This is a genomic window from Variovorax sp. P4_B10, assembly GCF_056402375.1.
This window is the reverse complement of the sequence record NZ_JBFUHN010000011.1, coordinates 57,672-113,791: the sequence shown is the minus strand read 5'-3', so window position 1 is coordinate 113,791 and position 56,120 is coordinate 57,672. Positions and strand designations below refer to the sequence as shown.

The 56,120-nt window shown below is 68.3% G+C and carries 47 protein-coding genes and 1 pseudogene (1 of these 48 only partly in view); 24 read left to right on the top strand and 24 right to left on the bottom strand.

Going from position 1 to position 56,120, the window contains the following annotated elements; genetic code table 11:
* Positions 1-197: 197 nt before the first annotated feature.
* The 3 genes from AC1DXX_RS08175 to AC1DXX_RS08165 form a co-directional block, all read right to left on the bottom strand.
* Positions 198-1,715 carry a sugar ABC transporter ATP-binding protein gene (locus tag AC1DXX_RS08175; protein WP_478133676.1) on the bottom strand — a complete coding sequence of 506 codons (1,518 nt, stop codon included), beginning with the start codon at positions 1,713-1,715 and terminating at the stop codon, positions 198-200.
* A gap of 12 nt (positions 1,716-1,727) precedes the next feature.
* Complete coding sequence (locus AC1DXX_RS08170) at positions 1,728-2,648, bottom strand: ABC transporter substrate-binding protein (RefSeq protein WP_478133675.1); 921 nt, start codon at positions 2,646-2,648, stop codon at positions 1,728-1,730.
* A 115-nt stretch (positions 2,649-2,763) separates the two neighbouring features.
* Positions 2,764-3,654: a helix-turn-helix domain-containing protein gene (locus tag AC1DXX_RS08165; RefSeq protein ID WP_478133674.1), complete on the bottom strand. Its 891-nt coding sequence runs from the start codon at positions 3,652-3,654 to the stop codon at positions 2,764-2,766.
* 308 nt (positions 3,655-3,962) lie between these two features.
* Here AC1DXX_RS08165 and AC1DXX_RS08160 point away from each other — a divergent pair, with 308 nt between their 5' ends.
* On the top strand, positions 3,963-5,210 hold the full coding sequence (locus AC1DXX_RS08160) for a CaiB/BaiF CoA transferase family protein (RefSeq protein ID WP_478133673.1): 1,248 nt from the start codon (positions 3,963-3,965) through the stop codon (positions 5,208-5,210).
* Positions 5,211-5,225: 15 nt separating this feature from the next.
* Here the strand turns inward: AC1DXX_RS08160 and AC1DXX_RS08155 are convergent, their stop codons facing one another.
* From AC1DXX_RS08155 to AC1DXX_RS08130, 6 genes are all read right to left on the bottom strand, one after another.
* On the bottom strand, positions 5,226-5,483 hold the full coding sequence (locus AC1DXX_RS08155; RefSeq protein ID WP_478133672.1) for an acyl-CoA-binding protein: 258 nt from the start codon (positions 5,481-5,483) through the stop codon (positions 5,226-5,228).
* A 68-nt stretch (positions 5,484-5,551) separates the two neighbouring features.
* Positions 5,552-6,388: a hypothetical protein gene (locus AC1DXX_RS08150; RefSeq protein WP_478133671.1), complete on the bottom strand. Its 837-nt coding sequence runs from the start codon at positions 6,386-6,388 to the stop codon at positions 5,552-5,554.
* A gap of 6 nt (positions 6,389-6,394) precedes the next feature.
* Entirely contained in the window at positions 6,395-7,093 is a 699-nt protein-coding gene (locus tag AC1DXX_RS08145; RefSeq protein WP_478133670.1) for a TetR/AcrR family transcriptional regulator, read from the bottom strand.
* Between the two features lie 126 nt (positions 7,094-7,219).
* Entirely contained in the window at positions 7,220-7,714 is a 495-nt protein-coding gene (locus AC1DXX_RS08140) for a phasin family protein (protein ID WP_478133669.1), read from the bottom strand.
* Positions 7,715-7,803: 89 nt separating this feature from the next.
* Positions 7,804-8,253, bottom strand: a complete 450-nt coding sequence (locus AC1DXX_RS08135) for an acyl-CoA thioesterase (RefSeq protein ID WP_478133668.1) — start codon at positions 8,251-8,253, stop codon at positions 7,804-7,806.
* Positions 8,254-8,349: 96 nt separating this feature from the next.
* Entirely contained in the window at positions 8,350-9,246 is an 897-nt protein-coding gene (locus AC1DXX_RS08130; RefSeq protein ID WP_478133667.1) for a LysR family transcriptional regulator, read from the bottom strand.
* 121 nt (positions 9,247-9,367) lie between these two features.
* On the opposite strand from AC1DXX_RS08130, the gene gtdA reads away from it, so the two are divergent.
* The 13 genes and pseudogenes from gtdA to AC1DXX_RS08065 all read left to right on the top strand — a co-directional run bounded on the left by gtdA (position 9,368) and on the right by AC1DXX_RS08065 (position 21,893).
* Positions 9,368-10,453, top strand: a complete 1,086-nt coding sequence (gene gtdA, locus AC1DXX_RS08125) for a gentisate 1,2-dioxygenase (protein ID WP_478133666.1) — start codon at positions 9,368-9,370, stop codon at positions 10,451-10,453.
* 66 nt (positions 10,454-10,519) lie between these two features.
* The gene (locus AC1DXX_RS08120; protein WP_478133665.1) at positions 10,520-11,224 is read left to right on the top strand and encodes a fumarylacetoacetate hydrolase family protein; all 705 of its coding nucleotides are present in this window, start codon (positions 10,520-10,522) and stop codon (positions 11,222-11,224) included.
* 25 nt (positions 11,225-11,249) lie between these two features.
* Complete coding sequence (locus AC1DXX_RS08115) at positions 11,250-12,521, top strand: 3-hydroxybenzoate 6-monooxygenase (protein ID WP_478133664.1); 1,272 nt, start codon at positions 11,250-11,252, stop codon at positions 12,519-12,521.
* Positions 12,522-12,577: 56 nt separating this feature from the next.
* Positions 12,578-13,558 carry a Bug family tripartite tricarboxylate transporter substrate binding protein gene (locus AC1DXX_RS08110; protein WP_478133663.1) on the top strand — a complete coding sequence of 327 codons (981 nt, stop codon included), beginning with the start codon at positions 12,578-12,580 and terminating at the stop codon, positions 13,556-13,558.
* 84 nt (positions 13,559-13,642) lie between these two features.
* A complete protein-coding gene (locus tag AC1DXX_RS08105; RefSeq protein ID WP_478133662.1) occupies positions 13,643-14,620 on the top strand; it encodes a Bug family tripartite tricarboxylate transporter substrate binding protein in 978 nt (325 codons plus the stop codon).
* Positions 14,620-15,975, top strand: a complete 1,356-nt coding sequence (locus AC1DXX_RS08100; protein ID WP_478133661.1) for an FAD-dependent oxidoreductase — start codon at positions 14,620-14,622, stop codon at positions 15,973-15,975. The genes AC1DXX_RS08105 and AC1DXX_RS08100 overlap by 1 nt, the downstream gene beginning before the upstream one ends.
* An 80-nt stretch (positions 15,976-16,055) precedes the next feature.
* Complete coding sequence (locus AC1DXX_RS08095; RefSeq protein ID WP_478133660.1) at positions 16,056-16,718, top strand: hypothetical protein; 663 nt, start codon at positions 16,056-16,058, stop codon at positions 16,716-16,718.
* An 89-nt stretch (positions 16,719-16,807) separates the two neighbouring features.
* Positions 16,808-17,686 carry an acyl-CoA thioesterase gene (locus AC1DXX_RS08090; RefSeq protein ID WP_478133659.1) on the top strand — a complete coding sequence of 293 codons (879 nt, stop codon included), beginning with the start codon at positions 16,808-16,810 and terminating at the stop codon, positions 17,684-17,686.
* Positions 17,687-17,713: 27 nt separating this feature from the next.
* Positions 17,714-18,105: pseudogene (locus AC1DXX_RS08085) on the top strand (glutathione S-transferase N-terminal domain-containing protein).
* 3 nt (positions 18,106-18,108) lie between these two features.
* Positions 18,109-18,747 (top strand): SMI1/KNR4 family protein, encoded by a 639-nt coding sequence (locus AC1DXX_RS08080; RefSeq protein ID WP_478133658.1) that lies wholly within the window; start codon positions 18,109-18,111, stop codon positions 18,745-18,747.
* A 33-nt stretch (positions 18,748-18,780) separates the two neighbouring features.
* On the top strand, positions 18,781-19,485 hold the full coding sequence (locus AC1DXX_RS08075) for an SDR family oxidoreductase (RefSeq protein WP_478133657.1): 705 nt from the start codon (positions 18,781-18,783) through the stop codon (positions 19,483-19,485).
* A 239-nt stretch (positions 19,486-19,724) separates the two neighbouring features.
* Positions 19,725-21,185 (top strand): SulP family inorganic anion transporter, encoded by a 1,461-nt coding sequence (locus tag AC1DXX_RS08070; RefSeq protein WP_478133656.1) that lies wholly within the window; start codon positions 19,725-19,727, stop codon positions 21,183-21,185.
* 96 nt (positions 21,186-21,281) lie between these two features.
* On the top strand, positions 21,282-21,893 hold the full coding sequence (locus AC1DXX_RS08065; protein ID WP_478133655.1) for a class I SAM-dependent methyltransferase: 612 nt from the start codon (positions 21,282-21,284) through the stop codon (positions 21,891-21,893).
* Positions 21,894-21,901: 8 nt separating this feature from the next.
* Here AC1DXX_RS08065 and AC1DXX_RS08060 read toward each other — a convergent pair whose 3' ends face one another.
* The 12 genes from AC1DXX_RS08060 to AC1DXX_RS08005 form a co-directional block, all read right to left on the bottom strand.
* A complete protein-coding gene (locus AC1DXX_RS08060; protein ID WP_478133654.1) occupies positions 21,902-22,630 on the bottom strand; it encodes an ABC transporter ATP-binding protein in 729 nt (242 codons plus the stop codon).
* On the bottom strand, positions 22,627-23,382 hold the full coding sequence (locus AC1DXX_RS08055; protein ID WP_478133653.1) for an ABC transporter ATP-binding protein: 756 nt from the start codon (positions 23,380-23,382) through the stop codon (positions 22,627-22,629). The genes AC1DXX_RS08060 and AC1DXX_RS08055 overlap by 4 nt, the downstream gene beginning before the upstream one ends.
* Entirely contained in the window at positions 23,379-24,344 is a 966-nt protein-coding gene (locus AC1DXX_RS08050; protein ID WP_478133652.1) for a branched-chain amino acid ABC transporter permease, read from the bottom strand. Before AC1DXX_RS08050 ends, AC1DXX_RS08055 begins: the two co-directional genes overlap by 4 nt.
* A complete protein-coding gene (locus tag AC1DXX_RS08045; protein ID WP_478133651.1) occupies positions 24,341-25,261 on the bottom strand; it encodes a branched-chain amino acid ABC transporter permease in 921 nt (306 codons plus the stop codon). Before AC1DXX_RS08045 ends, AC1DXX_RS08050 begins: the two co-directional genes overlap by 4 nt.
* Positions 25,258-26,463 carry an ABC transporter substrate-binding protein gene (locus tag AC1DXX_RS08040; RefSeq protein WP_478133650.1) on the bottom strand — a complete coding sequence of 402 codons (1,206 nt, stop codon included), beginning with the start codon at positions 26,461-26,463 and terminating at the stop codon, positions 25,258-25,260. Before AC1DXX_RS08040 ends, AC1DXX_RS08045 begins: the two co-directional genes overlap by 4 nt.
* Before the next feature lie 193 nt (positions 26,464-26,656).
* Positions 26,657-26,896 carry a F0F1 ATP synthase subunit C gene (gene atpE / locus AC1DXX_RS08035; protein WP_478133649.1) on the bottom strand — a complete coding sequence of 80 codons (240 nt, stop codon included), beginning with the start codon at positions 26,894-26,896 and terminating at the stop codon, positions 26,657-26,659.
* 140 nt (positions 26,897-27,036) lie between these two features.
* The gene (locus AC1DXX_RS08030; protein ID WP_478133648.1) at positions 27,037-31,746 is read right to left on the bottom strand and encodes an RICIN domain-containing protein; all 4,710 of its coding nucleotides are present in this window, start codon (positions 31,744-31,746) and stop codon (positions 27,037-27,039) included.
* Positions 31,747-31,891: 145 nt separating this feature from the next.
* Entirely contained in the window at positions 31,892-32,743 is an 852-nt protein-coding gene (locus AC1DXX_RS08025) for a class I fructose-bisphosphate aldolase (RefSeq protein WP_478133647.1), read from the bottom strand.
* A gap of 39 nt (positions 32,744-32,782) precedes the next feature.
* On the bottom strand, positions 32,783-33,763 hold the full coding sequence (locus AC1DXX_RS08020) for an aldo/keto reductase (protein WP_478133646.1): 981 nt from the start codon (positions 33,761-33,763) through the stop codon (positions 32,783-32,785).
* Positions 33,760-34,776, bottom strand: coding sequence for an ABC transporter permease (locus AC1DXX_RS08015; protein WP_478133645.1), 1,017 nt, complete (start codon positions 34,774-34,776; stop codon positions 33,760-33,762). Before AC1DXX_RS08015 ends, AC1DXX_RS08020 begins: the two co-directional genes overlap by 4 nt.
* Positions 34,773-36,302 (bottom strand): sugar ABC transporter ATP-binding protein, encoded by a 1,530-nt coding sequence (locus AC1DXX_RS08010; protein ID WP_478133644.1) that lies wholly within the window; start codon positions 36,300-36,302, stop codon positions 34,773-34,775. Before AC1DXX_RS08010 ends, AC1DXX_RS08015 begins: the two co-directional genes overlap by 4 nt.
* Before the next feature lie 61 nt (positions 36,303-36,363).
* Positions 36,364-37,410 carry a substrate-binding domain-containing protein gene (locus AC1DXX_RS08005; RefSeq protein WP_478133643.1) on the bottom strand — a complete coding sequence of 349 codons (1,047 nt, stop codon included), beginning with the start codon at positions 37,408-37,410 and terminating at the stop codon, positions 36,364-36,366.
* A gap of 179 nt (positions 37,411-37,589) precedes the next feature.
* On the opposite strand from AC1DXX_RS08005, the gene AC1DXX_RS08000 reads away from it, so the two are divergent.
* Genes AC1DXX_RS08000 through AC1DXX_RS07990 form a run of 3 tightly spaced genes read left to right on the top strand, consistent with a single transcriptional unit; the run spans position 37,590 to position 41,660 of the window.
* Positions 37,590-39,137 carry an FGGY family carbohydrate kinase gene (locus AC1DXX_RS08000; RefSeq protein ID WP_478133642.1) on the top strand — a complete coding sequence of 516 codons (1,548 nt, stop codon included), beginning with the start codon at positions 37,590-37,592 and terminating at the stop codon, positions 39,135-39,137.
* Positions 39,134-40,897: a glycerol-3-phosphate dehydrogenase/oxidase gene (locus AC1DXX_RS07995; RefSeq protein WP_478133641.1), complete on the top strand. Its 1,764-nt coding sequence runs from the start codon at positions 39,134-39,136 to the stop codon at positions 40,895-40,897. The genes AC1DXX_RS08000 and AC1DXX_RS07995 overlap by 4 nt, the downstream gene beginning before the upstream one ends.
* Before the next feature lie 22 nt (positions 40,898-40,919).
* Entirely contained in the window at positions 40,920-41,660 is a 741-nt protein-coding gene (locus AC1DXX_RS07990) for a GntR family transcriptional regulator (RefSeq protein ID WP_478133640.1), read from the top strand.
* Positions 41,661-41,664: 4 nt separating this feature from the next.
* Here the strand turns inward: AC1DXX_RS07990 and uvrA are convergent, their stop codons facing one another.
* The gene (uvrA, locus tag AC1DXX_RS07985; RefSeq protein WP_478133639.1) at positions 41,665-44,781 is read right to left on the bottom strand and encodes an excinuclease ABC subunit UvrA; all 3,117 of its coding nucleotides are present in this window, start codon (positions 44,779-44,781) and stop codon (positions 41,665-41,667) included.
* Positions 44,782-44,939: 158 nt separating this feature from the next.
* On the opposite strand from uvrA, the gene ssb reads away from it, so the two are divergent.
* Together ssb and AC1DXX_RS07975 are read left to right on the top strand one after the other, a co-directional pair.
* Positions 44,940-45,509, top strand: coding sequence for a single-stranded DNA-binding protein (gene ssb / locus AC1DXX_RS07980; RefSeq protein ID WP_478133638.1), 570 nt, complete (start codon positions 44,940-44,942; stop codon positions 45,507-45,509).
* A gap of 93 nt (positions 45,510-45,602) precedes the next feature.
* The gene (locus AC1DXX_RS07975; protein WP_478133637.1) at positions 45,603-47,594 is read left to right on the top strand and encodes a sensor histidine kinase; all 1,992 of its coding nucleotides are present in this window, start codon (positions 45,603-45,605) and stop codon (positions 47,592-47,594) included.
* A 27-nt stretch (positions 47,595-47,621) separates the two neighbouring features.
* Here AC1DXX_RS07975 and AC1DXX_RS07970 read toward each other — a convergent pair whose 3' ends face one another.
* Entirely contained in the window at positions 47,622-48,335 is a 714-nt protein-coding gene (locus AC1DXX_RS07970; protein ID WP_478133636.1) for a YebC/PmpR family DNA-binding transcriptional regulator, read from the bottom strand.
* Positions 48,336-48,500: 165 nt separating this feature from the next.
* Here AC1DXX_RS07970 and AC1DXX_RS07965 point away from each other — a divergent pair, with 165 nt between their 5' ends.
* A complete protein-coding gene (locus tag AC1DXX_RS07965; protein ID WP_478133635.1) occupies positions 48,501-49,343 on the top strand; it encodes an isocitrate lyase/PEP mutase family protein in 843 nt (280 codons plus the stop codon).
* Positions 49,344-49,585: 242 nt separating this feature from the next.
* Positions 49,586-49,966 carry a helicase SNF2 gene (locus tag AC1DXX_RS07960; protein WP_478133634.1) on the top strand — a complete coding sequence of 127 codons (381 nt, stop codon included), beginning with the start codon at positions 49,586-49,588 and terminating at the stop codon, positions 49,964-49,966.
* Positions 49,967-50,035: 69 nt separating this feature from the next.
* On the opposite strand, the gene AC1DXX_RS07955 is transcribed toward AC1DXX_RS07960, so the two are convergent.
* Positions 50,036-50,821, bottom strand: coding sequence for a hypothetical protein (locus AC1DXX_RS07955; protein ID WP_478133633.1), 786 nt, complete (start codon positions 50,819-50,821; stop codon positions 50,036-50,038).
* Positions 50,822-50,939: 118 nt separating this feature from the next.
* Between AC1DXX_RS07955 and AC1DXX_RS07950 the strand changes: the two genes are divergently transcribed.
* From AC1DXX_RS07950 to AC1DXX_RS07940, 3 genes are all read left to right on the top strand, one after another.
* The gene (locus AC1DXX_RS07950) at positions 50,940-52,067 is read left to right on the top strand and encodes a VWA domain-containing protein (protein WP_478133632.1); all 1,128 of its coding nucleotides are present in this window, start codon (positions 50,940-50,942) and stop codon (positions 52,065-52,067) included.
* Positions 52,067-54,121: an SWIM zinc finger family protein gene (locus tag AC1DXX_RS07945; protein ID WP_478133631.1), complete on the top strand. Its 2,055-nt coding sequence runs from the start codon at positions 52,067-52,069 to the stop codon at positions 54,119-54,121. Before AC1DXX_RS07950 ends, AC1DXX_RS07945 begins: the two co-directional genes overlap by 1 nt.
* 91 nt (positions 54,122-54,212) lie before the next feature.
* On the top strand, positions 54,213-56,120 hold the start of the coding sequence (locus AC1DXX_RS07940; protein ID WP_478133630.1) for a DUF4132 domain-containing protein. The gene runs 1,917 nt beyond the window's last position; 1,908 of the gene's 3,825 nt are visible here — the first part of the coding sequence; its start codon is at positions 54,213-54,215; the stop codon falls past the right edge of the window.

Here is a 56,120-nt window from a genome sequence, read left to right as displayed (position 1 = left end):
GTGCTGGCCGATCAACCAGTGCTCTGAGCGATCACGCCGATGGGGTGCCTTGCGCAGCGAAATAAAGGAGGAGGCCTGCGGCCCTAGGCCGCGCCGGGGGACATTCGCGGAGCAAGGTACCCCGTCGGCGTGAGCGCGCCCTGAACAACAAGCCTCAAACACAACGCATCGAGTCGAAAAGCGCCCCGTAGTGGAAGTCATTGAAGACTCCCCGACGAAGTAGCGTGGCGCATGATCTCGCCCGAGTTGATGGCTTCGCCCTCCAGCGTGGCCACGATGGCGCCGCCCGAGAACACCGCGACGCGATCGCACATCCCCACGATCTCGGGCAGCTCGCTCGAAATCATCACGATCGATTTGCCCTGCCGCGTGAGTTCGTGCATCAGGCTGTAGATCTCGGCCTTCGCGCCCACGTCGATGCCGCGCGTGGGCTCGTCGAAGATCAGCACCTCGCAGGCGTGGCCGAGCCAGCGCGCGATCACCACTTTCTGCTGGTTGCCGCCCGACAGCGTGGCCACGCGCGTCTCGATGCCCGGTGCCTTCACGCCGACGCGCTTCGAGAGTTCGCCGGCGGACTGCTGCTCCGATTTCCGGTTCACCAGACCGCCGCGCTTGTGCTGGCCGAGGTTGTTCATCGAGATGTTGAAGCGGACCGTGAAATCGGTGATCAGCCCCTCGACCTTGCGGCTCTCGGGCAGCAGGCCGATGCCGTTCTCCAGCGCCTGCGTCGGGTCGTTGAGGCGCACGGGCTTGCCGTTGCGCAGCACGGTCTTGCGATGCACGCGTTCGGCGCCCATCATTCCCAGCGCGAGTTCGGTGCGGCCCGAACCGACGAGCCCCGCGAAGCCGAGGATCTCGCCCTCGTGCAGGTCGAAGCTGTTGATCGGCCCGCCCTTGGCCAGCTGGATCTCGGGCACCTCGAGCACCTTGCGTCCGCGCGGCGCGGGCTGCGGCTTGGCCGGAAAGTTGTGCTCGATCCTGCGGCCGACCATCATTTCGACCAGCGCATCCACATCGGTCGCTCCCACCTCCGCATGGCCCGCATTGGCACCGTCGCGCAGCACGCTGATGCGGTCGCACACCTCGAAGATCTCGTCCAGGTGGTGCGAGATGAAGATCATCGCCACGCCCCTGGCACGCAGCTCGCGCATGATCTTGAACAGGTGCCCGGCTTCGTTGGGCGTGAGCGTGGCGGTCGGTTCGTCGAGCACCAGCAGCCGCGCCTTCAGCGACAGCGCCTTGCCGATTTCCACGAACTGCTGCTGCGCCACCGAGAGCCGGCAGATCGGCGCGCCGAGGTCGATCTGCACGCCGAGCTCGTCGAACAACGCGCGGGCCGACCGCCGCATCGCCGCCTTGTCCATCAGCCCGAAGCGATTCTTCAGATAGCGGCCGAGAAAGATGTTCTCCACCGCGTTCAGGTACGGAATGAGGCTGAACTCCTGGAAGATGATGCCGACGCCCGCCGCGATCGCGTCGTTGTAGCCTGCGAATCGGCGTTCGCTGCCCTCGATGAAGATGCGCCCCTCGTCGGCCTGGTAGATGCCGCCGAGGATCTTCATCAGCGTCGACTTGCCCGCGCCGTTCTCGCCGAGCAGCGCGTGCACCTCGCCCTTGCGGATCGAGAGGTCGATGCCCGAGAGCGCCTTCACGCCCGGAAAGCGCTTGGACACGCCTTCCAGCCGGAGCATTTCTTCGCCTTCCGTGGAGGTCATGGCCTGGCCCGGTTACCAGGTGAAGGTCTTTGCGCCTTCGGCGTCGATCAGCTTCACGTCGACCGGCACCGCGGCCGGCACGTTCGCGCCCCACTTCTTCGCGAGCGCAATGCCGATGGCCAGGCGGATCTGGTCGCGCGGGTACTGCGCCGTGGTCGCGATGAACTTCGAGCCTGGCTTCTGCATCGCCTTGATGGCTTCGGGCGCGCCGTCCACGCTGGCGAGCTTCACGTCCTTGCCGCTGGCCTCGATGGCCGCGAGCGCGCCCATCGAGCCACCGTCGTTCACGCTGAAGATGCCCTTCAGGCCCTTGTTGGCCTGCAGGATGTTCTCGGTGACGGTGAGCGCGGTGGCGCGCTCCTGCTTGCCGTTCTGCGTGCTGACCACCTTGATGCCGGGGTACTTGGCGAGCGCTTCGCGGCAGCCCTTCACGCGCTCCAGGATCGGCACGACCGGAATGCCGTCGAGGATTGCCACGTCGCCCTTCTCGCCGATGTTCTTCGCGAGGTACTCGCAGGCGAGGCGGCCGGCGTCGGTGTTCTTCGAACCGACGAAGGAATCGACCGGGCCCTGGGCGTTGGCATCCACCGCCACCACGATCAGCCCCGCCTTCTTGGCCGAGCGCACGGCCGACTGCACGCCGGTGGAATCGGTCGGGTTCAGCAGCAGGATGTCGACCTTCTTCTGGATCATGTCTTCCACGTCGCCGATCTGCTTGGCCACGTCGTGCCGGGCATCGGTGGTGACCACCGTTGCGCCGATGCTGGCCGCGGCTTCCTCGAGCGCCTGCTTCATCGTCACGAAGTAGGGGTTGTTGAGTTCCTGGAAGGTCATGCCGATGCGCAGCGGCTGCTTCGGCGCCTGCGCCTGTGCGGCGGATGCACCGCAGACCAGTGCGGCGGTGAGGGCGGTGGCCTTGAGAAGGTTCTTCATGATGGCTGTCTCCTGGAGGTTGTGACTGTCTGGAAAAAAACGCGGACAAAGGCTCGCCCCACGCGGCGCCCGAGGCGCCGCGCCGGCGACGGCGCGGGGAACCCATGAAAGCCGGCTACGGCGGGCTGGCGGCACGCGAGGCCGCGGCCTGCATGCGGTGGAAGCTGCGGAACTTGGTCGGCGGCATGCGCTTGTGCAGCAGGAACTGCCGGTTGAAGTTCGAGACGTTGTTGAAGCCCACGTCCATGCAGACGTCGAGCACCGGCTTCTCGCTGTTGGTGAGCAGCTCGCAGGCGCGGCTGATGCGCAGCCGGTTCACGTAGCGCACGAACGATTGGCCGGTGTGCTTGCGGAACGACCGCGAGAACGCGCTCGGGCTCTGGCCCACCAGCTCCGCCAGCATCGGCTCGCGCAGGTCGTCGCCGAGGTTGGCCGCGATGTGCGCCAGCACGTTGTTGATGGCGTGCGACATGAAGGCCTTGGGGTCGGGCTTGAACGCGGGGCTCGCGAGCCGTTGGCGGTTGTTGCCGTCCACCAGCAGTTCGAGCAGCGAGAGCAGCAGGATCACGCGGCGGAGGCCTCGCGCTCCGAGCAGCGACTCCATGATCGGCTTCGCCGCGATGGCGGTCTCGGCCGAGAACAGCAGGCCCGAGCCCGATTCGGCCAGCAGCGGCGCGATGCGCTGGAACTCGGGAAAGGCGGCGGCCATGTTCTTCGCCAGCTCGGCCGGAAACTGGATCACGATGCCGCGCCGCTCGACGCTCTGGCCTGCGGGCACGTCGCTGATCCAGTTGTGCGGCAGGTCGGGGCCCATGAGCACGAGGTTGCCGGGCTCGAAGTGGCCGACGTGGTCGCCGACGAAATAGACGCCGCGCGTCTCGACGATCAGCTGGATCTCGTATTCGGGATGGAAGTGCCAGCGCACCGTGCGATACGGATAGCCGTGCGCCCAGGCGGTGAACGATTCGTCCCCGCGGACTTCGACGATTTCCAGATCAGGCTGCATGGGCGTTCCTTTTCCTTTTTGTCTCTTTGCCGTGGTTGGCGCCGTGCGACAACGTGGGGCGGACTGTACGAATCGCCCAGGACGCCAACAACCAGAGATAGCGCCCGAAATTGATACTTTTTTGACCTTTGCGCAAGCTGGCGGGCAAAGGCATTGCATTGCAGCAAATCTCCTTTCTCCTCGGGAGAGAGGGTGCGGCGCGCGGCGATTGCTGCGGTGCAAAAAGACCCGAAGACGCCGCGTCAAGAATTCATAGGTGTTTTCCCGCCCCGCGGAGGGCGGGCGGCGGCACGGCACACTCTGGCGCCATGACGAACACCTCTTCTTCCCCTGTCGTGCCGACCGCTGCGGGGCCGCTGGCCGGCCTCAAGGTCGTCGAGCTCGGCCAACTGATTGCCGGCCCTTTTGCCGCACGCACGCTGGCCGACTTCGGCGCCGAGGTGGTCAAGATCGAGCCGCCCGGCGCGGGCGACCCGCTGCGCACCTGGCGGCTGCTGAAGGACGGCACCTCCGTCTGGTGGCAGGTGCAGTCGCGCAACAAGCGCTCGCTGGCGCTCGACCTGCGCGAACCCGAGGCGCAGGCGATCGTGCGCCAGCTCGCGGCCGAGGCCGACGTGCTGATCGAGAACTTCCGCCCCGGCGCGATGGAAGGCTGGGGCCTCGGCCCCGACGCGCTGCTGGCCGCCAACCCCGCGCTCGTCATGCTGCGCATCAGCGGCTACGGCCAGACCGGCCCCTACCGCGACCGGCCAGGCTTCGGCGTGGTGGCCGAGGCCATGGGCGGGCTGCGCCACCTCACGGGCGAACCGGGCCGGGTGCCGGTGCGCGTGGGCGTGTCGATCGGCGACACGCTGGCTTCATTGCACGGCGTGATCGGCGTGCTGATGGCGATGCAGCACCGTCACGCCACGGTCAGCGCCGAATACCCGAAAGGCAAGGGGCAGGTGATCGACGTGGCGCTCTACGAGGCGGTCTTCAACTGCATGGAAAGCCTGCTGCCCGAATACGGCGCCTTCGGTGCGGTGCGCGAGGCGGCCGGCAGTGCGCTGCCCGGTATCGCGCCGACCAATGCCTACCGCTGTGCCGACGGCGGCTATGCCATCGTGGCGGGCAACGGCGACAGCATCTTCCGGCGCCTTATGGCATGCATCGGCCGGCCCGATCTGGCGGCCGACCCGGCGCTGGCCGGCAACACGGGACGGGTGGCGCAGGTGGAGATGCTCGATGCCGCGATCGGCGACTGGGCTGCCGCGCGCACGGTGGACGAAGTGCTCGCCGCACTGGCTGCCGCACACGTGCCGGCCGGCCGCATCTACACGATCGCCGACATCGCGGCCGACCCGCATTACGCGGCGCGCGGCATGCTGCAGCAGGTGAACATGCCCGACGGCAGCGCGCTCGCGGTGCCCGGCTTCGTGCCCAAGCTGTCGCTCACGCCGGCCAGCCACCGGCACAACGCACCGGCGCTGGGGGCGGACACCGATGCGGTGCTGAAGGAGATCGGACTGAGCCCCGAGCAGATCGCCGCGCTGCACGCGCGCGGGATCGTCGGTTGACTGGCGTGGGCTGGGTCAGCCCCGAAGGGATTCGATCAGGTCGATGTACTTCTGCTTCGCCTCGTCGGCGCTCGCACCCTTCTGGGCGGTCCACGCGTCCCACTTGGCGCGCGCGACGATGTCGCTGAAGCTGGGCTTCTTGGCGGTATTGTCGCCTTCGGTGGCCTGCTTGAAGAGGCCGTAGATCTTGAGCAGCGTGGGGTTGTCGGGGCGCTCGGCCAGGAGCTTGGAGTTGGCTTGGGCGGCTTCGAATCGGGCGTTGAGGTCGGACATGGGAAATCAAATTGAGAACCAGGGACCGCGCATCTTAAATTGAGTGGTACCCATTGGTACCGGGAGGCTCAGTCCCTCAACCCCGCCCGCGCCAGCTCGACATCCAGCCGCTCCCGCGCATCCGCCGGCTTCAGCGCCGCGGCCTTCTCGTAGAGCCGCGTGGCCTCGCCCATGCGCGAATCGCCATGCAGCATCAGCAGCGCGCGGGCGTATTCCATCATCCCGGCGGGCGAATGCGGATGCAGGTCGAGCCCCCGTTCGAACAACTCCACCGAGGTCTCGGCGCGCACGCCGTACGTCATGCGCCCGACCAGCGCGCCCACCTTGTCGATCACCTCGGCATGGAAGGCGGCCAGCGCGACGTGCGCGTCGGCGTGGCTGGGCTGCAGCTCGATCACGCGCTCCAGCGCGCCCTTGAGCTTGGTGCCCAGGCCCTGCGCCAGCGCGCGCGCCACGCTGATGCCCTGGCTGTAGCGCCCCAGCGCATAGGCCTGCCAGTAGAGCGCCTGGCAGTTTTCCGGTTCGGCGATGGCCTGTGCACTGGCCCGCTCGATCACCTGGCGGAACATCGAGAGCCGGATGGCTTCGCGCGGTTCGAGGTAGTTGGCGTAAATGGCGGTGGCCTGGTTGGCGAGCACCAGCCCTTCGGCGCCGTGCAGCAGGCCGATGGCGGCGGCGCGTTCGAATTCGCCGCTGTGGTACAGCGCCCAGCCTTCGGCCAGCGGCGCGCCGGCGTCCGGCGGCGGCAGGTCGTGGCCGGCATGCAGGCGCGGCCAGTGCGGCAGCACGCTGCGGGCGTCGAAGCGCGGCACGTCGGCGTAGGGCAGGGGCGCCCAGGGTTCCGCGTTCGCGGCAACCGGGTTGGCGGACATCAGCGAGAGCGGTTTGAAATCGGGGTGGGGCATGGTTGTCTAGGCCGCCATATCGACAGTGGGAACCACGTTGCTGGGTGCATCTTCGCCGTTGTAGGCATTGCTGAGTGCCAGCAGATGCTGTCGCTGTTCACGCTCGAGGTACGGCGCGAGCAGGTGCAGGGTGTGGTGGCCGCCGCGCATCAGCGCGCCCTGGGCATGCGCCGGTTCGAGCGCCTCGCGCGGGTTGCGCACGTATTCGTAGCTCAGCCAGTAGGTGAGCACCACGACCATGCTCTGGGCCAGGGTGTCGACCTCGTGGGCATCGATGTCGAGGTGGCCGGCGCGGCCCAGGCCGGCGATCAGCTGGCGGATGGCGCGGACCTTGTTCTTCAGCACCAGCTGGAACTGGGTCTCGAGGTGCCGGTTCTTGCTCAGCAGGTCGTTCAGGTCGCGGTACAGGAAACGATAGCGCCAGATCAGCTCGAACAGGCTGTGCATGAAGAACCAGGCGTCCTCCACGTCGTGCACGCCTTCGCTCGCGTGGAGCAGCTCGTTGAGCTCGGCTTCGTAGCCTTCGTAGAGCTTGTTGATCAGCTCTTCCTTGGCCGGGTAGTGGTAGTAGAGATTGCCCGGGCTGATGTTGAGCTCGCTCGCCACCAGCGTGGTGGAGACGTTCGGCTCCCCGAAGCGGTTGAACAGGTCCAATGCGGCTTCGAGGATGCGTTGCGCCGTGCGGCGTGGCGCCTTCTTTGCCATGTCGGTGCCCCCGGTGTATCTCTTGTTTTCTTGGGGACACTCTAGCGTATGTGCACTGCGCCATGCACAGCGCAGTACATGTTTTGCGGTGCTGATTTTTTGTGCAGCGCCGCAATCCCGGCAAGGTCAACCGGCCTTGGTGCGGCGTAAAGTTTTCTTTGCGGCGGGCTGCGGGGCAGCCTTGCGTGCCGTCGTCTTGCGGGCGGCTCGCGCCGGGGCTGCGGGATCCTTGGCGCCGCCGTGCTTCAGCTGGGCCTCGAGGGCCTCGACACGGGCCTGCAGCGCGGCCATGTCGGCGGCCGAGGGCATGCCGAGCTTTTCGAGCGCGCGCGCCACGCGCTCTTCGAAGATGTTCTCGAGCTTGCCCCACTGGCCGGCGGCCTTGGTGCCGAACTCGCTGGCGAAGCCGGCCATGCGCTGCTGGGCCTGGGCGAGGGTTTCTTCGGCCGCCTGCTGGGTCTTCTTCTGCATGCCGGCGCCGTCCTTGACCAGCGCCTCGAAGGCCTTGCTGCCCTCCTGCTGCATCTTGGCGAAGGCGCCCAGACCGGCCAGCCAGATCTGCTGGGCGGAGTCCTTGATGCGGTCGGAGGCCTTGTTGCTGTCGTCGTCGGGGATCGCCATGCGAATGTTCCTTTGCAAACTATCGCCTGACTTTAGCTGCTCGAGGCCCTCCCCATTAGAGCTTCGCCTCTACAGGCAAACCCTGGGGGTCAAGGCGTTGCGCCGGCTGCGCGGCTGGCCTCGAGGTGCGCCTTGGCGCGCTCGGCCAAGGCCATTTCGCCGGGCGTGCCGGGCACGAAGGCTTCCACCGGCAGCGGCCGGCCGTGCGAGTCGACCGAGACGAAGACGATCAGGCACTCGGTGGTCTTCTCCATCGAGCCGCCCTTCATGTCGCCGCTGCGCACCTCGACCGAGATGTTCATGCTGGTGGTGCCGGTGTAGGCGAGGCGGGCTTCGACCTCGACGAGGTCGCCGATCATGATCGGCCGGTGGAAGCGGATGCTGCCGATGAAGGCGGTGACGCAGTAGCGCTTGGACCAGCTGGTCGCACAGGCGTAGCCGGCCTCGTCGATCCACTTCATGACCGTGCCGCCGTGGACCTTGCCGCCGAAGTTGACGGTGCTGGGCTCGGCCAGAAAACGCAGGGTGATCGAAGACATGGGGCCGCCTTTGTCGTGTGGCTGTGGGGTGGGGAGCCGCGATTATGCGAGCGGGCGCCCGCTTCCGGATGCCGCCCGTCGCTTCGGCACACGCGCTCAGCTGCCGCTGAACAGCTGGGCCAGCGTGCGCCGCAGCCAGGCGTTGCCGGGGTCGGCATGGAAGCGCTCGTGCCAGTGCTGCTTCACCGCATAGGCCGGCAGCACGAAGGGCGGCTCCAGCATCTTCACCGGCTCCTGCATGGCCAGCACCTTGCCCAGGATGCGGGGCACCACCACGATCAGCTCGGTGTGCGCCACGATCCGCGCCACGCTCAGGAAGCTCGACAGCCGCACCACCACATCGCGCTTCAGGCCCAGCCGGGCGATGGTGGTGTCGACGATGGCATGCCCCGTGCCGGACGTCGACACCACCGCATGCGCCTCCGCCTCGAAGCGCTTGCGCGTGAGCCGGGCGCCGATGCGGGGGTGGTTCTGCGCCGCCAGGCAGACGAAGTTCTGCATGAACAGCGTCTGCTGGTAGAAGCCCGCGTCCAGCTGCGGCATGAAGCCCACGGCGAGGTCGACCTCGCCGTCCTGCAGGCGGCGGCCGCTGAGGGTGGAGATGATCTCGGTCTCGATGTGCACGCCCGGCGCCGCGTGCCGCAGGTGGTCGAGCAGGCCGGGCAGCAGCACCACTTCGCTGATGTCGGTCATGCAGATGCGAAAGCGCCGCTGCGCCTGCGCCGGCTCGAAGCTGCTGCGGTTGCCCTGGGCCTGCGCCAGCTGGGCCAGCGCCTCGCGCAGGTTGGGGTAGATGCGCTCGGCATGCGGCGTGGGCTGCATGCCCTGCGCGGTGCGGGTGAACAGCCGGTCGTCGAAGTGCACGCGCAGCTTGTTGAGCGCGGTGCTGGCGGCCGCCTGTGCCATGCCCAGCCGCTCGGCCGCCTTCGAGACATTGCCGGTCTTGTAGACCTCGTCGAACACGGCGAGCCATTCGAGATCGAGCTTGGACATGGGTTTCTTTTCCGAGAGCGAAAGACACCATTATCGAAATTTCGAATTCCGTGTATTGGCTACAGGTCTTGAGGAAATAGTAGGGTGGCTCAACAATGCCGCCACGGAGACACCCACGCCAATGAACCCCGCCTCTCGAAGCACCGTGAAAAGCGCCCCGGCCAACGCCGCCGAGCGCAGTGACTACTACGCCCGAATCCGCCCGCTGAACCTCACGCCGCTGTGGGAGTCGCTGCATGCCCTGGTGCCGCGCGAGCCGCAGACGCCCTGCGTGCCCGCGCTCTGGCGCTACGACGAGATTCGCCCGCTGCTGATGGAGTCGGCCGGGCTCATCACCGCCGAGGAGGCCGTGCGCCGCGTGCTGGTGCTCGAGAACCCGGCGCTGCCCGGCAACTCGTCGATCACGCAGTCGCTCTACGCGGGCCTGCAGCTCATCATGCCGGGCGAGGTGGCGCCTTCGCACCGCCATGTGCAGTCGGCGCTGCGCTTCATCGTCGACGGCAAGGGTGCCTACACCACGGTGGGCGGCGAGCGCACCACCATGCACCCGGGCGACTTCATCATCACGCCCTCGTGGGCCTGGCACGACCACGGCAACGAAGGCATCGGCGGCGCGGCGGAGCCGGTGGTCTGGCTCGACGGGCTCGACATTCCGATGCTGCGCTTCTTCGATGCCGGCTTTGCCGAGAACGACGACGCCAGGGTGCAGCACGTCGCGCGGCCCGAGGGCCACAGCCTGGCGCGCTTCGGCCACAACATGGTGCCGGTGCGGCACGACCACGTGTCGGCCACCTCGCCGATCTTCAACTACCCCTATGCACGCAGCCGCGAGGCGCTGGCCCAGCTGCAGAAGCAGGAGGCGCCCGATGCCTGGCTCGGCCACAAGCTGCGCTACATCAACCCGCTGACGGGCGGCTCGCCGATGCCCACGATCTCTACCAACCTGCAGTTGCTGCCGAAGGGCTTCGCGGGCAAGACGCATCGCGCGACCGATGGCACGGTCTACAGCGTGGTCGAAGGCCATGGCGTTGCGGAGATCGCGGGCCAACGCTTCGAATTCGGGCCGCGCGACACCTTCGTCGTGCCGTCCTGGGCGCCGCTGCGCCTGTCTTCGCCGGGCGGGGACGCCGTGCTCTTCAGCTTCTCCGACCGCCCTGTGCAGCAGGCCATGGGCATCCTGCGCGAGACCTTCCTCGAAGACGCCTGAACGTCGGCCGACCCCTTTTTCTTTCATTTGTTCGACCGTGTGCCGCCGCGTGCGGCAGGAGCCTCCATGTCCTTTGTTTTCACGCCCCCTTCCATCGTCGGCCTGCCCATCGTGGGCTCCGACAAGCAATTCCCCGTGCGCCGCGTCTACTGCGTCGGCCGCAACTACGCGGCGCATGCCCGCGAAATGGGCTTCGACCCCGACCGCGAACCGCCTTTCTTCTTCTGCAAGCCCAACGACGACGCCTCGGTCGTGCCCGTGGCCGAAGGCCAGGCCGGCGCCATTCCGTACCCGCCGCTCACGAGCAACTACCACTACGAAGCCGAGCTGGTGGTCGCCATCGGCAAGGGCGGCAAGGACATCCCGGCCGAGCAGGCCTCGGGCCACATCCACGGCTACGCCGTGGGGCTCGACATGACGCGCCGCGACCTGCAGATGAAGATGCGCGAGCAGGGCCGACCCTGGGAAATCGGCAAGGCCTTCGACTTCTCTGCCCCCATCGCGCCGCTGCGCACGCTGGCCGACGTGGGCGAGATCAATGCCGGCGCCATCACGCTCGAGGTCGATGGCCAGGTGCGCCAGAACAGCGACATCACGCACCTGATCTGGTCGGTCAACGAAGTGATCGCCAATCTCTCGACGCTCTTCATGCTGCAGCCCGGCGACCTGATCTTCACGGGGACGCCCGAGGGCGTGGGCGCGGTGAAGCCCGGCCAGACCATCAAGGTGAGCATCGAACGGCTGCCCTCGCTCACGGTCCGTATCGATTGAGCAAGTCCCGCGCGGAGGCCCCACGATGAGCACATCCCCCCTGAAGAATCCCCCCACCGTGCTGCTCGTCGGCGGCGGCATCGGCGGCATGGCCGCCGCGCTGGCGCTGGCGCGCCTGGGCGTGGCCATCGACCTGCTCGAACAAAGCGCCACCATCGGCGAGATCGGCGCGGGCCTGCAGCTCGGCCCCAACGCCTTCGCGGCGCTCGACGCGCTGGGCGTGGGCGAGGCGGTGCGCAGGAGCTCGGTCTTCACCGACCGGCTGGTGATGATGGACGCCGTCGATTGCACAGAGGTGGCCTCGGTGCCGGTCGGCGAAGCCTTCCGCGCGCGCTTCGGGAATCCGTATGCGGTGAGCCACCGGGCCGACCTGCACGGCGCGATCCACGAGGCCGTGAAGCAGCATCCGCTGATCCGCTTCCATACGTCGGCGCAGGTCGATGCCATCGACACCGGCGCGCAGGGGGTGGTCGCCACGACGCGCGACGGCCGGCGCTTCAAGGCCGACGCCATCGTGGGCTGCGACGGCGTGAAGTCCGTGGTGCGCGCGAAGCTCATCGGCGATGCACCGCGCGTCTCGGGCCATGTGGTGTACCGCGCCGTCGTGCCCGCGGCCGACATGCCCGCCGACCTGCGCTGGAACGCGCCCGTGGTCTGGGCCGGCCCCAACTGCCACCTGGTGCACTACCCGCTGCGCCATGGCGAGCAATACAACCTGGTCGTCACTTTCCACAGCCGCACGCAGGAAGAGTGGGGCGTTTCCGACGGCAGCAAGGAAGAAGTGCTCTCGTACTTCGACGGCGTGCATGCGCGTCCGCGCCAATTGCTCGACCGCCCCTCCTCGTGGCGCCGCTGGAGCACGGCCGACCGCGATCCGGTCGAGCGCTGGAGCGAAGGCCCGGCCACGCTGCTCGGCGATGCCGCGCATCCGATGATGCAGTACCTCGCACAGGGCGCCTGCATGGCGCTGGAAGATGCGGTGACGCTCGGCGCCGCCGTGAAGGCCTGCGATTTCGACATGACCGCTGCCTTCCAGCGCTACGAGTCCGCCCGCATCGCCCGCACGGCGCGCGTGGTGCTGTCGGTGCGCGAGATGGGACGCCTCTATCACGCCCAGGGCGTGGAGCGCCTGGTGCGCAACAGCCTCTGGGTCGGACGCACGCCCGAACGCTTCTACGATGCCGTCGAATGGCTCTACGCCTGGCGGCCGGAGCATTGCCTGGACGATGCGCCGGAGCCGGTGCGGCCTGCTGCGGTGCCGAGCGCCGACGCGGCCGCCGTGCTCTCGCCGCACTGAAACGCCTTTCTTCCATCATCACCATTCGAGGCCGCAGGCCCAGGAGACAACAAACCATGAACTTCCCTTTGCGCGCATTGCTGGCGGGCATCCTTGCCCTGACCGCTGCCACCGGCGCCCTGGCGCAGGCCGGCGACTTTCCGAGCAAGCCGGTGACGCTGGTCACGCCCTTTGCCGCCGGCAGCGGCCCCGATGCGGTGCTGCGCCTCGTCTCCGACAAGCTCTCGCGCCTCTGGAACCAGCGCGTGGTGGTCGACAACAAGCCCGGTGGCGGCGGCTTCATCGCCATCGACCAGGCCCGCCGCGCCGCGCCCGACGGCTATACGCTGCTGCAGCTCGACAGCGAGCACATCGCCGCGCTGCCGCACCTGTACAAGTCGCGCAATTTCGTGACGCTGCAGCACTTCGACCCGGTGGCCTCGCTGTTCCGCACGCCTTTCTTCGTGGCCGTGGCCGCCGACTCGAAGTGGAAGACCATGGGCGACCTGATCGCCGCCGCCAAGGCCAACCCCGACGGCATCGTCTACGGCTCGTGGGGCGTCGGCAGCCCGGGCCACCTGGGCGCGCAGCAGCTCGAGGCGCTCACCGGCATCCGCATGCGGCATGCGCCGTACCGCGAGGTGTCGCAGCTGTTCTCGAACGTGGGCGCCGGCGAGGTGCCGTGGAGCTTCGCCAGCATTCCGTCGAGCCAGGGCATCTACAAGGCCGGCAAGCTGCGCTACATCGCCATCGCGGCGCCCCGGCGCATTCCGCAGATGCCCGACGTGCCGACCATGGCCGAGTCCGGCGGGCCGGCCTCGCTGGAGGTCAATTCCTTCGTCTCGCTGCTCGCGCCCAAGGGCGTGCCGGCGGCCATCAAGGCCAAGATCAATGCCGACGTGGCCAAGGTGATTGCCGACCCCGAGATCCGCGCGCGCTTCGACACCTTTGCCTTCGAGCCGCTGGCCTGGTCGCCGGAGGAGATCGAGCGCAATGCGCAGGCCAAGTCGAAGGTGTATGGCGAGCTGGTGCGCAGGGGCAACATCAGCCTCGAATAGAGAGAGCGTGTCTTGCCCGCTGTTCCCTTCGGCAGTTAAGCTGGCCCTCTTTGATTTTTGTTAACTTTTTCACTTCTTTTCGCCATGCAAGCCAAAAAGAGAGCCCTTTTGATCGTCAGCGGCCTGGCAGCCGCCGCCCTGCTGCCGATCGCCGCGAGCGCACAGAACAATGCCTGGCCGACCAAACCCATCCGGCTGCTCGTGGGCTTTCCGGGCGGCTCCACGCCCGACATCGCGGCGCGCACCATCGCCGAGCCGCTGAGCAAGGCGCTGGGCCAGCCGATCATCGTGGACAACAAGGCCGGCGCCTCGGGCAACATCGCGGCCGACCAGGTGGCCAAGGCCACCGACGACCACACGCTGGGCCTCGTCATCAACGGCAACCTCACGTCGTCGAAGGTGCTGTATCCCAAGCTGCCCTATGACCCGGCCAAGGACTTCACGTACCTCTCGCTGATCGCGACCGCGCCGCTCGTCCTGGTGGCACAGAACAACCTGCCCACGGGCGCCGCCTTCTTCGATGCCGCGCGCAAGGCCGGCGACAAGTGGAACTACGGCTCGGTCGGCATCGGCTCCGTCGGCCACCTGGGCATGGAACTGCTCAAGAGCCGCGTGGCCGGCTTCAAGCCCGAGCACGTGCCCTACCAGGGCAACCCGCAGGTCATCACCGGCATGCTGGGCGACCAGGTGCAGATGGGCCTGATTCCCCCGGGCGTGGCCATGCCGCAGATCCGGGCCGGCAAGCTCAAGGCCGTGGGCCTCACCGGCGGGCGCAGCGCGCTGGTGCCCGAGATCCCGCCGCTGTCGGAGGCCGGCGTGAAGGACTTCAACCTCGAGGTGTGGGTGGCACTGCTTGGGCCGGCCAACCTCTCGAAGACGGCGCAGGCGCGCATCGGCCGCGAGCTGGAAGTGGTGATGAAGGATCCGGACGTTCGCCGCAAGCTCTTCGAGCAGGGCTGGCAGGCCGTGGGCACCTCGCCCGATGGCATGCGTACGCGCGTGAACGAAGAAGCAGCCATCATGACCAAGATCATTTCCACCCGCGGCATCAAGTTGCAGTAATGACAAACCAGCAGAAGACCCTGACCGAACCGGCACGCGAGCTGCCGGTCTTCGGCGAATACGACGTGGTGGTGGTCGGCGGCGGCCCCGCCGGCATCGCCGCCGCCGTGAGCGCCGCGCGCCACGGCGCCAGCACCCTGCTGGTGGAACGCTACGGCTTCCTCGGCGGCATGGGCACCGCGGGCGGCGTGACCAACTTTGCGGGCCTGTACGGCAAGCGCAACGGCGAGATGACGCTGCTGGTGCGCGGCGTGGCCGACGACCTGCTCGCGCGCATCGGCGCACTGGGCGGCCTCAACAAGCCGCAGGACGGCATGCAGGGCCGCATCCGTGTGCGCTCCTACGACACCTCGGCCTACAAGATCGCGGCCGACCAGTTGCTGCTCGATGCCGGCGTGAACCTGCTGTTCCATGCGTGGGCGGCGGCGGTGATCCGCGACGGCGACCGCATCGCGGCCCTGGTGGTCGAGACCAAGTCGGGCCGCCAGGCGATCCGTGCCAATGCCTTCATCGACGCCAGCGGCGACGCCGACGTGGCGGCCTTCGCAGGCGTGCCCTTCGAGGTGGGCGACGGCCACGGCAGTGGCCTGTTCCCGACCACCATGTTCCGCGTCGGCCAGGTGGATGCGCAGCCGGCACTCGCGGCCGTGGGCGAGTTCAAGGCCATCAACGACCTGATGGCGAAGGTGCAGGCGCAGAAGCCGGGTGTCTACAAGTTCCCGCGCGAAGGCGCGATCCTGCGGCCCAACATCGACCCGCGCGAATGGCGCGCCAACGTCACGCAGATCCGCAATGCCGCGGGCCGCGCGATGAACGGCATCGACGCACGCGAGCTCACCGAGGGCGAGCTCGAAGGCCGCCGCCAGATCGCCGAGTACTTCAGGTTCATGAAGGCCGAGGTGCCGGGCTTCGCAGAGGCGGCCATCGTCGAGATCGCGCCGCAGGTCGGCATCCGCGAAACGCGACGCATCGAAGGCCTCTATGCGCTCGCGGGCGAAGACATCCTGTCGTCGGCGACGTTCGACGACAGCATCGGCATCAATGCCTGGCCGATGGAGATGCACGCCGACGGCCGCATCGAGTGGGCCTTTCCGCGCGACGACAACCGCACCTACAACCAGCTGCCCTGGCGCATGCTGGTGCCGCGCAAGGTCGACAACCTGCTGGTAGCCGGCCGCTGCGCCGCGATGACGCACGAAGGCCAGTCGGCGGCGCGCGCGAGCGGCGGCTGTTTCGTCATGGGGCAGGCCGCGGGCACGGCGGCGGCGTCGCTGGGCAGCTCGAATTTCGCGGCTGTCGATGTGCCGGCGCTTCAGAAGAAGCTGGTTGCCGACGGCGCCGACATCGACCGCTGAGCGCGGCGGCACGCTAGAGTCCGGGGCTTGATGAACTCGAACGCCGGATGATTGTGAACCCCCTTTCGTTGTCGACCCCAGTGCGTCGCATCCTCCTCGCCCTTTCCTGCGCCGCGCTCGGCCTCGTGCAATGGGGCTGCGCGAGCACGCCCGAAGGCGAGCCCGTCCACGACAAGGACCGGTTGCAGAGCTTCCTGGCGGCCAAGGACGGCCGCAAGGTCGTCTTCGCCGGCGAGAACTACCACTACGTGTTCAGCGGCGACCCGTCCGTGGCGGCGCTGCTGCGCTGGGAAGGGCGCACCAAGGTCACGCCCGCCCTGATCGGCGAGCTCAAGGTGGCGCGCAACCAGAGCTTCGAAGGGCAGTACGTGCTGATGGCCTTCGACGCCGACCTGACACCCGAGGACCGGACCTTCCTGGTCCAGACCGGCTTCGCGAAGGCGGAAGTGAAATACGGCGACCGCACGGGTCCGGCAATGCGCTACTTCGGCACCGTCTACGGCACGCGGTACGCGGCGAGCCCGCTGAAGCCGGCCGACAGGCTCGACTTCTCCAGGTCCCACGCCATCAAGTACGTCGAACAGGAAACGGCCAGTGCCCCCGCCACCAGGCCCGCGCCGACGCCGCTGGTCCGCGCCGGCGACGGCTCGCTGCTGCTGGATGGTGTTCCCGTGTCCCTCGTTCAGGGCGGAACGGACTTCAGCTGCCGGGCCCGCGTCATGGGCTTCTGCTTCTACAAATAGCAGCAGCGCCCGCTGACCGGCCCGCGACAGCTCGCAGGCCCGGCCTTTGCTATGGTCGCGGGTTGCCTTCTTGCATTGACAGCCCTCCGATGACCACCGATCCCGCCACCGCTTCCCGCCTCGTCGACGAACTCGTCGCCCTCATGCAGCTCGAGCCGCTCGGGGGCGATCGCTTCCTGGCGCAGAGCGAAGACATCGGCACGCCCGCCGTCTTCGGCGGCCAGGTGCTCGGCCAGTCGCTGGCGGCCGCGAGCCTCACGGTCGGCGCCGACCGGCCGGTCCATTCGATGCACGCCTACTTCCTGCTGCCGGGCGAGCATGCGCCCATCGAATACAGCGTCGACCGCGTGCGCGACGGCCGCAGCTTCACCACCCGCCACGTGGTGGCGCGCCAGCAGGAACGCATCATCTTCGAGATGTCGGCGTCCTTCCAGACGGTGGACGACGGCGTCGATCACCAGCTCGCGATGCCGGCGGTCGAAGGCCCCGAGGCGCTGATCAGCGAACTCGACCAGCGCCGCGCGCTCGGCGACCGCCTGCCCGAGCGCTGGCGCATCAAGGGCCTGGAGCCGCATGGCATCGAGTACCGCCGCGTCGAGGCCGACGACCTGCTGACGCCGGTCGTGCGACCTTCGGACAGCGCGATCTGGATGCGCGCCATCGCGCCGCTGCCCGACGACCCGGTCGTGCACCGCGCGCTGCTCGCCTATGCCTCCGACCACGGTCTGCTGCGCGCCGCGATGCTGCCGCACGGCCTGAGCTTCATGAGCGGCCAGGTGCGCCCCGCGAGCCTCGACCACGCGATGTGGTTCCACCGCGATTTCCGCATGGACGACTGGCTGCTCTACGTGCTCGACTCGCCGAGCGCGAGCGGCGCGCGCGGCCTGTGCCGCGGCAGCCTGTTCACGCGCGACGGGCGGCTCGTGGCCTCGACCGCGCAAGAGGGCATGCTGCGCATCCGGCGCTGAGAACAGCACCCGACGAGGACACATCGAATGAAGATCTTCCACTCGCCCGCTTCGCCGTTCGTGCGCAAGTGCATGGTCGTCGCGCACGAACTCGGCATCGCCGACCGCATCGAGAAACTGCCAAGCGTGGCCGGCCCGGTGAAGCGCGACGCGACCATCCTGCCGAAGAACCCGCTCGGGCAGGTGCCGACCTTCATCTGCGACGACGGCCAGGTGTTGTACGACAGCCGCGTGATCTGCGAGTACCTCGATGCCACGCACGCGGGCGCGCTGTTCCCGAAGAGCGGCACCGAGCGCTGGGCTACATGGACTTCCGCTTTCCCTCGGTGGACTGGCGCGCCCAGGCGCCGAACAGCGCGAAGTGGTTCGCGGCGTTCAACCAGCGGCCGTCGATGCAGGCCACGTTGCCGACGGTCTGAGCGATGACGTTCGACGATCTCTCGCGCCGTACCGGCATTGAAATTCCCCCGCTGCTACAACAGCTCCTCGCCAGCGGACCGCCCGATCTGGCCGGCTTCCCCGACTTCGAATGGCTGGACGCCGAACAGGCGGCCCACGACCTCGACGAGTGGCTCGACGCCAAGTGGCAGGACGGCCGCCGCTTCCTGCCCTTTGCGCAATCGGGTGCGGGCGACGCATACTGCCTCGTGCCGCTGGACGGCGGCGCCGTGGGCGTGGCCTTCGTGTGGCACGACAACGAGGAAAGCAGCGTCGGCCACGGCTCGTTCGCCGATTTCATCTGCGCGAAATTCCTGGAAGCCTTCGTCGATCTGAGCTACCTCGGCGACTGGGACCTGTCCGAGCCCGAGATGGCCGAGCGCATCGCCACCGACGTGGCCACCGTCACGGCCTTCATGGACGACGCGGAAACCGCCACCTACCTGCAGGCGCTGAGCCGACAGCCGCTGGTGTCGCGGCCTTTCAAGACGGGCCCGCGCGCCAGGCCCGAACAGGTGCCCTCGCTGATGCCGCAGGCCGAGTTCGAGGAAGACCTGAAGCGCTTCGCCCTGCAGGACAGCGCGCCTTTCCCCGTGAAAGCGCGCTGGGACATCGAGGGGTAGGCTACGGGTTTCATCCGAAGGAAGGAACCCACCATGTCAGATCAGAAAGTCGCCATCGTCACCGCCGGCGGCAGTGGAATGGGCGCCGCCGCGGCCCGCAAGCTCGCGGACGATGGCTTTCGCGTGGCCATCCTGTCCTCGTCGGGCAAGGGCGAGGCGCTGGCGCAGGAACTCGGCGGCATCGGCGTCACGGGCTCCAACCAATCGAACGACGACATCCAGCGGCTCGTCGACCAGGTCATCGCCGAATGGGGCCGCATCGACGTGCTCGTGAACAGCGCCGGCCACGGCCCGCGCGCGCCGATCCTGGAGATCAGCGACGACGACTGGCACCGCGGCATGGACGTCTACTTCCTGAGCGCCGTGCGCCCCGCGCGCCTCGTGGCGCCGCACATGGTGAAGCAGGGCGGCGGCGCGATCATCAACATCTCGACCTTCGCGGCCTTCGAGCCCGACCCCGTGTTCCCGACCTCGGGCGTGTTCCGCGCCGGCCTTGCGGCCTTCACCAAGCTCTTCGCCGACCAGTACGCGCCGCACAACGTGCGCATGAACAACGTGCTGCCCGGCTTCATCGACAGCCTGCCCGAGAAAGAAGTGTTCCGCGAACGGATCCCGATGGGCCGCTACGGCCGCAGCGCCGAGATCGCCGCCACCATCGGCTTCCTGGCCTCCGAGGGCGCGGGCTACATCACGGGGCAGAACCTGCGCGTGGACGGCGGCATCACGCGCTCGGTCTGAGCTGAGCCTGCGACCGGGCTCCCTACAATCGGCGCCCATGTGTTCCCGGATGCCCCGCTTCCCCATCCGCCGCCGGCAGTCGGGCTGCTCGCGGCCGACGCCTCCCTGACGCGGGCGGCGTGAAGCGCGGCGGCTCACGGCCGTCGCCACCCGCATGGAGGCTGCATGGCGGCTTCCCTCTCTTTTCCTGTTCCGCATCGCGGTGCCCTTGCGCCGCCAGCGGGCTGTTGCCGCTTCCCATGTCTTCTACCCACAGTCGCCTGCGCACCGAGTGGTGCCCGAGCATTCCCCGCGAGCTGATGGCGGGCGCCGTCGCCACCTTCGCGCTCATTCCCGAGGTGATCGCCTTTTCCTTTGTCGCCGGCGTGGACCCGGCGGTCGGCCTTTTTGCCTCGTTCGTCATCGGCCTCGTGATCGCCTTCACCGGCGGTCGCCCGGCCATGGTGTCGGCTGCGGCCGGTTCGGTGGCGCTGGTGGCCGCGCCGCTGGTGCATGCGCACGGCCTGCCGTACCTGCTGGCCGCGGGCCTGCTCGCGGGCGCGATGCAGATCGTGTTCGGCCTGCTGCGGCTCGGGGTGCTGATGCGCTTCGTGTCGTCGTCAGTGCGCACCGGCTTCGTCAACGCGCTGGCCATCCTGATCTTCGCGGCGCAGATGCCGCACTTCATCGGCGCCAACACCGCAACCTGGGCCATGGTCGGGCTCGGGCTGGCCATCATCTACCTGCTGCCGCGCCTGACGACCGCGGTGCCGTCGCCGCTGGTGTGCATCGTCGTGGTGACGCTGGTGGGCCAGTGGCTCGGCCTGCCGCTGAAGACCGTGGCCGACCTCGGCCACCTGCCCGATGCGCTGCCCACGTTCGCATTCCCCTCGGTGCCGCTCACGCTCGAGACGCTGCGCATCATCGCGCTGCCGGCCTTCGCGATCGCCATGGTCGGCCTGCTCGAATCGATGATGACCGCGAGCGTGGTCGACGAACTCACTGACACGCCGAGCTCGAAGAACCGCGAGTGCAGCGGCCTGGGCATCGCCAACGTCGCGGCCAGCTGCTTCGGCGGCATCGCGGGCTGCGGAATGATCGGCCAGACCGTGAGCAACGTGCGCTACGGCGGCCGGGGCCGGCTGTCGACGCTGTTTGCGGGCGTGTTCCTGCTGATCCTCATGGTGCTGCTCAAGCCCTGGGTGTCGCAGGTGCCGGTGGCGGCGCTGGTCGCGATCATGGTGATGGTGTCGGCCTCGACCTTCGACTGGGGCTCGCTGCGCACGCTGGTGCGGCACCCGCGCATGTCCAGCGCGGTCATGCTCGCGACGGTGGCCGTCACCGTCGCCACCGACAACCTCGCCGCGGGCGTGGCCACGGGCGTGATGCTCAGCGGCGTGTTCTTCACCTTCAAGGTCGCGCGGCTGCTGCATGTGCATGCGGAAGCCGGGGCCGGGGACGGCATGCGTGTCTACCGCGTGAGCGGCCAGGTTTTCTTCGCATCGGCCGACATGCTGGTGGACGCCTTCGACGTGCGCGAGATCGACGGGGCGCCCGTGCACATCGACGTGTCGCAGGCGCACTTCTGGGATGTGACCTCGGTGGCCGCGTTGACGAAGGTGGTCGAGCGGCTGCGCAAGCACGGCAGCGTGGTGGACGTCACCGGGCTCAACCAGGCGAGCCGCGACCTGATCTTGCAGCTCGACGCCGCACCCGAGTAGTGCTTGGGTCCTAGGTAGTTTTCCCCTGAGCCGGCCGATGGCTTGGACCTAGCCTTTCCGGTCCCGCCGGAGGTCCGGCGGAGCGGAAAGGCGCGCATGAAAATTCCCGATCCGGTGCTCAAGAACATGCACCGCACCATCGCGTCCTACGAAGCGTCCGCCCGCGAATACAACGCGATCGTGGCAGGCCACCGGCCGCCCGAGATCGTGGACGCGCTGCGCCGGATGATGCAGTTCGTGCCTGCCGGCGGCACCGTGCTCGAGATCGGTTCCGGATCGGGGCAGGACGCGGACTTCATCGAGTCGTTGGGCGGCGTCGTCAGGCGCACCGATGCGGCGCAGGCCTTTCTCGACCTGCAGGCCGAGCGCGGCAAGAAGGGCGAGCTGCTCAACGTCGTGACGGATGCATTGGGCGGGCCCTACAGCGCGATCCTCGCGATGGCCGTGCTGATCCATGTCGATCGTGAGCAGGTCGCACCGGTCCTGCGCAAGGTGTTCGACGCGCTCGAGCCCGGCGGGGTCTTCCTCGCGGGCATGCGCATCGGCGAGGGCGAGACGAACGGCGACTACCAGACCGTGTACTGGGCGAAGGACCGGTTCGCCGACGAGCTTGCTGCGGCCGGCCTGCGAATGCAATGGGACACGCAGTGGATCGGCCGCGAGGACGTGACGTGGGTCAGCTTCCTCGCATCTCGTCCGCGGGAGTGAACGCAGACCTACACGCCCAGGTAGCGCGTCCAGAGCGACCGATCCGCATCGAGCGCCGCCGAGTCGCCCTGCCACACGACGCGCCCGCGTTCGAGGATCACATGGCGGTCGGCCAGCGGCAGCAGGCGCTGCACGTACTTGTCGACCACCAGGATCGCTTCGCCCTCGGACTTGAGGGTGGCGATGCAGTGCCAGATCTCCTCGCGGATCACCGGGGCGAGGCCTTCGGTGGCTTCGTCGAGGATCAGGAGGCGCGGGTGCGTGGAGAGCGCGCGGGCAATGGCCAGCATCTGCTGCTCGCCGCCCGAGAGCTGGTTGCCCGCGTTGGTCTTGCGCTCCGACAGGCGCGGGAACAGACCGTAGAGCGCCTCGACCGTCCAGCGCGGCGCACTGCCCGGACGCGGCCGTGCGAAGGCGCGCAGGTGCTCGTCCACGCTGAGGTTCGGAAACACGTGCCGCCCCTCGGGCACGATGGCCACGCCGCGGCGCGCGATGGCATCGGGCTTGTGGCCGCCGATGGCGGCGCCGCCGAACTGCACGTCGCCGCGCATCGGCGAGAGCGTGCCGGTTAGCACCTTCAAGAGCGTGCTCTTGCCCATGCCGTTGCGGCCCAGCAGCGCGAGCACTTCGCCCGCGCCGATCTTCAGGTCGATGCCGAACAGCACCTGGCTCGCGCCGTAGCCGGCCTCGATGGACTTCGCTTCGAGCAAGGTCCTGGTTGTGGTCGCGGCGCTCATGCGTGTCCTTCTGCTTCGGTACCCAGGTACACCGCCTGCACGTCGGGATGCCCACGCACTTCGTCGGCCGTGCCGCTCATCAGCACGCGGCCCTGCACCAGCACCGTGAGCCGGTTGGCCAGGCGGAACACCGCGTCCATGTCGTGCTCGATCAAGAGGATGGCCATCGAGGCGCGCAGCGATTCGATCAGGTCCACCATGCGCGCCGATTCGTCGGGGCCCATGCCGGCCATCGGCTCGTCGAGCAGCAGCAGCTTGGGTTCGGCCGCGAGCGCCAGCGCCACGTCGAGCGCACGCTGGGCGCCGTGCGGCAGCGTGCCCGCGATGCGGTTGCGTTCGCTGCCGAGGCCGACGCGGTCGGCCAGCGCGATGGCGCGCTGGACCAGGTCGCGCTCGGTCGCGCGCGGCGCCATGAAGCGCAGGCTGCTGCCCGCATGGGCCTGCGCCGCGAGCATCAGGTTGTCGTGCACGGTTTCCTTGGCGAACACGCGCGTCACCTGGAAGCAGCGCGACATGCCGGCCGCCACGCGCTGGTGGTCCCGCAGTTTCGTGATGTCGATCTCGTCGAGCAGGATGCGCCCCGCATCGGCCTTCAAGAGCCCGGTGATCAGGTTGACCAGCGTGGTCTTGCCCGCGCCGTTGGGCCCGATCAGCGCATGCACTTCGCCGCGCTCCACGGTGAGGTTCACATGGTCGGTCGCGAGCAAGCCGCCGAAGCGCTTGACCAACCCTTCGATTCTGAAAAGGCTCATGGTGTTGCCTTGGTGAGGGGCGCCGCCCGGCGGCGCCGGGAAAGCGCCGCAAGCCCCTTCGGCGCCCACAACGCGACAGCAATCAACAACAATCCCAGCGGCATGTGCCAATGCTCCGTGTGCTGCTTCAAGGCTTCTTCGAGCACCAGCCAGACGACCGCACCGACGGGGCCGCCCCAGCTGCGGCCCAGTCCGCCGATCACCACCATCACCAGCAGCGTGGCCGATTGCGTCCAGTGCATCGTCGCGGGACTGACGAAACCGTTGCCACCAGCAAGAAGCGCACCCGCCAGCCCCGCGATGGCGCCGGCAATCGCAAACGCCACCAGCTGCAGTCGGAACACCGGGTAGCCCAGCGCCCGCATGCGCGTCTCGTTGTCGCGAATGCCCATCAGCGCATGGCCGAAGCGCGATTGCGTCGCGCGGTGCAGCCACCAGAGCGCCAGCGCCACCAGCACCAGTACCACCCAGTAGAAGTTCGACTCGTTGCCGAGGTCGAGCCCTGGCAGCAGCGTGGGCCGGCTCATCAGCGTGTAACCGTCGTCGCCGCCATAGCGCCGCAGCGACACCACGACGAAGTACAGCATCTGCGCAAAGGCCAGCGTGGTCATGATGAAGTACACGCCGCGCGTGCGCAGCGCCACCGTGCCGATCAGCGTTGCGACGAGGCCGGCGACGAGTGCGGCCAGCGGCCACATCACCCAGGCCGACATCACGCCCGCGTCGCTGAGCGCCACCACCGTGTACGCGCCCATGCCGATGAAGCCCGCATGCCCGAGCGCCACCATGCCACCGAAGCCGAGGATGAAATTGAGGCTGGCCGCGGCCAGCGCGACGACGAGCACGCGCCGCACGAAGCCGATGTAGAACTCGAGCCCGAACAGCGGCGCGACCAGCGGAAACGCCGCGAGCAGCACAAAGACCAGCCCGAGGCCGATGTAGCGTGAGGAGGAAGACTTCATGCGCGCGCCGAAAAGAGCCCCGAGGGCCGGAAGATCAGAACAACCACCATCAGCGCGTACATCGCGACTTCGGCGAAGAGCGGGCCCAGGTCCGCCGCGGTGGCCGGCGGCAGCGTGGCGCGCAGCAGCATCGGCACGAAGGCGCGCCCGATGGTGTCGACCACGCCCACCAGCAGTGCAGCCACGAAGGCGCCGCGCACTGAACCGATACCGCCGATCACCAGCACCACCAGCGCCGGGATCAGGATCGCTTCGCCCATGCCGACCTGCACCGCGACGATCGGGCCCATCAGCGCGCCCGCCAGCGCGGCGAGCGCCGCACCGAGCAGGAACACGCCGTTGAAGATGCGTCCGACGCGCACGCCCATCAGCTCGGCCATCGGCCGGTCGGAGGCGCCCGCGCGCACCCGCATGCCGATGCGCGTGTGGTTGACCAGCAGGTAGAGCGCCAGCGCCACCAGCAGTCCGCCGACCAGGATCACCAGCCGGTAGGCCGGGTAGGGCAGGCCGTCCATGAGATTCACCGGCCCCGAGAGCGCGGCAGGTGTCGGCGCCATCACCGGCGAAGGGCCCCAGGCCATCGTGACGATGTCGTCGGCCACCAGGATCACGCCGAAGGTGGCGAGCACCTGCGCGAGGTGGTCGCGTGTGTAGAGGCGGCGCATCAGCAGCACTTCGAGCAGCAGTGCGACGACGACGGTGACCGCCACCGCGATGACGATGGCGGCGGTGAACGAGCCGGTGCGCGTGTGCGCCTCGGCCGCGACGTAAGCGCCGGCCATGAACAGCGAGCCATGCGCGAGGTTCAGCACGTCCATGATGCCGAACACCAGCGTGAGCCCCGCAGCCAGCAGGAACAGCATCAGCCCATAGCCGAGGCCGTTGAGCAGCTGCTCTAGAACGAGGATGCCGCTCACTTCAGGGGGCACTTATCTGCGTAGCTGTCGCCGTAGTTCGTGAGAACCGTGTTGATCAGCTTGTTCGTGACCTTGCCCTGTGCATCCTTGCCGATCACGCGCAGGTAGAAGTTCTCGACCGGATAGTGGTTGTTCGCGTACTTGAAATTGCCGCGCGTCGAGGCGTAGTTGGCCTTCTTCAGCGCGGCCACCACGGCTTCGCGGTTCTGCGCATTGCCGCCCGACTGCTTCACGGCCGCGTCCATCGCGAGGATCGCGTCGTACGCCTGCGCCGCGTACACCGACGGATAGCGCCCGTTGTATTCCTTGCGGAAGGCAGCCACGAAGGCCTTGTTGGCGGGGTTGTCCAGGTCGTGCGCCCAGTGCGAGGTGTTGAACAAACCGAGCATCGGCTCGCCCACGGCGCCGATCACGTCTTCGTCGGCCGAGAAGCCGCTGGTGACGAGCGTGATGTCCTTCGACAGGCCCGCGCCCACGAACTGCTTGATGAAGTTGATGCCCATCGCGCCGGGCAGGAAGAAGTAGATCGAGTCGGGCTTGGCTGCGCGCAGCTGCGCGAGTTCGGCGGCATAGTCGATCTGGCCGAGCTTGGTGTAGAGCTCGTCGGCCACCTGGCCCTTGAACTGGCGCTTGAAGCCGCCGAGGGCGTCCTTGCCGGCGGGGTAGTTGGGGGCGATCAGCACGGTCTTCTTGAAGCCGCGGTCCTGGGCGAACTTGCCGGCGGCCTCATGGAACTGGTCGTTCTGGTAGGCGGTGCCGAAAAAATAGGCATTGCACTGGGCGCCCGCGAACTGGCTCGGGCCGGCATTGGCCGAGAGGTAGGGCACCTTGGCATTGAAGAGCGTGGGGCCCACGGCCAGCGCCACGTTGGAGCCGATGGGGCCGCTGAAGATGTCGATCTTGTCGCGCTGGATCATGCGGTCGACCAGCTGCTTGGCCTGGTCGGGGCTGCCGGCCATGTCGGCCTGCACGAATTCGACGTCCTGCCCGCCGAGCTTGCCGCCCAGCTGCTTGATGCCGAGCGCGAAGCCGTCGCGTGCCTCGGCGCCCAATGCCGCGAAAGGCCCCGAGATGTCGAGGGCCAAACCCACCTTGACGGGGGCGGCCATGGCCGACGCCGCGGTACCAAGGGCTGCGCCGCAGAGCAGCAGCGAGAGGAGGGTGCGCGGCAGCGCGGGCGACTTCGGGGACAGATGGCTCATGGGTTCTCCGAGGGGGAAGGATGAAACGACGCACCGGCACCGCTCCATGCGGCACCGGCGACATCGAACCGTTGATAGCTAAATACTTTAACCATAAACAATTCGGTGTCAACGGTGCTAGCACGAATGGTGCCAGTGGATCGTGTCACTTCCTGGTGCAGAGGCCCCCATTTCAGGGGCTCCCGGTACCCGTTCAGCCGAAGGGATTGGCCGTTGCGAACCAGAGGCCAATGCCCGTTGCGATGATGAATGCACCGTCCGTCACGCCCGCGATCAGGAAGAACTTGGTCTGCAGCACGTCGACCATCTCGGGTTGGCGCGCGGTGCTTTCGAGGAACTTCTGGCCGACCAGTCCGATGCCGAGGCAGGAGCCGAAGGCGGCGACGCCGATCAGGAAGGCGACTGCGAGGGGAAGGATGTTGAAGCCGGTCATGGTGTTTTCTCCTGGTTGGTTGATCGATGGACGTACTTTCTCGCAACGGGTGCACAGGGTCCATGACGTGGGAGGTCATGGGCGGCACGAAAAAAAGGCCGGCCGTCGAAACGGCCGGCCTTCACGGGAGCGTCAGCGCATCAGGGCAGCTGCGTCCAGTTCTGGTTGTTGCCGCCGTTGCAGGTCCACGTGATCAGCGCGGTGTCCTGCGTCGTCGAGCTGTTCGGCACGTCGAGGCAAGAACCCGAGGCGCGGTTCTTGATCGCGCCGCCCACCAGGCTCCACTGCGTCGTGTCGCCGGCCGAGCAGGCCAGCTGCACCACCGCCGCGTTCGTCGTCGCGGTGCCGCTCTGCGCCAGGCACAGGCCGCTGTGCTCGGCCTTGAACTGCACGTAACCGCCCGTGAGGCTCGTCACCGTGAACTTCTCGTTGCTCGCAGTGCCGCACGGCCACTGCACCGCCGTCGCGCCGCTGGCGGTCGACACGCCCTTGATGTTCACGCACAGGTTGCTGAGGTTCGAACGGATGCGGGTGATCGTCGGCGTCGGGTCCGTGTCTTGCGACCGCACGTACTCCCGGATCGCCACCACGTCGGCCGCCGGCAGGCTGCTGGCGTTGCCGTGACCGCTGGCGAGCACGTCCTGCAGCGTGGCCGCCTGGCCGTTGTGGAAGAAGGCCGCGGTGTTCCAGGTGCCCAGCAGCGTCGGCGTGTCGAAGCCCACGCCCGCCAGCGGCTGGTTCATGCCCTTGCCCGACGAGGCCTGGATCGTCCCCACGTCGTGCCGCTGTCCGTCGCGGAAGGTGGCGCCGGTGTGGCAGGTCACGCACTGCGCCGAGGCGAACAGCGCCTGGCCGCGCGCCGCATCCACGCTCAGGCTGCCGTCCGCGTTGCGCGCCGGGCTGCGCATGTACTTGTTCAGCGAGGTCAGGTAAGCCGCGAGATCGTCCAGCTGCGCGTTCTTGCCGGCCTTGGGTGCGCCCAGCGGGTCCTGCGTGGCCGTGAAGTCCGCGTTGGTGAGGAAGCCGGTGCCGCCGAACTCGTTGCGGATGTCGTTCTCGAAGTCCTGCACCTCGTCGAAGTTGGCCGTCCAGTGCAGCTTGCCGTGGCCGAGGCCGCGCCGTCCCTGCAGGCCGATGGTGCGGCGCAGTCCTTCGCCGCGCTGGGTGAAGTCCCACACCATGCCGTCGTCGCCGGCATCCGCATGGCAGCTCGCGCAGGAGATGTAGTTGTCCTTGCTCATGCGCCGGTCGGAGGCGTTGTAGAACACCTGCTTGCCGCGCAGCGCCGCGGCCGCCATCGGCTCCTGCGCCACGGTCGTCACGTTCTGCAGGAAGATCGGGGCCGCCGTTTCGGACGCCAGCACCGACGCCACGTCGTGCACCGACACCGAGCGCGCCAGGAAGTTGTTGACGAACAGGCGCTTGCGCGTCGCGTCCAGGTACAGGCCGTGCGGCGCGCTGCTGGCGTTGATCTCGCCCCGCACCGAGCGGCTGTACGGATCGACGATGGCCACGCGATTGCCTTCCATCTGCGCCACGAAGAGGTAGTCGCCCGACGGCGAGAACAGCGCGGCGCGTGCCGGTGCGCGGTCGTCGAAGTCGATCTGCTCGCTGAACACTTCCGCGGCCGTCTGCAGGTTGACCTGCGAGAGGATGGAACGCACCGTCTTGTCGTGCTCCAGGTTGTTGCCGTCCCTGAACTTGCCGCGCACGATGTTGTCCTTCTTCGAAGGCAGCACCGCCCGCGTGCCGTCCGGCGAGATGATCACCTGGCTCAGGTAGTTGGCCACGCCGCGCGCACGGCTCTCGGTGTCCACCGTGGCGGTGTCCACCGGCAGCGCGATGGTGGTCATGGCGCTCATGCTCTGCAGGTTGACCTTGTGCAGCTGGCCGCCCGTCATCTGCGACTTGAAGCGAGTGACATAAGCCACCTGTGCGTCCGAGCTCACCGCAATCCCCCGCAGGTTGCCCGCCAGCGCGACCGCGCCAGTGGTGGCGCCGTTGCTCGGGTCGAAGCTCATCAGCACCGACTTGCTCTCCAGCGTCAGCAGGCCCTTCGCGCCGTCGGGCGTGAAGGCCACGCCGTAGGGGCCGCTGCCGTAGGCCAGCGGAACCGTCGCGGAGATGCTGCCGTCGGCCGCGCTGAGCGCCACCAGCTTGTCTTCACCCTGCACCGTGACCCAGATGCGGCCATCGGGGCCCACGGCCAGCGTCTTCGGTTCGTCGCCGACGCGCGTTTCCCAGCGCTTGGCCAGGGTCTGCGCATCGATGGCGGCGACCGTGCCGCTGTCGGGGTTGACGGAGTAGACCGAGTTCGCGTCACCCGCGATGTTGGTGGTGTGCGTCGGCGCCCGCGCCGTGACGGGGACGATCACGGTGAGGTTGTAGGTGTAGAAGGTCTCGCGGCCGCTGCTGTCCTTCACCGTCAGCGTCACCGTGAAGTGGCCGGGGCGCGTGTAGGTGTAGGTGTAGTTCGGCTGGCTCGAGTAGGCGGTCTGCGTGCCGTCGCCGAAGTTCCAGCGGAACTGCGCGCCGCTGCTGCCGAGCGTGGCCGGGTTGAACACCAGCTGGCCGTTGACGATCTTCGGTCCGCCGCCGATGCCCGGGTCGCCGATGATGGCCTGGCCGCGCAGCGTGGTCACCTCGGTGTCGTTGAGCACGCGGCCGTAGACGCGCACCTCCGCCAGCGTGCCCTTGAAGAGCGCGGTGTTGCCCTGGATCTGGCCCATCACCTGGAACTTGTTCGTGAGGCCCTTGTTGCCCGTGGGGCCGGTGGAGCTGGTCTTCACGCCGTCCACGTACAGGGTCTGCGCGCCCGAGGCCGCGTCGCGCGTCATCACCACGTGGTGCCAGCTGCCGTCGTTCACCGCCGCCGTGGAGGTGGTGCCGCCGTCATTGCCGACCGACAGCTTGATGCGCCCGCCGTTGTCGAGCCAGCCCCAGAACACGTCGTCCGTGCCGCTCGCCTGGTCGCGCCCGAAGATGCCGGGTGCGGTCCACGAGTTCGGTCCGCCCGCCTGCGTGGTCTTCATGTAGAAGCTCAGCGATGCGGTGCCGCCGAGCACGGTAGCGACAGAGTCGTTCTTCAGCGGCACACCGGCGGTGCGGTTCGCGAAGTTCATGCCGATGCTCTCGAACGCGTCGCCCGATACCGGCGTGCCGTTGTTGTTGCCGATCTGGTCGGAGAGGTTGCCCGCCAGCGTCCAGTAGTGCATCAGGTTGATATCGGTCGCGTTGCCGGTGTTGAAGGTCGACTTGTAGTCCGCGCCGATGGCGTTGCCCGCATAGTCCTTCACACCGTTGGCCGGCAGGAACACCTCGTAGCTGGTGCCCGGCTGCAGCGGCTGCTCGGGGTGGAAGTTGATGATGCCCAGCTGCACGCTGTAGGTGCCCGCCAGCGTGTTGCCGCCCACCGGGCGCACGATGAAGGTGTTGGAGTTCACGCTCTCGGGCCGGATGCTGTCGGTCATGCCCAGGCCGATGCGTGAGGTCAGGGCCTGCTGCTTCGCGCCGTTGACGGGTGAGACCTGCTTGACCTCGGGCCTGGTGGTGTCGGGGTCGGCCTGGTGCACGATGAAGCCGCTGCCCGTGCCGTGGTCGCTGCCCACGAAGATCAGGTTGCCGAAGGGCGCGACCTGGCCATGATCCGTGTGAGTGAAGAGCGGGTCGTTCTTGTCAAGCAAACTGCCGCGGCCCACCTCGACGTGGTTCAGCGGGTTGCTCACATCCACCTTGTGGATGTAGTTCTGCGCGCCCTGAATGACGTAGTTGTCCTGCGTGGCGCAATACAGCTGTTCGTCGATGACCAGCCGGTTGTCCTCGGCCACGAAGCGCGAGCGGTCGGAGAGGTCGTAGCTGTACATCTTGGCGCCGCCGTTGCGCGTGGAGACATGCAGGTTCCTGCCGTCGAAGCAGGTCGCGTAGTAGAACGGCGTGGTGCCCACGATGGAGTCGAGCACCTTGGGATTGAGCGGGTCGGAGATGTCCAGGCTCGCAAAGCCGCCGTTGCTTTCCATCGCGGTCAGCACCATGTGGTTGCCCATCGTGAAGATAGGGCCGATGCGGAAACCGCCGAGCTCGCCAGTGGGCACCGGATTGGGCTTGCCGGCGCCGCGGTTCGCGACCACGGCATTCGCGGGGTCCCTGGCATCGACGATGAAGATGCCCCGGCCTGCCGAGGCCACGTACAGGTAGGGCGCCTGCCACCAGAGCTGCCAGGCCACGTCCTCGTAGTCGCCGCCGTTGACGCCGGGCAGCGCCAGCTTCTTCACCTGCTTGATGTCGTTGATGTCGGTGAAGTCCCAGAACTCGACGCCGTTGATGCTGGGCAGCACCACGTACGTCTTGCCGCCAATCTTGGCGGTGCCGAAGGAGTGCGTTTCTCGGAACTCCTTGGTGCGGGCTTCGGGTTCGTAGATCTTCTTGACGAGCTGGATCTGGCGCGGGTTCGACACGTCGTACAGCAGGAAGCCGCCCGGCCCGAGGCCGCTGTCCGGCGCGAAGGTGCTGAGGAAATAGCCGTTGACCATGATGCCCGCGTTCATCCCGTAGTCCTTGCGGCCCGGGTAGGTGGCGGGCACTTCGCGCGATTCGTAGGCGCTGTTGTAGGCAGGATCGAGCGGATGCGTGGTGCTCGTGATCATCGACACCGGCTTGAACAGTTCAGCCGAGGTGTAGGTGAGGTTGCCCAGGCCCGGCCCCTGCAGCGGGAGCGGGTCGGCGACAGCGGCGGAGACCGCCGTCGCCATGTTGCTCAGGGTCGTCATCGGACTGACCCCGGTGATTGCCGCGTGCGTCAGCAGTGTGACGAACGGCACCATCAATGCCATCACGTAATACCGGATCTTCATCGTTGCCTCCAAGTTGTTAGAAGTTCGCAGGGGGACCCACTGACTCGTTTCTTCTCTGGCTCGACTTGCAAAGTGCGCGCGCAGGACGCACCCCGGCAGGCGACGGGTGATCGCCTGCCGTAAAACCCTCTCCCTTGCGGCTGAGTTACTTCGTGCCGCCCGATTCGTAGATGTCCCAGGCCGCCGCGGCGCTGGCGCCGCGGTGGATCATGGCCATCAGCGCACTGACCACCGCGGACGGATTGGCGTGCTGGTACACATTGCGTCCGTACACCATGCCGACCGCGCCCTGGTCCATCAGCTCGCGCGAGCGCGCGAACACCTGGCGCAGGTCTTCGCGACCGCCGCCGCGCACGAGAACCGGGCAGCGCGCGGCCTGGACGACGCGGTGGAAATCCTTCGGGTCGCTGGTCGGGTCGGCCTTGACGATGTCGGCGCCCATCTCGCGCGCGAGGCGCACGAGGGTGACGATCTTCTCGGCGTCGCCGTCGACCTGGTAGCGGCTGCCGGGCGTGGGCGACTGCATCACCAGCGGCTCGATCATCAGCGGCATGCCGTAGCGGTCGCAGTCGGCACGCACGCGTGCGATGTTCTGCACGCACTGGCGGAACAGGTCGGGCTCGTTCGGCAGCATGAACAGGTTCACCACCACGCAGGCCGCGTCGCGCTGCACGGCGGGCAGCACCGGGTCGTGCTCGTTCTGCAGCTGGGCCCACATCACACGGTGCAGCGTGGCGTTGTAGGGGTTGCCCATGTCGATGCGCATCACGAGCGCGGGCTTGTCGCGGCCGGGGCGGTCCTGCAGCAGGTCGGACTGGCCGTAGTTGAGCTGGATCGCATCGGGGCCGGCGGCCACGAGCTTGTCGATGACCTGGGGCATGTCCTCCAGGCCGTCGAGGAATGAGGGCTCGTTGCACACCCCGTGGTCGAGTGCGATGTCCAGGCAGCGGCCGTGGGTCAGCAAGCGGTTGAGCCGCGCGGTCTTGTCTTTCGACATGGGAAAGAACTCCTTGTTGGGGTCGGAAATGAAAGGGGGTCAGGCGAGCGCGGAGAGGTGGCGCTTCGCGGCGGCGTCGATCAGTCGCAGGGCTTCGTCGCCCAGTTCGACCGCGCCGGCGCCGGCGTTCTCGATCGCCTGCTGGCGCACGCGCGCACCGCACAGCGCCACCGCGACGGTGCCGCGTGCGACGGTCCAGGCGATCATCATCTGGCCGAAGGAGCACTCCAGCCGCACGCGCAAGGGGTCGAGCTCTTCGAAGAAGGCCTTGAGCTTCGCGCGGTTGGCTTCGCTGAAACGCGGGTTGCTCGCGCGCTGGTCGTCGCCCTTGAACTCGCGCGCGGGGTCGATGGGGCCGGCGAGCAGGCCCAGCGCCAGCGACGAGTAGCCGAGCACCGCGACGTCGTGCTCGCTGCACAGCGGTGCGAGCGTGGCCTCGATCTCGCGGTCGATCAGGCTGTAGCGCTCCTGCGCCGCATCGACCGGGCCGTAGCGCAGGTACTCGGCCAGCGTCTCGGGGCTCACGTTGCTCACGCCGATGGCGCGGATCTTTCCCTGCTTCTTCAGGTCGAGCAGCGCGTCCATGGTCTCGGCCACGGGCGTGGTGCTGTCCTGCCAGTGCGTGATGTAGAGGTCGATGTAGTCGGTCTGCAGCCGCTTCAGGCTCTCTTCGCATTCATGGAAGATCGAGTCGCGGCCGAGGTAGCGGTACACCGGGTGGCCGTCTTCCTCGAAGAAGTGCGTACCTTCCTGGGTGTGCCAGACCAGCCCGCATTTCGTGGCGACCACGGCCTCGTGGCGGCGCCCCTTGAGGGCGGTGCCGACGATGCTCTCGGAGCGGCCGAGCCCATAGGCCGGCGCGGTGTCGATCAGGTTCACGCCCGCGTCGAGCGAGGCCTGGATCGCGATGACGGCGGCCGCGTTGTCGCCGCCGCCCCACATCCACCCGCCCATGGCCCAGGTGCCCAGGCCGATGGCCGAGCATTCGATGCCCGACGGGCCCAGCGTTGTCTTCTTCATCTCGTCTTCTTTCTCGTGTTCATGAGGTGGTCGATGGTCACGGCCGCGAGCAGGATCAGGCCCTTGATCACGTCCTGCCAGTAAGGCGACACGTCGAGCAGGATCAGCGAGCTGGTCACCACCGAGAGCAGCGCCAGACCGAGCACCGCGCCCAGCACCGTGCCCGAGCCGCCCTTGAGGCTGGCGCCGCCGATCACCGCGGCAGCGATCACGTTGAGTTCCATGCCAACCCCGAAGGTCGGCGTTGCGGCGCCGAAGCGGGCCGTGTAGATCACGCCGGCGAGGCCTGCCGAGGCCGAGCACAGCACCGTGACCCAGAACTTCACGCGGCCCACGCGGATGCCCGAGTACAGCGCAGCCTTCTCGTTGCTGCCGGTGTAGAACACGCGGCGCAGCAGCGTCGAACGGCGCAGCACGAAATCGCTCACCACCACGATCGCCACGAAGATCAGGATCACCGCCGGGATGCCGAAGAGCGTGCCTTGCCCGATGAACTTGAATTCGGCCGGCAGCGAGAACAGCGACTGCGGCGTGCCCTGCGTGAGCGCGAGGCACAGCCCGCGCACGATCACCATGAAGGCCAGCGAGGCGATGAAGTGATTGAGCCCGATGCGCGTGACGCAACCGCCGATCATGGCGCCGATCAGCCCGCTCGCGCCGATGGCCACGAGGCTCGCGAGCCAGGGGTCGACGCCCATGAGAAAGAGCTTGCCCGTCACCACCATCGCGAAGCAGACCACCGAGCCGACCGAGAGGTCGATGCCGCCGACGATCAGCAGGATCGTCATGCCGACCACCACGATGCCTTCGATGGAGAAGGACAACAGCATCGCGCGCACGTTGTCCCAGGTGAGGAAGTAGGGCGATGCGAAGCTCATCGCCACGCAGAGCACCGCGATGATGAGAAGCAACCCTGCTTCGCGCATGCTCGTGAGTTTGTTGGCCGGCTTCACGGGCCCGCCGCCTGATTGCCGTGGTGGAAGGCCCGCATCGAGTTGTGCCGGGTAGTTCATGCCATCTCCTGTTCGCAGAGTCCGGAGGCCAGCCGCAGCAGGGCTTCCTCCGTTATTTCGTTGGAATTCAATTCGCCGGCCAGCCGGCCGTCGCGGATCACCAGCGCGCGGTCGCACAAGCCGATGATCTCGGGCAGCTCCGACGAGATCACGATCACGCCCACGCCCTGGTCCGCGAGCTCGCGCAGGATGTGGTGAATCTCGGACTTGGCGCCCACGTCGACACCGCGCGTGGGCTCGTCCATCAGCAGCACCTTGGGGTTGGTGGCCAGCAGCTTGGCGATGGCCACCTTCTGCTGGTTGCCGCCCGACAGGCTCGACACCTCGATGGCCACGCCGTCCGATTTGAGATTGAGCTTGGCGCCGAGCTCGCGTGCCAGGCGGTGTTCGGCCGAGCGCTGCAACAGGCCCCAGCCGGAGCTCACGCGCCGCAGCGCCATCGACGAGATGTTCTGTGCGATGGGCAGGTCGAGGTACACGCCCGCTGCCTTGCGGTCTTCGCTGAGGTAGGCGATGCCTTCGTTCAGCGCGTCGCTGTACTTGCGGATTGCGATCGTCTTGCCGCCGAGGCGCACGGTACCGCGCTTCGCGGTGCGCAGGCCGCAGATGGTTTCGGCAAGCTCGCTGCGGCCCGCGCCCATGAGGCCCGCGATGCCGAGGATCTCGCCGCGCTGGAGCGCGAAGGAGACGCCGTGCACGCGCTCGCCATCGGCGATGTCGGTCACTTCGAGCACGGGCTCGGAAGATGCGGACGTGGCCTGCTTCGGCGGGTAGTAATTGCCGAGGTCGCGCCCGACCATGCGGCGCACCAGCTCGTCCGGCGTCAGCCCGGCGAGCGGCCCGCAATGCACGTTGCGCCCGTCGCGCAGCACGGTGACGCGGTCACCGTGCGTGAAGATTTCAGCCATGCGATGGCTGATGTAGATGATGCCGATGCCCTGTGCCTTCAGGTCGTGCAGCACGCGGAACAGCGCTGCCGACTCGTTGTCGGTCAGCGCGGCCGTGGGCTCGTCGAGGATCAGCACCTTGCAGTCGAGCGTGAGCGCCTTGGCGATCTCCACCAGCTGCTGGCTCGAGATGCTCAGGTCGCGCACCAGCGCGCCGGGGGCGATGTCCTGCCCCAGCCGGCGCAGTACCTTCGCGGCGCGCTCGTTGAAGCTGGCATAGTTCATCCACGCCTGCCTGCCGGCGTTGATCTCCGGCATGAAGATGTTCTCGGCCACGGTCGCGTCGGCGCACAGCGCGATCTCCTGGTGCACCAGGCCGATGCCCAGGCGCATCGCGTGCGCCGGGCCGTCGATCACCACCTTCTCGCCGTTCAGCAGGATGCTGCCTTCGTCGGGGCGGTGGATGCCGTCGATGATGTTCATCAACGTCGACTTGCCCGCGCCGTTCTCGCCGCACAGGGCGTGGATCTCGCCGGCCTGCAGCGAGAAGTCCACGCCCGAGAGCGCGCGCGAAGCGCCGAAGCGCTTGCCGATGCCGCGAAGCTCGAGCAATGAGGAAGAAGAACCCACAGTGCTCATTCGGCGACCTCCGCGCTATGCGCTGCGGTGCGAGCTTGCTTGGGGCGGCCCGACGCTGCGCTCATTCGCCGATTCCCTTGGTGCCGCGGCGTGCGAGGTACTTGTCCCAGTAGAAGTCGTCGGCGTTCGCCTTGCTGACCACGGCCAGGCCGTTGTCCAGGAAGGGCACCGACATCGGGTTGGTGCCGTTGCGCTTGGCGTCGTTCATCGGGTCGATGAGCGTCGGGTTCTTCGCCAGGAACAGCATCATCATGCCCATGTAGCCCTGCATGCCCTGGTTCGGGTTGATCGAGCCGAACACGTCGCCCGACTTGATCATGTCGAGGATCTTGGCGTTGACGTCGCAGCACATCACCTTGATGTTCTTCTTGGTCTCGACCTTGGCCTGTGCTGCGCCGAGCGCCGAGTTGGCTTCGGGCATGAACAGGGCGCCCAGGTTCGGGTTGGCCTGCGCGAGGCTCAGCACCGCCTGGTAGGCCTTGTTCGGGTCCTGGTTGCTGGCGGCGCGGCCGACCAGCTTCATGCCGGGGTGCTTGGTCTTCATGCGGTTCACGAAGGCCGCGATGCGGCGGTCGTGGTTGTCCTGGCCCGGGTTCTCGAGCACCGCGTATTCGCCCTTGCCGTTGAGCGAGGCCGCGATGGCGTCGGCGGCCTGCGTGCCCTCGCGGTCGTTGTCCGAGGTGATGAAGGAGGTGCGCTTCGAGTTCGGCGAGTCGGCCGCGAAGGTGACGACCGGGATGCCCATCGCTGCCGCGCGGTTGATCGGCTCGATGAACGGATCGGGGTTCATCGGGTGCAGCAGGATGCCCGCGGGCTTGCGCGCCAGCTCCTGCTCGAACGAGGCCAACTGCTTGTTCACGTCGTACTCGGGCGTGCCGGTGTAGCGGGTGCGAACGCCCAGCGTGCGGCCGAGCTGCTTCATCATTTCGTAGACCGGAAACCAGTACTCCACGCCGGACACCATCACGTTCATCACGTAGACGTCGCTGGCATTGCCGCGCAGGCCCGTGCCTGCAGCGGGGGCAGCTGCTTGCTGTTGCGCGAGCGCGCTCGCACCGGCCAAACCGATGCCGGCGGCGGCCGCGGACTTCAGGAAATTACGCCTCATTCTTTGTCTCCTCACGTTGACTGGCAGAGCTTGCGATCTGCTTTGCGAGCAGATCTTCGGGACCTCGGTGTCACATCAGTTGTTATGACAGGCTAGAATGTAAGCCTGACCCGTTTGCCTCGATAACTAGGGGAAACGCTACTGGCGAGGCGCTTTTATTCCGCCGAAGCTGTTATGACATGAAGCCCAACATACTGATCGGCGTCGACATGGGATCGAGCAGCCTGAAAGCGCTGGCCCTCGAAGCCGGAAGCGGCCGCAGCGTCGCCTTGTCCCGCATGCCCTTGCCGCACGACCGGCTCTCCGGAGGCGGCTGCGAGGTCGGCGCGCCGGCGATCCGCGCCGCGTTGACCCACGTGCTGCGCGATGTCGCCCGCCAGCTCGGCCCGCGCACGGCCGAGGTCCGCGCCATGGCCTGCACCGGCCACGGTGCAGGCCTCTATGCGCTCGATGCCAACAATGAACTCGTGGGCGGGCGTGCCGTCGCCTCGACCGACCAGCGCGCCGATGCCCGCGCGCGTGCCTTGTCGGCGAGCCACGGTGCGCGGCTGTTCGAGGACGTGGGTTGCCGCCCGTGGCCCGGGCAGCCCACGGTGATCGCGGCCGAGCTGCTGGGCGCCGATGCCGTGCAGCGCAGCGCGCTGCGCCGCCTGCTGTTCGCGAAGGACTACCTCGGCTTCCTGCTGACCGGCGAGATCGCCACCGACGCGAGCGATGCGAGCACCGCCGGCCTGGTGTCGCTGGCCACCGGCGACTGGTCGCAGGCGGCCTTCGATGCCTCGGGCCTCGCGGACCTCGGGCCGCGCGCCTTCGGTCCCATCGTGCCGAGCGGCACCGTGCTCGGAAAGCTGCGGCCCTCCGAGGCGGCGCTGTGCGGTTTGCCTGCGGGCATTCCCGTCGCGATGGGCGCCATCGACCTGCTCGCCTCGATGACCGCGATCTGCGCGGAAGGCCGGGGCCGTGCGGTGCAGGTCTTCGGCACCTGGTGCGTGAACGCGGTGATCGGGCCGGTGATCGCGCCCAAGCCCGCCGTCGCCTCCATCGTGAATTTCGGCCGCACGCACGAGCGGCTCTACATGGAGAACAGTCCCTCCTCGATGGCCAACATCGCCTGGCTGGCCGGCGTGCTCGCGCTGCCCGATGCGCGCGCGGTGGTCGACCTCGCGATGACCGTGCCGCTCGGCGCGAACGGCCTGCGCTTCGTGCCCTTCATCAACGGCGGCGGTGGCGTGACAGCGGGCTTCGTCGGCCTCAAGAGCCATCACACACGCCCGGACATGGCGCGCGCCGTGGTCGATGCCGTGGCGGCGCTGCATGCGCGGCACACGGCGCGCCTTGCCGCGGGCGGCCTCGCCGTTTCCGCATCGACGGTGCTGGGCGGCGGTGCGAGCGACGCACGCCTCGTGCGCCTGCTCGCCGCCTTCCTCGGCCGCCCGGTCGAACGCTGCGCCGACGACGAGACCGGCGCACGCGGTGCCGCGCTCTACGCCGCCATGTCGCAAGGCCTCGGCGATGCGGCGCAGGGCAGTGCCTTGCTCGCGCCCTGCGACGTCATCGAACCCGATGCAAGGGACGCACGCGCCCATTCGGATTTCAACGCCGGTTTCAACGAACTGATCGACAGCATGTCACCTGTATTCACCCAACTCGCGGGCGGTGCGCAGAGCGCCGCCCGGCCGCCCGAAGGCGCTCGCACCGCAGCGCACAGCGCGGAGGTTTCTCGATGAGCGCATGGCAACTTCCCTTCGTGCGTCCGGCCTCGCTGGCGGACCGCCATTTCTCGACCGTGATCGTCGGCGCCGGCATCAACGGCGTCGGCGTGTTCCGCGACCTTTCGCTGCAGCGCGTGGACTGCCTGATCGTCGACAAGGGCGACTTCGGCGCCGGCGCCAGCAGTGCGCCCTCGCGCATGATCCACGGCGGCCTGCGCTACCTGGAGAACGGCAGCTTCTCGCTGGTGGCCGAAGCCACGCGCGAGCGCAACCTGCTGCTGCGCAATGCGCCGCACCTGGTGCGCCCGCTCAAGACGGTGGTGCCGCTCGCGAACTTCTTCGGCGGCCTGATGAGCAGCGCGCTCAAGTTCTTCGGCCGCACGCCGCCGCAGCGCACGCGGGGCCTGCTGGCGGTGGCGCTGGGCCTGCGCCTCTATGACCTGCTGGGGCGCCGCCAGCGCGTGATGCCGGGGCATCGCATCAGCCGCGTGCCTTCGAACGACCGCGGCCTGTTCCGCGCGGCGATCCGCTGGACCGCGACTTTCTTCGATGCGTGGATCAGCCACCCCGAGTGGCTCATCCTCGAGCTGATCGGCGATGCCTGCCGCGACCAGCCGCGCTCGGCGGCCGCCAACTACTGCCGCGTGATGGGCTGCGCGGGCAACATCCTGACGCTGCGCGACGAGATCACTGGCGCCCTGGTGCGCGTGACCGCCGACACCGTGGTGAACGCCACGGGCGCGTGGCTCGACCGCAGCGCGGCCGTGCTCGGCGGCGCGGGTCCACGCGTGATGGGCACCAAGGGCTCGCACCTCGTGCTCGACCATCCCGCGCTGCGCGATGCGCTCGACGGCCGCATGGCCTACTTCGAGGCGGTGGACGGGCGCGTGTGCATCGTCTATCCCTTTCTCGACCGCGTGCTCGTGGGCTCCACCGACATCCCGGTCGAAGACCCGGACCAGATCGTCACCGAGCCCGCCGAGGTCGACTACCTGATCGACGTGCTGCGCGAGGTCTTTCCGAACATGGCTTTCGGGCGCGACGACGTGGTCTACACGTACGTCGGCGTGCGGCCGCTCGCGCGTTCGGATGCGGACAAGCCCGGGCAGATCTCGCGCGACCATTCGGTGGTCGTCGATCCGCCGAATGCGACGCGCGACATTCCCATCGTCGGCCTCGTCGGCGGCAAGTGGACCACCTTCCGATCGCTCGCCGAGGAAGCGACCACCGAAGTGCTGCAGCAGCTGGGCCGCTCGCGCACGGCATCGACCGAGCTGCTGCCCATCGGCGGCGGCGCGGAGCTGCCGGCCGATGCGGCCGCGACCGAGCGCTTCATCGAGAAGATGATGGCCGCCTCCGGCATGGGCCGCACGCGTGCGCTCGACCTGCTGGGGCGCTATGGCTCGAAGGCACTGCCGCTGGCGCAGCGCCTCGCGGCTTCCGGCGATGTGCCGCTGCAGCATGCGCCCGATTACTCGGCTGCCGAGCTGTCCTACCTGTGCCTCGAAACCGGCGTGGCGCACCTCGACGACCTCGTGGTCCGCCGCACGCTGCTGGCCATTCGCGGTCTCGTCACCGATGCCGCGCTCGCCGAGATCGCGGGCGTCGCGGCCGAAGCGCTGGGCTGGGACACGGCCCGCGCGCACGACGAACTGCGCACTTGCGCGACCGCGCTGCGCGAGCGGCACAGCGTGCGCCTCCAGGCCGTGGCGCCCGGCGCAGAACCCTCTTTCGATGCATCATTGATGGCAAGTTCGGCCCTTGGCCAGTCCTAAAGTGAACAGCAGTCCCAACGACATGTCGACCGTGCTCGACCGCAATTCCGAGTCCCCCCTGTGGGCCCAGTTTCGCGACGCGATCCGCCTGCAGATCCTGCAGGGCGCACTGCCCATCGGCGCCAAGCTGCCGTCCGAGGCGGAGCTCGGCGACCAGTTCGGCATTTCGCGCATCGTGGTGCGCGAGGCCCTGGCCGACCTGGTGCGCAACAACCTGATCTACAAGATCAAGGGCCGCGGCGCCTTCGTGTCGGCGCGCGAGCGCGACGAGGATTTCGTCTCGACCGTGCTGGGCTTCTCCGACGAGATGGAACGCAAGGGCCGCTCGGTGCGCACGCAGATCCTCACGCAGGAACTGCGCGCGCCCACCGAGCAGGAGGCCAGCGCGCTGGGCCTCACCGACGCAGACGCCCAGGTCGTTGCGCTCAAGCGCCTGCGCAGCGTCGACGGCGAGCTGCGCCTGCTGGTCGAGACGGTGGTGCCGGCGGACCTGGCGCCGGGCCTGCACCGCACGCGGCTGGACGACCGCTCGCTCTACGACGTGCTGCGCCGGCAGTACGGCTTGCGCCTCGTGCGCGCCGAGCGCTGGATCGATGCGGTGCTGCCCGACGCGGCAACCTGCAAGCTGCTCGACCTGCCGCAGCCCGAGCCGCTGCTGCGCATCGAGTCGATCGCCTACGGCGCCAACGGCCGCCCGCTGGAACACTACCGCGCGCTGCACCGCTGCAAGACCAGCCGCCTGCACGTGCAGACGACGACCTGAACTGCTATAGCAGCCGCTTGAGGTAGCGCCCCGTGTGGCTCGCCTCGTTCGCGGCGATGTCCTCGGGCGTGCCTTCGCCCACCACCGTGCCACCACCGGCACCGCCCTCGGGGCCCATGTCGATCAGCCAGTCGGCGGTCTTGATGACGTCCAGGTTGTGCTCGATCACGACGATGGTGTTGCCCGCGTCGCGCAGCTGGTGCAGCACCTTGAGCAGCAGCTCGATGTCGGCGAAGTGCAGGCCGGTGGTCGGCTCGTCGAGGATGTAGAGCGTGCGGCCGGTGTCGCGCTTGCTGAGTTCGAGCGCGAGCTTCACGCGCTGCGCCTCGCCGCCCGACAGCGTGGTGGCCGACTGGCCGAGCTTGATGTAGGAGAGGCCCACGTCGAGCAGCGTGCGCAGCTTGCGCTCGATGGTCGGCACGGCCTTCAGGAACTCGTGCGCGGTCTCGACCGTCATCTCGAGGATCTGCGCGATGTTCCTGCCCTTGTACAGGACCTCGAGCGTCTCGCGGTTGTAGCGCTGGCCGTGGCACACCTCGCAGGGCACGTACACGTCGGGCAGGAAGTGCATCTCGACCTTCACCACGCCGTCGCCCTGGCAGGCCTCGCAGCGGCCACCCGCCACGTTGAAGCTGAAGCGGCCCGGGCCGTAGCCGCGCTCGCGCGCGGTGTTGGTCTCGGCCATCAGCTCGCGGATCGGCGTGAAGAGGCCGGTGTAGGTGGCCGGGTTGCTGCGCGGCGTGCGGCCGATGGGGCTCTGGTCGACGTTGATGACCTTGTCGAAATACTCGATGCCCTCGACCGACTCGTGCGCGGCCGGTTCCTCGTGCGCGCGGTAGAGCGTGCGCGCCACGGCGGTGTAGAGCGTGTCGTTCACCAGCGTCGACTTGCCCGAACCCGAGACACCCGTCACGCAGGTCAAGAGGCCGACCGGGAAGGCCACGCTCACGTCCTTCAGGTTGTTGCCCGTGGCGCCGACCACGCGGATTTCCTGCAGGTCGGTCTGCGAGGCGAGGTGGGCCGCTTCGCGCGCGGCGCGCCGTTCGGCCGCGGGGCTCGGCGGAAAGCGAGAGGCCTTCTTGCCTTCGTTGAAGGCCGCCTTCTTCACGACCGGCAGCCAGGCGGTGCGGCGTTTGGGCACTTCGATCTTCTTGACGCCCGAGAGGTACTGGCCGGTCAGCGAGTCGGGGTTGGCCGCCACCTGGGCGTAGCTGCCCTGCGCCATCACGCGGCCGCCGTGCACGCCGGCACCCGGGCCCATGTCGATCACATGGTCGGCCGCGTGGATCATGTCCTCGTCATGCTCGACCACGATCACGCTGTTGCCGATATCGCGCAGATGCTTCAGCGTACCGATGAGGCGGTCGTTGTCGCGCTGGTGCAGGCCGATGCTGGGCTCGTCGAGCACATACATCACACCCGTCAGGCCCGAGCCGATCTGCGACGCGAGCCGGATGCGCTGCGCCTCGCCGCCCGAGAGCGTCTCGGCGCTGCGGTCCAGGCTCAGGTAGTTGAGGCCCACGTCGTTGAGGAATTTCAGGCGCAGGCCGATCTCGCGCACCACCTTGTCGGCGATGTCGGCCTTGGCGCCGCGCAGCTTGAGCGTCTGGAACCACGCGAGCGAATCGCGCAAGGTGAGGTGGCTCAGTTCGAAGATCGCCATGCGCGGCGGCTCCCCGCCGTCCGCCGGGCGCGCTGATTCGTCCACCAGGAACACGTTGCGCGCTTCGGGCCGCAGGCGCGAGCCGCCGCAGTCGGGGCAGGGCTGCAGGTTGCGAAAGCGCGCCAGGTCTTCGCGCACCATCACCGAATCGGTCTCGCGGTAGCGCCGCGTCATGTTCGGGATGATCCCCTCGAAGGGATGCTTCTTCGTGAGCTTCTTGCCCGCGAAGTTGCCCGACTCCATGGTGTAGTTGAACTTGATCTCCTCGGCCGCCGAGCCGTTGAGCAGCACCTGCTGCACCGAGGCGGGCAGCGATTCGAAGGGCGCGTCGACGTCGAACTTGTAGTGCTTCGCGACGCTCTCGATCATGCTGAAGTAGTAGCCGTTGCGGCGGTCCCAGCCCTTGATGGCGCCGCTCGCGAGCGAGAGCGACGGAAAGGCCACCACGCGCGCCGGGTCGAACACCTCGCGGTGGCCGAGGCCGTCGCAGCTCGGGCAGGCGCCCACGGGCGAGTTGAACGAGAAGAGGCGCGGCTCCAGCTCCGAAAGCGAGTAGTGGCAGACCGGGCAGGCGAACTTGGCGTTGAACAGATGTTCCTTGTCGGCCGCGCCTTCGGCGCCCAGCTCGAGCGCAATGGCCCGGCCCTCGGCGAGGCGCAAGGCCGCTTCGAAGCTCTCGGCCAGGCGCTGCTGCATGTCGGGGCGCGCGCGCAGCCGGTCGATCACCACGTCGATGTCGTGCTTCTCGGTCTTCTTGAGCTTGGGCAGGTCGTTGTATTCGTAGGTTTGCCCGTCGACGCGGAAGCGCACGTAGCCGGCCGCCTGCATCTCGGCGAAGAGCTCGAGGAACTCGCCTTTTTTCTCGCGCGCCACGGGCGCCAGGATCATCAGGCGCGGCTCGTCGGGAATGGCGAGCGTGGCGTCGACCATCTGCGAGACCGTCTGCGCCTGCAGCGGCAGATGATGGTCGGGGCAATAGGGCGTGCCGGCGCGGGCGTAGAGCAGGCGCAGGTAGTCGTGGATCTCGGTCACCGTGCCCACGGTGGAGCGCGGGTTGTGGCTGGTGGCTTTCTGCTCGATGCTGATCGCGGGGGAGAGGCCCTCGATCACGTCCACATCGGGCTTGTCCATGAGCTGCAGGAACTGCCGCGCATAGGCCGAGAGGCTCTCGACATAGCGCCGCTGTCCTTCGGCGTACAGCGTGTCGAAGGCCAGGCTCGACTTGCCCGAGCCCGACAGGCCGGTGATCACCACCAGCTTGTTGCGCGGGATGTCGAGGTCGACATTCTTCAGGTTGTGGGTGCGCGCACCGCGGATGCTGATGCGCTGCTGCGCGAGCACGGCGCCGAGGTAGGTGTCGCGCTCGCGTTTCGCGTCGCGTGCGCTTTCCTCGTCGGCGGCGGAGTCTTCAATGGCTTTGGAATTCAAGGGGGCGATCGTCCGAGGGCAACCGGACATGATAGTCCGAGCGGCATTTCATGGCGAATGGGCGGGTTCCGGCGGATTCGCTGGCCGGCGCCTTTCGGGAGCCCGGCGGCGGCACCCGGCCGGCCGGCATCGGGCACAATCGAGGGTTCTCTTCCTCCTCCTTCATCTACTTATCAGGGGCAGTGCATATGGCATCGGTCAATAAAGTCATCGTCGTCGGCAATCTGGGTCGCGATCCCGAAATGCGTACCTTCCCGAGCGGCGACCAGGTCGCGAACGTCACCGTGGCCACCACCGATCGCTGGAAAGACAAGCAAAGCGGCGAAATGCGCGAAGCCACCGAATGGCACCGCATCGTCTTCAACGGCCGCCTGGCCGAAATCGCCGGCCAGTACCTGCGCAAGGGCTCGCAGGTCTACGTCGAAGGCAGCCTGCGCACGCGCAAGTGGACCGACAAGGACGGCATCGAAAAATACACCACCGAAATCCGCGCCGACCAGATGCAGATGCTGGGCAGCCGCCAGGGCCAGGGCGGCCCGTCGGGCGGTCCCGAAGACGACGGCGGCTACTCGCAGGGTGGTGGCGGCGGTGGTGGCTACTCGCAGGGCGGCAACGGCGGTGGTGGCGGCGGCGGCGGCGGTTATGCGCCCCGCGCACCCGCTGCAGCGGCACCGCGCGCGCCGGCGGCCGCACCGCGCCAGGCACCGGCCAAGTCGTCGTCGGGCTTCGACGACATGGACGACGACATTCCCTTCTGAACCGGTAGCACCCGTTCCCGTGGCCGAGGCTCTTTCGTCGCTTCTTCGGTCATGTGACTTGCCAAGGGCCCGCGTGCCTTTGGCCGCGTGCAGATGAGCTTCCCCTTGGTGCATCGGCTGCACGCGTGGTTTTTCGACGGCCTCTCGAAATACCGCACCGCGCCCCTCTGGGCGAATGTGGTGCTGGTCGCTTCCGTCGCGTTGCTGGTGACCATGGTCGCCTTCTTCGGCGGGCCATCCGGCGCGCCGAAGCCCACGGCGATGCACATCACGCACGCCGACTGGCAGGTGACCGAAGCGCCGGGCTTCCGCGAGCCGTCGCTCCGCATGGACGGCAGGGCCTTGCCGGACACCTGGCAGCCCGTCGAGTTGCCCCTGGCCCTGCCCATCGCCCTGCTGCGCCAGGCCGATGGCCGCGCATTCGCCGGCGGGACCCGCACCACCTGGCTGCGGGTTTCCGCGCGCGACCTGCCCGTCGCCGCGGGGCCGCTCGCGCTCTACGGCGTGCGCATCAAGACCGACGGCACCATCGCCGTGTATGCCGATGGCCGGCTGGTCCACCGGGCGCAGGAGCAGGGACCGCTGTGGAACAGCACCCGCACGCCCCTCTGGGTCGTCGTGGAGAAAACGCCCGACGCAGCGCCGCTGAACGAGATCCTCATCCGCCTGGAGCACACGCGAAACACCCAGGTGGCGGTCTCCTCGCTGTGGCTGGGCCCCGTCGATGCGCTGAAGGACCGCTACAGGACGCGCGAGTGGCTCCAGCAGGACCTGCCGGCGATGCTCAGCGCGGCCTTCATGGCCGTGGGCCTCTTCGCCCTGTTCGTGTGGTTCAGGCGCCGCCACGAAACCGGCTACCTGCTCTTCTTCAACCTCGCCACCACGTCCTTCCTGCGGAGCCTGCATTTCTACGTGGGCCTTCCGGTGGCCAACGACTGGTTCGCCTGGCTGACGGTCAATGCCCTGTTCTGGCTGGTCGCGGTCGTGCATTTCGCGCTGCGCCAATTGCACGGCCGTCCGCTCAAGTGGCTGACCTGCGCGGTGGTCGCCTGGACCGTCCTGATCGGCGTGCTGACCCTGCCGGGGCTGGCGATATTGAGGAACACGCCGCAGGTCACGCCGCTGATCTACGTCGTCGCGGCATTGATGGGCGGGGCCGTCGCGCTGGTCGGCGGCGTCAGCGCCTGGCGCCGTTCCAACGAAGGGCGGCTGGTGGCCGTCGGCATCGGGGTGTGCGTGCTGCTGGGCCTGTCCGACTGGCTGCTGCAGAACAACTTCAGCAGCCCCGAGGGCTGGTACCTGGGCGCCTACACCAACGCGGTCACGTTCAGCGTCTTCGGGGCGCTGCTGTACCGGCGGTATGTCAATGCCATTGCCGAGGTGGAGCTGGTCAACGCCAGTCTGGCGGAGCGCCTGCAGGCGCGCGAAGCCGAGCTCGAACTCAGCCACCGCCGGCTGCGCGAGGTGGAGATGCGGCAGACCATCAGCGACGAACGCCAGCGCCTGATGCAGGACATGCACGACGGGCTGGGCTCGTCGCTCATCAGCGCGATCCGCTCGGTGGAGGGCGGCGGCATGAGCGACGACAAGGTCTCGCAGATGCTCAAGAGCTGCCTCGACGACCTGAAGCTGACCATCGACTCGATGGAGCCGCTCGAAGACGACCTGCTGCTGCTGCTGGCCACGCTGCGCTACCGGCTGGGTCCCCGGCTCGAGGACTCCGGTGTCGCCCTGCTGTGGGCGGTGCAGGAAATCCCTCCGCTCGACTGGCTCGATCCGACCCGTGCGCTGCACATCCTGCGCATCGTCCAGGAGAGCATCGCCAACATCCTGCGCCACACCCGCGCCACCGAGATCCGGGTGGGCACCGCGCCGGAAGCGGCGGGCGTGCGGGTGACCATCGAGGACAACGGCCAGGGCTTCGATGTCGAGAAGGCGCTGAACGGCGCCGGCGGGCGGGGCATGCAGAACCAGCAGCGCCGGGCCCAGGTCGTCGGAGGCACTGTCGGCTGGCGCTCGGGGCCTGCAGGCACGCTCTTCACGCTGTGGCTGCCGCTGAAGCGCGGAGCCCAAAAGGCGGCGTAGCGCCCGATTGTTCAGAGGCCCGGGGCCTCAGCCCGCCAGGCCCACGAACACGTTCTGCACATCGTCGTTCGCATCGATGGCCGCCAGGAAGACTTCGACTTCTTCGAGGTCTTCGGCGCTGAGGCTGGCCGGATCGACCGGGTTCTTGGGCTTGTAGCCCAGTTTGGCCGACAGCACGGTGAAGCCCTGGGCCGGCAGCGCGCGGCTCACGAGGTCGAGGTCGGCGGGGTCGGTCAGGAACACCGCGGCATGGCCTTCGCCGGCCGGTTCGAAGTCTTGTGCGCCGGCTTCGATGGCGGCCACTTCGGCGTCGGCGGTCGCACCCGAAGGCTCGGCTTCGATCATGCCGACGTGGTCGAAATCCCACGACACCGAGCCCGAGGTGCCCAGCTGGCCCTTGCGGAACAGCACGCGCATTTCAGGCGCGGTGCGGTTCACGTTGTCGGTCAGGCATTCGACCATCACGGGCACGCGGTGCGGCGCAAAGCCTTCGTACATCACATGCTCGAAATGCACCGCTTCGCCCGTGAGGCCTGCGCCTTTCTTGATGGCCCGGTCCAGCGTCTCCTTGGGCATCGAGACCTTGCGGGCCTGCTCCACCACCAGCCGCAGGCGCGCATTCGAGGCCGGGTCGGCGCCACTGCGCGCGGCGATCATGATTTCCTTGGCCAGTTTTCCGAACAGCCTGCCCTTGGCATTGGCGGCCAGATCCTTGTGTTTTGCTTTCCACTGTGCGCCCATGGCTGAGGTTCCTTCGATTTGGGGCGACTACTGTAGCTGGAGCGCGCCCGGGATGAAACCGGCGCCTCGTGCGGCATGGATGCGGACAGCAGTTTTCTCCAAGTCCTGGCGCCGGGGCGCCTCTATGCTTGCCCCTTTTCCTCCACGCATCCAGGTCACTCCACCATGCAATCCCTCGAAGTACGACAACAGCAGGCAGAAATTTTCCATGGGCTGCACGCCGGCCCCGCGCCATTGGTCCTCGTGAACGCGTGGGACGCGGCCAGCGCGCGCATCGTCGAGCGCGCCGGTGCCAAGGCCATCGGCACCACCAGCGCAGGCATGGCATGGGCGCTCGGCTACGCGGACGGCGAGCGCATGCCGGCCGGCGAGCTGCTCGCGGCTTGTGCGCGCATCTGCCGCGTGGCCCGCGTTCCGGTCACCGTCGATATCGAGCGCGGGTTCGGCCACAGCACGCAGGCGGTCTGCGACGTGGTGCGCGCACTGATCGACATGGGCGCCGCCGGCGTGAACATCGAGGACGGCACGCTGCCGGGCACGCGCGAACTGGCGCCGCCGGAGATCCTGTGCGAGCGCATCGACGCGCTGCGGCGGCTGGATGCGCGCTTCTTCATCAACGCGCGCTCCGACACCTACTTTGTTGCCAACGACGATCCCGCGGCGCGCTACGAAGACACGCTGCGGCGTGCGCGGCTCTACGCATCGGCGGGGGCCGACGGCATCTTCGTGCCGGGGATGGCAAGCCTCGAAGAGATCGCGGGTCTTGCAGGGGCGGTGTCCCTGCCCGTGAACGTCTACGCGGGCCACAGCAAGGCGCCTCCGGTCGAAGTCCTTGCAGGCGCGGGTGTACGGCGCATCAGCCTGGGATGCGGCCCCTTGCAGGCAGCGCTCGGATTGCTCGGCCGCATTGCCGCCGAAGCATTCGACAACAACGGCAGTTTCCGGGCGATGGGCGCCGAGATGCTGCCGGCCGGCGAAATCAACGCGCTCTTTCCATCCGCTCCCTGATCGAGCGGGGGTCGCGGCCATTTCCGGATCGATTGTTTCCGTTCCATGAACACCGTGGTTCCTTTTGCTAAGGGTTTTTACTTAGAAGCCGGCGCACAATTCATCCCACAGACCGGCCCCCAAGCCGATCTGGGTGAACAGGGCCCCGAGCGAGGTGGCCGCCCCCGCAGGGACGGTGACCCACCCAAGACCGGTTCGAAATCATCCGAAGCAAAAACTGAACTGAATTGAAGGAAATCCAAATGACCGCCTCGAAGATCCTCTCCGCCGTTGCTGTTGCCCTGATGGCCGTTGCCGGTGCCGCCCATGCCGAAAGCTATGAAGGCGTGCATCAACTGACCTCGGCGGCCAGCCGCGCCGATGTCGCCGGCCAGGCCGTGGTTGCCGCGCACAGCGCCAACCCGTACGCCACCGGTGCCAACGCAGGTCCGGCCCAAGTGATCGTTTCGTCGGCCAGCCGCTCGGCCGTCCGTGCCGAAGCCGTTGCCGCTGCACACAGTGCCGATCCGTATGCCGAAGGCGCTTCGTCGAACGTGGCCCCGATCGTCGCCGGCACGGTGGACCGCGCCACGGTGCGTGCCGCAGCCCGCGCTGCCGCTCGCGGCGACGCACTGCCGCTGTAAGTCATCCTCGGCGAGCGTCCGCTCCGGAAGCCGGCCCTGCGAAAGCAGGGGCCGGCTTTTTTCTTGCCGTCAGCGAGCGGCCAGCAGCCGCAGGCCGGCGATGAAGAAAGGCGCGCCGCCGGCGACGGCCGTGTCGTGCAGTTCGACGAACCACTGTGCCGGTGCGTCCCGGCCCGTGTCGTCCGGTGAGGGCTGCGCGCAAAGCTCGCACGCGTAGAGCACCCGGCCCACCCGTGTCGTGTTGTCGCGGACCGCGACCGCTTCGTCGCAGCATTCGTCCACCACCGCCCAGCGGCCATCGGGTTCGCCGCGGACCGACCGCCGCATCAGCCGCATGGCAATGCGTTCCGGCGCCGTCGTGCGCTCGCCCCGATGCGCCTCGGGCACCGTCGCCAGCAGGCGCAGTTCGAGCGGCTCGCCGACGCGAAAGCCTTCGCCGCGCTCCAGCGACATGCCGCCCAGCGCCACGCGCACACGCCGGCGTTCGCGCAGCGTCGTCACGACGAACACCGTCGTCAGCACCGAGAAAGCCGCAAACACCGGCAGTCCGACCAGCATCCAGAGCCACTGCCATCCGCCGGCCAGCGCCCAGGTCATCGCGTTGAAGCCGAAGAGGACGAAGAAGGCCAGCACGGCGAGCGCGACCAGCCATGCCACCCAGTCGCCGGCCGACTTTCGCACGCGTTCCGTTGCCTGCGGCGCGCTGGAAGTCCATGCTGTCGGTTGTGCCTCGGCCGGCGGCGGCAGGCCGACCTCCGCGGCCTGGTAGCGGCCGTCGGGCGAGGCGTATCCGTCGCCTGGCGCCTGTCCGGACTCATGGGCGATCAACGCAACGGAAGGATGAAGTCGGGTCATGGCAGGGAGGCGAGGAAGGCGCCGAGCATGCCATGCCGCACACGGCGGTCTGATAAGCTGCCTCGCCTTTCCCATCGACCCGTTCCTTCCACATCCTGTCCTTGCGAACGCATCGCGCATGTCGTCCGAAGAAACCCTGCGCCGCTGGCGCCTGATCCTCGGCCGCTATGCGGCGCAGCCCCTGTCGCAGACGGCGTTCTCGTCCAGCGACTGGAAGCTCGACCAGGCGCTCGAATACCTCTACGGCCGCGAATACGAAGGCCGCGGCCTCGCCAGGCCGAGCGGCGGCCCCGGCTCGCTCGACCCGAGCCAGCTGCGCGCGGTCGACTGGCTCAACCGCTCGCGCAAGCTCTTCCCGCAGGACGTGTTCGAGCGCATGCAGACGCAGGCCATCGACCGCTACCAGCTCACCGACCTGCTCAACGACCCGGCGGTGCTGCGCTCGCTCGACGCCACGCCGGGCCTCGCCAAGGCGCTGCTCGGCATGCGCGGCCGGCTGTCGAGCCAGATGCGCGACGCGGTGCGCGAGGTGATCCAGAAGACCGTCGACGAGATCACGCGCAAGCTCAAGAACGATTTCATCAACGCGCTCGTCGGCCGGCGCAACCGCATGCGGCGCTCGCACATCAAGAGCGCGCAGAACTTCGACGCGCGCGCCACCATCGCGGCCAACCTCAAGCACTACGACGTGGAGCGCAAGCAGCTCGTCATCGAGCATCCGCGCTTCAACGCGCGTGTGAAGCGCAACCTGCCCTGGGACGTGGTGCTGTGCGTGGACCAGAGCGGCTCGATGATGGATTCGGTGATCTACAGCGCCGTCATCGCGGGCATCATGAGTTCGCTGCCCGCGGTGCGCGTGAAGCTCGTGGTGTTCGACACCGCCGTGGTCGACCTCACGCACATGGCGCACGACCCGGTCGAGGTGCTGCTCACGGTGCAGCTCGGCGGCGGCACCGACATCGGCCGCGCGGTGTCGTACTGCGAGTCGCTCGTCGGCAACCCGCAGCGCACGGTGTTCGCGCTCATCAGCGACTTCATGGAAGGCGCGGCGCCCGGGCCGTTGCTGGCCGCGGTGCAGCGCATGGCGCAGTCCCGCGTCACGCTGCTCGGGCTGGCCGCGCTCGACGAGTCGGCCAATCCCGTCTACGACCGGCAGATGGCGCAGCGGCTCGCGGACAAGGGCATGCACATCGCGGCGCTCACGCCGACGCATTTCGCGCAATGGCTCGCCGAGGTGATGAACTGATGGCCTGGTACGACGGCTATCGCGCCTACGACGACGACACCCTCGCCACGCTCGCGAACCCCGGCCTGCTGCGCCGTGCTGCCAAGGACGTGGAGGCCGGCAAGGTCGAGTGGGCCGAAGAGGGCGCCGAGCGTGGCGTGGTGGCGGCCGACGGCCATCGCGTGCAGCTCGATGCGCGCGGCCCGCAGCAGGCGCGCTGCGACTGTCCGGCACCCGGCATCTGCAAGCACATCCTCGGCGCGGCGTTGTGGCTCAGGGCGCTGGAGCCCGCCGCATCGAACGACGCGGCCGTGGCGCAGGAAGCGCCCGCCGGGCCCGACCCGCTCGTGGAGATCCTCGCGCTCGATGCCGCGGCGCTCTTCAAGGCGGCGGGCGTGGCTGCGGTGCGGCGCGCCGCGGCGGCGGCCAGCAGTGCCATCGAATGGCGGGTGCAGGGCGGCGCGCTCGTCATGGACCTGCCCGAACTCGGCGCATCGTGCCGCTGGGTGGCCGGCGCGGGCTACGCGGGCATGGTGTCCGAGGTGCCGGCCGCCGAGCGCAAGGCCGTGCACCTGATCGCCATCGCCGCGCTGCGCAGTGCGCATGGCCAGCCCCTGCCGTGGCCCGAAGGCGCGCAGCCCGTACCGGTCGAAGACACGGCGCGCCTCGGCGAGCGCGAGCGCGCCTTCCTGCTGCAGGTCGAATCGATGCTGCAGGAGCTGCTGACCGGTGGCCTCTCGCATGTGAGCGAGCTGACCTCGGCACGCCTGCTGGCACTCAACATGTCGGCGCGCGGCGAAGGCCTGCCGCGCCTTGCGGCCTTGCTGCGCAACCTCGGCGGAACGGTCGACCTGCTGGTGCGGCGCGACCACCGCGCCGAAGAGCGCGATGCCTTCGCGCTGATGGCACGCATCCATGCCCTGTGCGCCGCCCTCGCGCAGGCCGAGGGCGATCTCGCGGCTGCCTTGCGCGGCCGGCTGCGCCGCGACTTCGATGAAGCCGCCGCGCTCGACCTGCTGCCGCTCGGTGCCCACTGGTGGCAGACCCGCGGCGGCGCGCGCGGCCTCACGGTGGCGTTCTGGGACCTGGGCGGCGCACGCGTGCTGCAGGCCACGCTGGCGCGGCCCGACGGCACCGACACCGCCTTCACGCGCAGCGGCGCATGGTCTGCGAATGCGCTGTGGTCGGGCGCCGGCGCGGCGCAGCGCGTGTGCGAAGCCCCATTGCGGCTCGAACAGCCCCGGCTCGCCGAAGACGACCGCCTGGCACTCGGCGGCGCCACGCGGGCCCAGCCCCTGCCTGCATGGGCCGAGGACGATCCGCGCCTGAAGGAGATCGGCTGCGGCAACTGGGCCGAACTCGGCCAGCGCCTGCGCGCCGCCACCGGGCTCGCGGCCGAGCCCTTCGACGCGGTGCTGCTGCGCCCCGCCGACACCCGGCTGCCCGTGCTCGACGAAGCGCAGCAGCGGCTCGACTGGCTGGTGCAAGACGACGCGGGCCAATGGCTGCGGCTCGGCATCCCGGTTGGCCCCGAACACCGGCAGCGTGTCGACAACCTCGACCGCTTCACCGCGCGGCGCGCGCCCGTGCATGCGGTGCTGGTGCGCATCGAGCGCTCCGCCGCCAGCACCGAGCTGATGCCCATCGCCGTGCTGAGCAGCGACGCGAAGAAGAAGCTGCAGGCGGTGTCGCTCGATTTCGCGGGCGAGGCGGCGCGCACCACTTCGCTCGCCAACCGCATCCTGCGCATGTTCGAGGCGCGGCAGCAGCAGCGGCAGGCGGCGCCCATGGGCGCGCCCACGCTGTCGGCGCGCCTGCTCGCCCCGGTGATCGACGTGGCCGAGACGCAGGCCGCGACCGGCCGCATGGCGCTGACGGCACCGCAGCGGCAACGCCTGCACGATGCGCTCGACCGCACCGGCTCGGTCGGCCTCGAGGTGCTGGTGCATGCGCTGCGCGCGCACCTCGCCGCGCCGGCCGCGGTGCCGCTGCTGAAGCTGGGCTTTCTCTGCCAGTTGCTGGGTGAGCTCGACGGACTGCCCGAGCACCCGCAGGCGCAGATGCAGGCGATTTAGAACCTTAGATTTCTTTTGCGGGCGCGCGCGGGTCGATGGCCAAAGCGTCATCGCCAACTGCCAAAATCATCGGTTGCTAAGAGGAGAACGCATGGGATTTCTGGACAAGATCTTGGGCGCCGTCACGGGCGGCGCCAGCCCCAGGGCCGAGGGAGGCCTCACGCGCGAGCAAGCGAACCTGCTGGAGCAGGCCGCCGCATGTTTCGAGAAAGCAGGCAAGGAACTGCCGGCCAAGGCCACCGCGTTCCTTGTCGATGGCACACAGGAAACCGTGCTGCTCGACCTGCAGGCCGCCCGCTCCTTCGAGCCCGGCCACCTGCTCGGCGACCCCGGCCGCCTGCGCTGGGGCTTCAGCAACTACCAGAACAAGCCGCTGGAGAAGATCGGCAACAGCAGCCTCGAGCAGCGCGGCCGCTTCTACGCCAGCGTGAGCGCCGATGCACCGCCGCTCGATGCGCTGGTGCGGCTGGGCAAGCTGCTCGCGGCGGCCGATGGCGGCCAGTCGCTCGAGCATCCCGGCGCGGCCGTGCCCGACTGGCTGCAGTACCTCGTCAACGACGCGGTGTTCGCGAGCTTCAACAAGTTCTGCTCCAACACCGGCGACCGCGACCTCGCCAAGCACCGTCCCGCGTGGACCGTGCACCTCATCGCGACCCTGCTGGCGCACGAGGGGCTCGACCCGAAGCTCGCCCTGCAGGAAGTGTTCGAGCGCAAGGGCCTCGACAGCTGGTACCACGACCGGCTCGACAGCCTCGTCGACGCCCCCGCCGTGGCCGACCACATGCGCAGCCACCGCGAAGCCACCGAGGCCTTGCCCGCGCAGCTCTCGGCTGCGGGCCGCGTGCTGCTGGCCAAGCGCATCGGCAAGGACAGGACGCTGCTGAACGACTTCGCGCCGCTGTTCGTGCGGCTCGCCATCGACGGCAGCAAGACGGTGCGCGCCGAAGCGACCCCGCACCTCGAAGGCATCGCCGAAGCGCAGCGGCTCGAACTGCTCGGGCAGTTGCTGAAAGACGGCGACACCGCGCAGCGCACGCAGGCCGCCGAGCTGCTCGCGCGCCTGCCCGGCGATGCCGCGCGCGCATTGCTCGCCGCAGCGGCCGAAACCGAGACCAGCAAGGCCGTGCAGCAGGCCATCCGCTCGGCCCTGTCGCGGCTCGACGCGGCGGGCGATGCGGGCGAGCTCGAACTGCCCGAGCCGCCGGCCTGGCAGCCTTTCGAAGACCAGCCGCTCGGCGAAGACGCCGTGCAGCTGCTGATCGCCAACCGCATCGAACTGCTCGAGAAGAGCCGCGTCGCGGCCGAGGCCGAGATCGAGGAGAACAAGGCCTCCACGCAGACGCACAAGTACAAGTGGCGCCAGGAAAGCTACACCGCCCACAAGAAGCTCAGTGACGACGACATGCGCGTGGTGGTGCGCGTGCTCAACGGCCAGGGCAGCAAGCACGACCAGAACCGCGTCAAGAACAGCCAGCTGCAGCAGGTCGTGAGCTTGGGCAATCGCCTGCAGGCGCTGCCGGGTTTCGGCATGCCGCACCTGATCCGCTGGCTGGGCGTGTCGCGCCACTGGACCAGCTTCTGGTTCGACGACGGCTTTCACAAGTGGCTCGGCCGCCAGCCCGTGGGCGCGGTCGACCTGCGCGCGCTGGCCGAGTTGCTGAAGCGTTCCGGCATGCCGATCGACGACGTGGCCCACACGGCGCTCTTCCAGTACTGGAACCAGGCCTCGGCGGTCGACGTGCTGCCGGCCGACCGCGTGTGGCCCTTCTTCGCCGAGCACCCCGAGTACATCGACGAAGGCCTGGGCCTCATCGCGCCGCCCAAGCGCGAAGGGCGCCAGACCCAGCTCGACATGAACTCGACCCTGCGCACGCTGGCCATCTTCCCGACCGTGCAGGCGCGCTGGCTGCCGCGCGTGATGGAGCTGGCGCTCGGCGAAGGCAAGACGCACCGCGCAGCCGCGCAGAAGGCGCTGTCGATGCTGCCCGACATCGGACGG

Bases quoted from the DNA above. Each gene is read 5' to 3' on its own strand.
- AC1DXX_RS08175 (WP_478133676.1), bottom strand. From the start codon at position 1,715: ATGACCTCCACGGAAGGCGAAGAAATGCTCCGGCTGGAAGGCGTGTCC.
- AC1DXX_RS08170 (WP_478133675.1), bottom strand. From the start codon at position 2,648: ATGAAGAACCTTCTCAAGGCCACCGCCCTCACCGCCGCACTGGTCTGC.
- AC1DXX_RS08165 (WP_478133674.1), bottom strand. From the start codon at position 3,654: ATGCAGCCTGATCTGGAAATCGTCGAAGTCCGCGGGGACGAATCGTTC.
- AC1DXX_RS08160 (WP_478133673.1), top strand. From the start codon at position 3,963: ATGACGAACACCTCTTCTTCCCCTGTCGTGCCGACCGCTGCGGGGCCG.
- AC1DXX_RS08155 (WP_478133672.1), bottom strand. From the start codon at position 5,483: ATGTCCGACCTCAACGCCCGATTCGAAGCCGCCCAAGCCAACTCCAAG.
- AC1DXX_RS08150 (WP_478133671.1), bottom strand. From the start codon at position 6,388: ATGCCCCACCCCGATTTCAAACCGCTCTCGCTGATGTCCGCCAACCCG.
- AC1DXX_RS08145 (WP_478133670.1), bottom strand. From the start codon at position 7,093: ATGGCAAAGAAGGCGCCACGCCGCACGGCGCAACGCATCCTCGAAGCC.
- AC1DXX_RS08140 (WP_478133669.1), bottom strand. From the start codon at position 7,714: ATGGCGATCCCCGACGACGACAGCAACAAGGCCTCCGACCGCATCAAG.
- AC1DXX_RS08135 (WP_478133668.1), bottom strand. From the start codon at position 8,253: ATGTCTTCGATCACCCTGCGTTTTCTGGCCGAGCCCAGCACCGTCAAC.
- AC1DXX_RS08130 (WP_478133667.1), bottom strand. From the start codon at position 9,246: ATGTCCAAGCTCGATCTCGAATGGCTCGCCGTGTTCGACGAGGTCTAC.
- gtdA (WP_478133666.1), top strand. From the start codon at position 9,368: ATGAACCCCGCCTCTCGAAGCACCGTGAAAAGCGCCCCGGCCAACGCC.
- AC1DXX_RS08120 (WP_478133665.1), top strand. From the start codon at position 10,520: ATGTCCTTTGTTTTCACGCCCCCTTCCATCGTCGGCCTGCCCATCGTG.
- AC1DXX_RS08115 (WP_478133664.1), top strand. From the start codon at position 11,250: ATGAGCACATCCCCCCTGAAGAATCCCCCCACCGTGCTGCTCGTCGGC.
- AC1DXX_RS08110 (WP_478133663.1), top strand. From the start codon at position 12,578: ATGAACTTCCCTTTGCGCGCATTGCTGGCGGGCATCCTTGCCCTGACC.
- AC1DXX_RS08105 (WP_478133662.1), top strand. From the start codon at position 13,643: ATGCAAGCCAAAAAGAGAGCCCTTTTGATCGTCAGCGGCCTGGCAGCC.
- AC1DXX_RS08100 (WP_478133661.1), top strand. From the start codon at position 14,620: ATGACAAACCAGCAGAAGACCCTGACCGAACCGGCACGCGAGCTGCCG.
- AC1DXX_RS08090 (WP_478133659.1), top strand. From the start codon at position 16,808: ATGACCACCGATCCCGCCACCGCTTCCCGCCTCGTCGACGAACTCGTC.
- AC1DXX_RS08080 (WP_478133658.1), top strand. From the start codon at position 18,109: ATGACGTTCGACGATCTCTCGCGCCGTACCGGCATTGAAATTCCCCCG.
- AC1DXX_RS08075 (WP_478133657.1), top strand. From the start codon at position 18,781: ATGTCAGATCAGAAAGTCGCCATCGTCACCGCCGGCGGCAGTGGAATG.
- AC1DXX_RS08070 (WP_478133656.1), top strand. From the start codon at position 19,725: ATGTCTTCTACCCACAGTCGCCTGCGCACCGAGTGGTGCCCGAGCATT.
- AC1DXX_RS08065 (WP_478133655.1), top strand. From the start codon at position 21,282: ATGAAAATTCCCGATCCGGTGCTCAAGAACATGCACCGCACCATCGCG.
- AC1DXX_RS08060 (WP_478133654.1), bottom strand. From the start codon at position 22,630: ATGAGCGCCGCGACCACAACCAGGACCTTGCTCGAAGCGAAGTCCATC.
- AC1DXX_RS08055 (WP_478133653.1), bottom strand. From the start codon at position 23,382: ATGAGCCTTTTCAGAATCGAAGGGTTGGTCAAGCGCTTCGGCGGCTTG.
- AC1DXX_RS08050 (WP_478133652.1), bottom strand. From the start codon at position 24,344: ATGAAGTCTTCCTCCTCACGCTACATCGGCCTCGGGCTGGTCTTTGTG.
- AC1DXX_RS08040 (WP_478133650.1), bottom strand. From the start codon at position 26,463: ATGAGCCATCTGTCCCCGAAGTCGCCCGCGCTGCCGCGCACCCTCCTC.
- atpE (WP_478133649.1), bottom strand. From the start codon at position 26,896: ATGACCGGCTTCAACATCCTTCCCCTCGCAGTCGCCTTCCTGATCGGC.
- AC1DXX_RS08030 (WP_478133648.1), bottom strand. From the start codon at position 31,746: ATGAAGATCCGGTATTACGTGATGGCATTGATGGTGCCGTTCGTCACA.
- AC1DXX_RS08025 (WP_478133647.1), bottom strand. From the start codon at position 32,743: ATGTCGAAAGACAAGACCGCGCGGCTCAACCGCTTGCTGACCCACGGC.
- AC1DXX_RS08020 (WP_478133646.1), bottom strand. From the start codon at position 33,763: ATGAAGAAGACAACGCTGGGCCCGTCGGGCATCGAATGCTCGGCCATC.
- AC1DXX_RS08015 (WP_478133645.1), bottom strand. From the start codon at position 34,776: ATGAACTACCCGGCACAACTCGATGCGGGCCTTCCACCACGGCAATCA.
- AC1DXX_RS08010 (WP_478133644.1), bottom strand. From the start codon at position 36,302: ATGAGCACTGTGGGTTCTTCTTCCTCATTGCTCGAGCTTCGCGGCATC.
- AC1DXX_RS08005 (WP_478133643.1), bottom strand. From the start codon at position 37,410: ATGAGGCGTAATTTCCTGAAGTCCGCGGCCGCCGCCGGCATCGGTTTG.
- AC1DXX_RS08000 (WP_478133642.1), top strand. From the start codon at position 37,590: ATGAAGCCCAACATACTGATCGGCGTCGACATGGGATCGAGCAGCCTG.
- AC1DXX_RS07995 (WP_478133641.1), top strand. From the start codon at position 39,134: ATGAGCGCATGGCAACTTCCCTTCGTGCGTCCGGCCTCGCTGGCGGAC.
- AC1DXX_RS07990 (WP_478133640.1), top strand. From the start codon at position 40,920: ATGTCGACCGTGCTCGACCGCAATTCCGAGTCCCCCCTGTGGGCCCAG.
- uvrA (WP_478133639.1), bottom strand. From the start codon at position 44,781: ATGTCCGGTTGCCCTCGGACGATCGCCCCCTTGAATTCCAAAGCCATT.
- ssb (WP_478133638.1), top strand. From the start codon at position 44,940: ATGGCATCGGTCAATAAAGTCATCGTCGTCGGCAATCTGGGTCGCGAT.
- AC1DXX_RS07975 (WP_478133637.1), top strand. From the start codon at position 45,603: ATGAGCTTCCCCTTGGTGCATCGGCTGCACGCGTGGTTTTTCGACGGC.
- AC1DXX_RS07970 (WP_478133636.1), bottom strand. From the start codon at position 48,335: ATGGGCGCACAGTGGAAAGCAAAACACAAGGATCTGGCCGCCAATGCC.
- AC1DXX_RS07965 (WP_478133635.1), top strand. From the start codon at position 48,501: ATGCAATCCCTCGAAGTACGACAACAGCAGGCAGAAATTTTCCATGGG.
- AC1DXX_RS07960 (WP_478133634.1), top strand. From the start codon at position 49,586: ATGACCGCCTCGAAGATCCTCTCCGCCGTTGCTGTTGCCCTGATGGCC.
- AC1DXX_RS07955 (WP_478133633.1), bottom strand. From the start codon at position 50,821: ATGACCCGACTTCATCCTTCCGTTGCGTTGATCGCCCATGAGTCCGGA.
- AC1DXX_RS07950 (WP_478133632.1), top strand. From the start codon at position 50,940: ATGTCGTCCGAAGAAACCCTGCGCCGCTGGCGCCTGATCCTCGGCCGC.
- AC1DXX_RS07945 (WP_478133631.1), top strand. From the start codon at position 52,067: ATGGCCTGGTACGACGGCTATCGCGCCTACGACGACGACACCCTCGCC.